At 39.7% G+C, this 56,116-nt stretch carries 72 protein-coding genes, 1 rRNA gene and 2 other annotated features (1 of these 75 cut by a window edge); of the genes, 3 read left to right on the forward strand and 70 right to left on the reverse strand.

The window, feature by feature from the left end:
* Positions 1-106: ribosomal RNA gene (locus MMB69_RS25455) — 16S ribosomal RNA — on the reverse strand; the annotation flags it as partial.
* Between the two features lie 250 nt (positions 107-356).
* Positions 357-560, reverse strand: coding sequence for a hypothetical protein (locus tag MMB69_RS25460; RefSeq protein ID WP_264408749.1), 204 nt, complete (start codon positions 558-560; stop codon positions 357-359).
* Between the two features lie 135 nt (positions 561-695).
* Here MMB69_RS25460 and pdaB point away from each other — a divergent pair, with 135 nt between their 5' ends.
* A complete protein-coding gene (gene pdaB, locus MMB69_RS25465) occupies positions 696-1,460 on the forward strand; it encodes a polysaccharide deacetylase family sporulation protein PdaB (protein WP_221785570.1) in 765 nt (254 codons plus the stop codon).
* Positions 1,461-1,504: 44 nt separating this feature from the next.
* Here the strand turns inward: pdaB and MMB69_RS25470 are convergent, their stop codons facing one another.
* Positions 1,505-2,125 carry a KinB-signaling pathway activation protein gene (locus tag MMB69_RS25470; protein WP_221785571.1) on the reverse strand — a complete coding sequence of 207 codons (621 nt, stop codon included), beginning with the start codon at positions 2,123-2,125 and terminating at the stop codon, positions 1,505-1,507.
* Positions 2,126-2,270: 145 nt separating this feature from the next.
* On the opposite strand from MMB69_RS25470, the gene gerD reads away from it, so the two are divergent.
* A complete protein-coding gene (gene gerD / locus MMB69_RS25475) occupies positions 2,271-2,900 on the forward strand; it encodes a spore germination lipoprotein GerD (protein WP_013054964.1) in 630 nt (209 codons plus the stop codon).
* A gap of 187 nt (positions 2,901-3,087) precedes the next feature.
* On the forward strand, positions 3,088-3,996 hold the full coding sequence (locus MMB69_RS25480) for a LysR family transcriptional regulator (RefSeq protein ID WP_071277644.1): 909 nt from the start codon (positions 3,088-3,090) through the stop codon (positions 3,994-3,996).
* 38 nt (positions 3,997-4,034) lie between these two features.
* Here MMB69_RS25480 and MMB69_RS25485 read toward each other — a convergent pair whose 3' ends face one another.
* The 67 genes from MMB69_RS25485 to clpC form a co-directional block, all read right to left on the reverse strand.
* Complete coding sequence (locus MMB69_RS25485) at positions 4,035-5,108, reverse strand: Mrp/NBP35 family ATP-binding protein (RefSeq protein WP_221785572.1); 1,074 nt, start codon at positions 5,106-5,108, stop codon at positions 4,035-4,037.
* A 90-nt stretch (positions 5,109-5,198) separates the two neighbouring features.
* Positions 5,199-5,906, reverse strand: a complete 708-nt coding sequence (gene cwlD / locus MMB69_RS25490; RefSeq protein WP_034654901.1) for an N-acetylmuramoyl-L-alanine amidase CwlD — start codon at positions 5,904-5,906, stop codon at positions 5,199-5,201.
* Between the two features lie 70 nt (positions 5,907-5,976).
* The gene (locus MMB69_RS25495; protein ID WP_013054960.1) at positions 5,977-6,399 is read right to left on the reverse strand and encodes a DUF2521 family protein; all 423 of its coding nucleotides are present in this window, start codon (positions 6,397-6,399) and stop codon (positions 5,977-5,979) included.
* A gap of 111 nt (positions 6,400-6,510) precedes the next feature.
* Entirely contained in the window at positions 6,511-6,903 is a 393-nt protein-coding gene (rpsI, locus tag MMB69_RS25500) for a 30S ribosomal protein S9 (RefSeq protein ID WP_013054959.1), read from the reverse strand.
* A 22-nt stretch (positions 6,904-6,925) separates the two neighbouring features.
* Positions 6,926-7,363, reverse strand: coding sequence for a 50S ribosomal protein L13 (gene rplM, locus MMB69_RS25505; protein WP_013054958.1), 438 nt, complete (start codon positions 7,361-7,363; stop codon positions 6,926-6,928).
* 156 nt (positions 7,364-7,519) lie between these two features.
* Positions 7,520-8,260, reverse strand: coding sequence for a tRNA pseudouridine(38-40) synthase TruA (gene truA / locus MMB69_RS25510; protein WP_277448661.1), 741 nt, complete (start codon positions 8,258-8,260; stop codon positions 7,520-7,522).
* A gap of 18 nt (positions 8,261-8,278) precedes the next feature.
* Positions 8,279-9,076, reverse strand: coding sequence for an energy-coupling factor transporter transmembrane component T family protein (locus MMB69_RS25515; protein WP_221785574.1), 798 nt, complete (start codon positions 9,074-9,076; stop codon positions 8,279-8,281).
* On the reverse strand, positions 9,073-9,942 hold the full coding sequence (locus tag MMB69_RS25520; protein ID WP_057240830.1) for an energy-coupling factor ABC transporter ATP-binding protein: 870 nt from the start codon (positions 9,940-9,942) through the stop codon (positions 9,073-9,075). The genes MMB69_RS25515 and MMB69_RS25520 overlap by 4 nt, the downstream gene beginning before the upstream one ends.
* Positions 9,918-10,757, reverse strand: coding sequence for an energy-coupling factor ABC transporter ATP-binding protein (locus tag MMB69_RS25525; protein ID WP_013054954.1), 840 nt, complete (start codon positions 10,755-10,757; stop codon positions 9,918-9,920). The genes MMB69_RS25520 and MMB69_RS25525 overlap by 25 nt, the downstream gene beginning before the upstream one ends.
* A 138-nt stretch (positions 10,758-10,895) precedes the next feature.
* On the reverse strand, positions 10,896-11,258 hold the full coding sequence (gene rplQ, locus MMB69_RS25530) for a 50S ribosomal protein L17 (protein WP_013054953.1): 363 nt from the start codon (positions 11,256-11,258) through the stop codon (positions 10,896-10,898).
* A 44-nt stretch (positions 11,259-11,302) separates the two neighbouring features.
* Positions 11,303-12,247, reverse strand: a complete 945-nt coding sequence (locus MMB69_RS25535) for a DNA-directed RNA polymerase subunit alpha (RefSeq protein WP_013054952.1) — start codon at positions 12,245-12,247, stop codon at positions 11,303-11,305.
* A gap of 180 nt (positions 12,248-12,427) precedes the next feature.
* Entirely contained in the window at positions 12,428-12,817 is a 390-nt protein-coding gene (gene rpsK / locus MMB69_RS25540) for a 30S ribosomal protein S11 (protein WP_013054951.1), read from the reverse strand.
* Positions 12,818-12,840: 23 nt separating this feature from the next.
* Positions 12,841-13,206: a 30S ribosomal protein S13 gene (gene rpsM, locus MMB69_RS25545; protein WP_013054950.1), complete on the reverse strand. Its 366-nt coding sequence runs from the start codon at positions 13,204-13,206 to the stop codon at positions 12,841-12,843.
* Between the two features lie 24 nt (positions 13,207-13,230).
* Positions 13,231-13,344 (reverse strand): 50S ribosomal protein L36, encoded by a 114-nt coding sequence (rpmJ, locus tag MMB69_RS25550; protein ID WP_003156543.1) that lies wholly within the window; start codon positions 13,342-13,344, stop codon positions 13,231-13,233.
* Positions 13,345-13,381: 37 nt separating this feature from the next.
* Positions 13,382-13,600 (reverse strand): translation initiation factor IF-1, encoded by a 219-nt coding sequence (infA, locus tag MMB69_RS25555; protein WP_010285101.1) that lies wholly within the window; start codon positions 13,598-13,600, stop codon positions 13,382-13,384.
* 235 nt (positions 13,601-13,835) lie between these two features.
* The gene (gene map, locus MMB69_RS25560) at positions 13,836-14,582 is read right to left on the reverse strand and encodes a type I methionyl aminopeptidase (protein ID WP_221785575.1); all 747 of its coding nucleotides are present in this window, start codon (positions 14,580-14,582) and stop codon (positions 13,836-13,838) included.
* On the reverse strand, positions 14,579-15,232 hold the full coding sequence (locus MMB69_RS25565; protein WP_013054948.1) for an adenylate kinase: 654 nt from the start codon (positions 15,230-15,232) through the stop codon (positions 14,579-14,581). The genes map and MMB69_RS25565 overlap by 4 nt, the downstream gene beginning before the upstream one ends.
* A 66-nt stretch (positions 15,233-15,298) precedes the next feature.
* The gene (gene secY / locus MMB69_RS25570; protein ID WP_013054947.1) at positions 15,299-16,591 is read right to left on the reverse strand and encodes a preprotein translocase subunit SecY; all 1,293 of its coding nucleotides are present in this window, start codon (positions 16,589-16,591) and stop codon (positions 15,299-15,301) included.
* A complete protein-coding gene (gene rplO / locus MMB69_RS25575) occupies positions 16,591-17,031 on the reverse strand; it encodes a 50S ribosomal protein L15 (protein WP_013054946.1) in 441 nt (146 codons plus the stop codon). Before rplO ends, secY begins: the two co-directional genes overlap by 1 nt.
* A 33-nt stretch (positions 17,032-17,064) precedes the next feature.
* A complete protein-coding gene (gene rpmD / locus MMB69_RS25580) occupies positions 17,065-17,247 on the reverse strand; it encodes a 50S ribosomal protein L30 (RefSeq protein ID WP_013054945.1) in 183 nt (60 codons plus the stop codon).
* A 14-nt stretch (positions 17,248-17,261) separates the two neighbouring features.
* On the reverse strand, positions 17,262-17,762 hold the full coding sequence (gene rpsE / locus MMB69_RS25585) for a 30S ribosomal protein S5 (RefSeq protein WP_013054944.1): 501 nt from the start codon (positions 17,760-17,762) through the stop codon (positions 17,262-17,264).
* 20 nt (positions 17,763-17,782) lie between these two features.
* Positions 17,783-18,145: a 50S ribosomal protein L18 gene (gene rplR, locus MMB69_RS25590; RefSeq protein ID WP_013054943.1), complete on the reverse strand. Its 363-nt coding sequence runs from the start codon at positions 18,143-18,145 to the stop codon at positions 17,783-17,785.
* A 32-nt stretch (positions 18,146-18,177) separates the two neighbouring features.
* Positions 18,178-18,717 carry a 50S ribosomal protein L6 gene (gene rplF / locus MMB69_RS25595; RefSeq protein ID WP_013054942.1) on the reverse strand — a complete coding sequence of 180 codons (540 nt, stop codon included), beginning with the start codon at positions 18,715-18,717 and terminating at the stop codon, positions 18,178-18,180.
* A 30-nt stretch (positions 18,718-18,747) separates the two neighbouring features.
* Entirely contained in the window at positions 18,748-19,146 is a 399-nt protein-coding gene (rpsH, locus tag MMB69_RS25600) for a 30S ribosomal protein S8 (RefSeq protein WP_013054941.1), read from the reverse strand.
* Between the two features lie 30 nt (positions 19,147-19,176).
* The gene (locus MMB69_RS25605) at positions 19,177-19,362 is read right to left on the reverse strand and encodes a type Z 30S ribosomal protein S14 (RefSeq protein WP_013054940.1); all 186 of its coding nucleotides are present in this window, start codon (positions 19,360-19,362) and stop codon (positions 19,177-19,179) included.
* A gap of 33 nt (positions 19,363-19,395) precedes the next feature.
* Entirely contained in the window at positions 19,396-19,935 is a 540-nt protein-coding gene (gene rplE / locus MMB69_RS25610) for a 50S ribosomal protein L5 (RefSeq protein ID WP_013054939.1), read from the reverse strand.
* 31 nt (positions 19,936-19,966) lie between these two features.
* Positions 19,967-20,278 carry a 50S ribosomal protein L24 gene (rplX, locus tag MMB69_RS25615; protein ID WP_013054938.1) on the reverse strand — a complete coding sequence of 104 codons (312 nt, stop codon included), beginning with the start codon at positions 20,276-20,278 and terminating at the stop codon, positions 19,967-19,969.
* A 49-nt stretch (positions 20,279-20,327) separates the two neighbouring features.
* On the reverse strand, positions 20,328-20,696 hold the full coding sequence (gene rplN / locus MMB69_RS25620; protein ID WP_013054937.1) for a 50S ribosomal protein L14: 369 nt from the start codon (positions 20,694-20,696) through the stop codon (positions 20,328-20,330).
* A gap of 51 nt (positions 20,697-20,747) precedes the next feature.
* Positions 20,748-21,011 (reverse strand): 30S ribosomal protein S17, encoded by a 264-nt coding sequence (rpsQ, locus tag MMB69_RS25625; protein ID WP_013054936.1) that lies wholly within the window; start codon positions 21,009-21,011, stop codon positions 20,748-20,750.
* Between the two features lie 25 nt (positions 21,012-21,036).
* On the reverse strand, positions 21,037-21,237 hold the full coding sequence (gene rpmC / locus MMB69_RS25630) for a 50S ribosomal protein L29 (RefSeq protein ID WP_013054935.1): 201 nt from the start codon (positions 21,235-21,237) through the stop codon (positions 21,037-21,039).
* Entirely contained in the window at positions 21,227-21,661 is a 435-nt protein-coding gene (rplP, locus tag MMB69_RS25635; RefSeq protein WP_013054934.1) for a 50S ribosomal protein L16, read from the reverse strand. The genes rpmC and rplP overlap by 11 nt, the downstream gene beginning before the upstream one ends.
* 2 nt (positions 21,662-21,663) lie before the next feature.
* Positions 21,664-22,320 (reverse strand): 30S ribosomal protein S3, encoded by a 657-nt coding sequence (gene rpsC / locus MMB69_RS25640; RefSeq protein ID WP_013054933.1) that lies wholly within the window; start codon positions 22,318-22,320, stop codon positions 21,664-21,666.
* A gap of 3 nt (positions 22,321-22,323) precedes the next feature.
* A complete protein-coding gene (gene rplV / locus MMB69_RS25645) occupies positions 22,324-22,665 on the reverse strand; it encodes a 50S ribosomal protein L22 (RefSeq protein WP_013054932.1) in 342 nt (113 codons plus the stop codon).
* A gap of 19 nt (positions 22,666-22,684) precedes the next feature.
* Complete coding sequence (gene rpsS / locus MMB69_RS25650; protein ID WP_013054931.1) at positions 22,685-22,963, reverse strand: 30S ribosomal protein S19; 279 nt, start codon at positions 22,961-22,963, stop codon at positions 22,685-22,687.
* Positions 22,964-23,020: 57 nt separating this feature from the next.
* A complete protein-coding gene (gene rplB, locus MMB69_RS25655) occupies positions 23,021-23,851 on the reverse strand; it encodes a 50S ribosomal protein L2 (protein WP_013081374.1) in 831 nt (276 codons plus the stop codon).
* Between the two features lie 27 nt (positions 23,852-23,878).
* Positions 23,879-24,166 (reverse strand): 50S ribosomal protein L23, encoded by a 288-nt coding sequence (gene rplW / locus MMB69_RS25660; RefSeq protein WP_013054929.1) that lies wholly within the window; start codon positions 24,164-24,166, stop codon positions 23,879-23,881.
* Positions 24,166-24,789 carry a 50S ribosomal protein L4 gene (gene rplD, locus MMB69_RS25665; protein WP_013081372.1) on the reverse strand — a complete coding sequence of 208 codons (624 nt, stop codon included), beginning with the start codon at positions 24,787-24,789 and terminating at the stop codon, positions 24,166-24,168. The genes rplW and rplD overlap by 1 nt, the downstream gene beginning before the upstream one ends.
* Positions 24,790-24,817: 28 nt before the next feature.
* Entirely contained in the window at positions 24,818-25,447 is a 630-nt protein-coding gene (gene rplC, locus MMB69_RS25670) for a 50S ribosomal protein L3 (protein WP_013054927.1), read from the reverse strand.
* Between the two features lie 41 nt (positions 25,448-25,488).
* Positions 25,489-25,797, reverse strand: a complete 309-nt coding sequence (gene rpsJ, locus MMB69_RS25675) for a 30S ribosomal protein S10 (RefSeq protein ID WP_013054926.1) — start codon at positions 25,795-25,797, stop codon at positions 25,489-25,491.
* A 315-nt stretch (positions 25,798-26,112) separates the two neighbouring features.
* A complete protein-coding gene (gene tuf, locus MMB69_RS25680; protein ID WP_013081371.1) occupies positions 26,113-27,303 on the reverse strand; it encodes an elongation factor Tu in 1,191 nt (396 codons plus the stop codon).
* A 116-nt stretch (positions 27,304-27,419) separates the two neighbouring features.
* The gene (gene fusA / locus MMB69_RS25685) at positions 27,420-29,498 is read right to left on the reverse strand and encodes an elongation factor G (RefSeq protein WP_028412663.1); all 2,079 of its coding nucleotides are present in this window, start codon (positions 29,496-29,498) and stop codon (positions 27,420-27,422) included.
* Positions 29,499-29,555: 57 nt separating this feature from the next.
* Entirely contained in the window at positions 29,556-30,026 is a 471-nt protein-coding gene (gene rpsG / locus MMB69_RS25690) for a 30S ribosomal protein S7 (RefSeq protein ID WP_013054923.1), read from the reverse strand.
* 50 nt (positions 30,027-30,076) lie between these two features.
* Entirely contained in the window at positions 30,077-30,499 is a 423-nt protein-coding gene (rpsL, locus tag MMB69_RS25695; RefSeq protein ID WP_013054922.1) for a 30S ribosomal protein S12, read from the reverse strand.
* A gap of 99 nt (positions 30,500-30,598) precedes the next feature.
* Positions 30,599-30,847, reverse strand: a complete 249-nt coding sequence (locus MMB69_RS25700; RefSeq protein WP_013054921.1) for a 50S ribosomal protein L7ae-like protein — start codon at positions 30,845-30,847, stop codon at positions 30,599-30,601.
* A gap of 131 nt (positions 30,848-30,978) precedes the next feature.
* Positions 30,979-34,572: a DNA-directed RNA polymerase subunit beta' gene (rpoC, locus tag MMB69_RS25705; protein ID WP_013081369.1), complete on the reverse strand. Its 3,594-nt coding sequence runs from the start codon at positions 34,570-34,572 to the stop codon at positions 30,979-30,981.
* 62 nt (positions 34,573-34,634) lie between these two features.
* Positions 34,635-38,198 carry a DNA-directed RNA polymerase subunit beta gene (gene rpoB / locus MMB69_RS25710; RefSeq protein ID WP_028412662.1) on the reverse strand — a complete coding sequence of 1,188 codons (3,564 nt, stop codon included), beginning with the start codon at positions 38,196-38,198 and terminating at the stop codon, positions 34,635-34,637.
* Positions 38,199-38,443: 245 nt separating this feature from the next.
* Complete coding sequence (locus MMB69_RS25715) at positions 38,444-39,046, reverse strand: class I SAM-dependent methyltransferase (RefSeq protein ID WP_264408741.1); 603 nt, start codon at positions 39,044-39,046, stop codon at positions 38,444-38,446.
* A 112-nt stretch (positions 39,047-39,158) separates the two neighbouring features.
* Positions 39,159-39,521 carry a 50S ribosomal protein L7/L12 gene (gene rplL, locus MMB69_RS25720; protein ID WP_013054917.1) on the reverse strand — a complete coding sequence of 121 codons (363 nt, stop codon included), beginning with the start codon at positions 39,519-39,521 and terminating at the stop codon, positions 39,159-39,161.
* Positions 39,522-39,565: 44 nt separating this feature from the next.
* Complete coding sequence (gene rplJ, locus MMB69_RS25725; protein ID WP_013054916.1) at positions 39,566-40,066, reverse strand: 50S ribosomal protein L10; 501 nt, start codon at positions 40,064-40,066, stop codon at positions 39,566-39,568.
* 40 nt (positions 40,067-40,106) lie between these two features.
* Positions 40,107-40,250, reverse strand: a sequence feature (ribosomal protein L10 leader region).
* Positions 40,251-40,315: 65 nt separating this feature from the next.
* Positions 40,316-41,011 (reverse strand): 50S ribosomal protein L1, encoded by a 696-nt coding sequence (gene rplA / locus MMB69_RS25730; protein WP_013054915.1) that lies wholly within the window; start codon positions 41,009-41,011, stop codon positions 40,316-40,318.
* A 110-nt stretch (positions 41,012-41,121) separates the two neighbouring features.
* On the reverse strand, positions 41,122-41,547 hold the full coding sequence (gene rplK / locus MMB69_RS25735; protein ID WP_013054914.1) for a 50S ribosomal protein L11: 426 nt from the start codon (positions 41,545-41,547) through the stop codon (positions 41,122-41,124).
* A 165-nt stretch (positions 41,548-41,712) separates the two neighbouring features.
* Positions 41,713-42,246, reverse strand: a complete 534-nt coding sequence (gene nusG, locus MMB69_RS25740) for a transcription termination/antitermination protein NusG (protein WP_013054913.1) — start codon at positions 42,244-42,246, stop codon at positions 41,713-41,715.
* 195 nt (positions 42,247-42,441) lie between these two features.
* Positions 42,442-42,621 (reverse strand): preprotein translocase subunit SecE, encoded by a 180-nt coding sequence (secE, locus tag MMB69_RS25745; RefSeq protein ID WP_013054912.1) that lies wholly within the window; start codon positions 42,619-42,621, stop codon positions 42,442-42,444.
* 53 nt (positions 42,622-42,674) lie between these two features.
* The gene (gene rpmG / locus MMB69_RS25750) at positions 42,675-42,824 is read right to left on the reverse strand and encodes a 50S ribosomal protein L33 (protein WP_013081365.1); all 150 of its coding nucleotides are present in this window, start codon (positions 42,822-42,824) and stop codon (positions 42,675-42,677) included.
* 81 nt (positions 42,825-42,905) lie between these two features.
* Positions 42,906-43,556, reverse strand: coding sequence for an RNA polymerase sporulation sigma factor SigH (gene sigH / locus MMB69_RS25755; RefSeq protein ID WP_013054910.1), 651 nt, complete (start codon positions 43,554-43,556; stop codon positions 42,906-42,908).
* Positions 43,557-43,624: 68 nt separating this feature from the next.
* Positions 43,625-44,134 (reverse strand): NYN domain-containing protein, encoded by a 510-nt coding sequence (locus MMB69_RS25760; protein WP_014462033.1) that lies wholly within the window; start codon positions 44,132-44,134, stop codon positions 43,625-43,627.
* A 2-nt stretch (positions 44,135-44,136) separates the two neighbouring features.
* Positions 44,137-44,880 (reverse strand): 23S rRNA (guanosine(2251)-2'-O)-methyltransferase RlmB, encoded by a 744-nt coding sequence (gene rlmB / locus MMB69_RS25765; RefSeq protein WP_013054908.1) that lies wholly within the window; start codon positions 44,878-44,880, stop codon positions 44,137-44,139.
* Positions 44,870-45,295, reverse strand: a complete 426-nt coding sequence (locus MMB69_RS25770) for a Mini-ribonuclease 3 (RefSeq protein ID WP_013054907.1) — start codon at positions 45,293-45,295, stop codon at positions 44,870-44,872. The genes rlmB and MMB69_RS25770 overlap by 11 nt, the downstream gene beginning before the upstream one ends.
* 7 nt (positions 45,296-45,302) lie before the next feature.
* The gene (gene cysS / locus MMB69_RS25775; RefSeq protein ID WP_153253075.1) at positions 45,303-46,700 is read right to left on the reverse strand and encodes a cysteine--tRNA ligase; all 1,398 of its coding nucleotides are present in this window, start codon (positions 46,698-46,700) and stop codon (positions 45,303-45,305) included.
* On the reverse strand, positions 46,690-47,346 hold the full coding sequence (gene cysE / locus MMB69_RS25780) for a serine O-acetyltransferase (RefSeq protein WP_025753192.1): 657 nt from the start codon (positions 47,344-47,346) through the stop codon (positions 46,690-46,692). Before cysE ends, cysS begins: the two co-directional genes overlap by 11 nt.
* 72 nt (positions 47,347-47,418) lie before the next feature.
* Positions 47,419-47,642, reverse strand: a binding site (T-box leader).
* Between the two features lie 39 nt (positions 47,643-47,681).
* Entirely contained in the window at positions 47,682-49,139 is a 1,458-nt protein-coding gene (gene gltX / locus MMB69_RS25785; protein WP_153253074.1) for a glutamate--tRNA ligase, read from the reverse strand.
* A 105-nt stretch (positions 49,140-49,244) separates the two neighbouring features.
* Positions 49,245-49,724 (reverse strand): 2-C-methyl-D-erythritol 2,4-cyclodiphosphate synthase, encoded by a 480-nt coding sequence (ispF, locus tag MMB69_RS25790; protein ID WP_013054903.1) that lies wholly within the window; start codon positions 49,722-49,724, stop codon positions 49,245-49,247.
* Positions 49,721-50,422, reverse strand: coding sequence for a 2-C-methyl-D-erythritol 4-phosphate cytidylyltransferase (gene ispD / locus MMB69_RS25795; protein ID WP_221785578.1), 702 nt, complete (start codon positions 50,420-50,422; stop codon positions 49,721-49,723). Before ispD ends, ispF begins: the two co-directional genes overlap by 4 nt.
* A 25-nt stretch (positions 50,423-50,447) precedes the next feature.
* Positions 50,448-51,545 (reverse strand): PIN/TRAM domain-containing protein, encoded by a 1,098-nt coding sequence (locus MMB69_RS25800; protein WP_013054901.1) that lies wholly within the window; start codon positions 51,543-51,545, stop codon positions 50,448-50,450.
* Positions 51,546-51,692: 147 nt separating this feature from the next.
* Positions 51,693-52,772 carry a DNA integrity scanning diadenylate cyclase DisA gene (disA, locus tag MMB69_RS25805; protein WP_013054900.1) on the reverse strand — a complete coding sequence of 360 codons (1,080 nt, stop codon included), beginning with the start codon at positions 52,770-52,772 and terminating at the stop codon, positions 51,693-51,695.
* Positions 52,773-52,775: 3 nt separating this feature from the next.
* Entirely contained in the window at positions 52,776-54,152 is a 1,377-nt protein-coding gene (gene radA / locus MMB69_RS25810; protein WP_013054899.1) for a DNA repair protein RadA, read from the reverse strand.
* A 123-nt stretch (positions 54,153-54,275) separates the two neighbouring features.
* Positions 54,276-56,116, reverse strand: the 3' portion of a protein-coding gene (clpC, locus tag MMB69_RS25815; RefSeq protein ID WP_014462041.1) for an ATP-dependent protease ATP-binding subunit ClpC. 601 nt of this gene lie beyond the right edge of the window; 1,841 of the gene's 2,442 nt are visible here — the last part of the coding sequence; the start codon falls outside the window, past its right edge; the stop codon is at positions 54,276-54,278.

A 56,116-nucleotide genomic window follows, 5' to 3' on the forward strand; every position in this document is an offset into this window, starting at 1 on the left:
CCGCCGCTAACGTCATAGAAGCAAGCTTCTAATCAGTTCGCTCGACTTGCATGTATTAGGCACGCCGCCAGCGTTCATCCTGAGCCAGGATCAAACTCTCCGAAGAAATGTTTGACTTGCTCAATTTTAAAATAAAAATTAACGTTGACGTTTGTCGCTTTGTTCAGTTTTCAAAGTTCAACCGTCGCTCTTGAGCGACTTTTTTATATTAACAAGTTGTCTTTCGTTTGTCAACAACTTTTTAATATTTTATTTCTGATGAATTGCGATTGTTTTCGAATCATTCATCAGCGACATTTAATAATTTAACATCTGTACTATATAAAGTCAACACTTTTTAAAAAGTTTTTTTCGTTTTACCAAAAAACCTTATTTACTTCCCTGTTTTCACTGAACCTTAGCAAGATCTTTGAAAGGATTTGATACTTCTCTTGAATGTTTCGTTCAAGAACTACATGATTCAAACTTTGTTGAAAAACAACGTTTGTTCTTTTCATTTCTTCTCTGAGTAGTGCTTCTAACTCTAAACACTCCACTTGATTAAATAAACAAATTTTCATTGATTCACCTGCTTTTTGCGACATTGATTCTCAAACATCAAAATAAAATCAGTCGTTCTTTTCCTTACATGTTATTAATTGTAGACAAAACGCATACAAATTAGACAAGTACTACTTATTAAATGAGGTGACAAAATGAATATGTTTTATACTATTCGAGCCAAAAGAATCAAACAAACAATGCTTATCGTAGTTGCTGCTTTTTTTACAAGCTTTTTTCTTTATGCTCAACAGACGTTTCACTTTCCTGTGTTTTCAACAGATAATGGTCCACGAGCTGTTTATAAGGCGGATAATAAAAATCCCGAAGTCGCTCTTACATTTAACATCAGCTGGGGAGACGAAAGAGCTATTCCTATTCTAAATGAACTGAAAAAACAGCATATTGAACATGCTACTTTCTTTTTATCTGCTTCATGGGCTGAACGTCATCCAGATGTTGTAGAGCGCATAAAAAAAGAAGGCCACGAAATTGGCACAATGGGCTATGACTATACTTCCTATACAAGCCTAAAACCTAATGAAATTAGACAAGATCTTGCAAAATCAAAGAAAGTCTTTGATTCCCTAGGACTTAAAGATGTTCACCTTCTTCGGCCTCCTAACGGGCAATTTAATAAAGACATCTTAAAATTAACAGCGGATATAGGATATACAACCGTGCACTGGAGCATCGACTCTAAAGACTGGACAAATCCAGGAGTTGAAAAGATTGTATCGAATGTCACAAAACCCTTAGATGGGGGAGATATTATCTTGCTGCACGCTTCTGACTCCGCTCAACAAACAGCAAAGGCTATTCCATATATCAAGAATTCATTACAAAATAAAAAAGTCTCAAACGTAAGTGTTTCAACATTAATTTCAAATTCAAAAACCCAAGTAAAAGATATCCGCTAAGATCTATTCCTAGTGTATATGGAAAGCAAAAGCAGACAAATATGCTATTTGTCTGCTTTTGCTATTCTTTCGTGCGTAAGAAGTTTGGGCAAAATAAGAAGTTGATACATATTACAAATTAGAAGTGGAAACAACATAAGGTAAAGCCAGCTTTCTTCGTTCGTTCGCAGCGCTGGGAACCATTCAATTGTCGTTACAACAATCATAAAAAAAAGCGCTGGTACAAAAGCCTCTTTATTCGTCTGCTTTTTCTTTGCATACGCCACTAATAACCCCACCGCTAACAAGAAAACGCTTAACAAAATATACTTGCCTATGCCTTCTCCCGGTTGTTGAAAGAACTTATATCGAAAATAAGCAACGTCAAATAATACAAATAAAACAAATACAATTTGAACCGATTTCCAAAGTGATGCAGATTTAAAAATCCCCAACCCAAATCGGTGAATAGTTAAATATGCAAAAAAACCCATTTGGCTAATTAAACTAAAAATAAACCCTACGCCTACGAGCCATGTTAAAACAGCAACAATTTCTCCTATCTTCCCTTGTTGAAATAAGTGACCGTATTCCCCCCAGCGCACCGCAAACCCAACAAAAGCTGTACTTATACCCCCGACAGCTAACGTGGTTAGAAATAGACGAACCCAATTTCGACTATTCACTTCCATCTCCCCCATAAGTTACAAAATTGTACCTTTTCATAAATTGTACCAATCACGTTTTGAAAAATCTAGAGCTCTTTTATGAATAAAAAACCTTGATTATCTCATATTAAGCGTAAGCATATTAGGAAAGGAGCTCATTACTATGAAAAAGCGACTCATGCTCCTCATTTATATAGGAATGTGTATGCTTTTAGCTACAGCCTGTGCACCGCAAGATGAAGAGAACAATGGTATGGATTATGATCAAACAAAGAAAATGGTTGTTGATATTTTAAAAACAGATGAAGGAAAAAAAGCAGTCGAGGCAATTATGAAAGACCCTTCTGTTAGACAAGATATTTTAATGGATCAAAACGCGATAAAAGATACAATTTCTCAAACCCTAGTCTCAGATAAAGGCGTGGAATTTTGGAAAAAAGCCATGGATGATCCGAAGTTTGCTGAAAGCTTTGCTAAAAGTTTGGAAAAAGAAAATAAGACGGTCATCAAACAACTGATGAAAGATCCTGAATATCAAGGAATGCTTCAAGATGTTTTAAAGGATCCGGCTATGGAAAAAGAAGTACTGACTGTGTTAAAGAGTAAAGAATATCGCACTTATTTACAAAAGATTATGACCGAAACGTTTGATAGCCCTCTTTATCAATCTAAAATTCAAGACATTCTTTTGAAAGCCGCTGAAGAAACACAAGGTGGACAAAAACAAAGCAGCGACGATGGTGGTTCTTCTTCCTCTGGATCTGATTCAGGCGGAGAACAGCAACAGCAGTGATTAAATACGCATCTCATATGAGGTGCGTATTTAATTATGTCATTTATTTTTATTAAAAAACCTAAATAACTTCTTTATATTTTTTAATACTTAGTATTTTTATTGGAATTGTAAACTTTAATTCTTAGCTTTATGGTAAAATATTAGAAATTGACACAATCGTTTTATAGCAAAAGGAGGGAATTCGATGGAATTTCGCGTTATTAAAACGTTTCAAACCATTGTTCGTTTAGGAAGCTTTCAATTAGCCGCTGAATATTTAAAGTACTCTCAGCCTACCATTACACTGCACATTCAAAAGTTAGAATCCGAACTAGGATTTAAGCTTTTAGAACGAGGAAAAAGCATAAAACTTACTGAAGCAGGTAAAATCTTTTACGAGCGGGCAAATATTTTACTAAAGGAATATGAATATCTAAATAACACCTTAAAGGATTATTCAACAGGCGAAGCTGGCACGATCCGTATAGGTGCTGCAGAGCCTACAGCAAGCAGTCGACTGCCTTCCATTCTCTCATTATTTAAAAAAAGATATCCCAACACAGAAATTAGCTTACTCGTTGCAGACGAAAAGCATCTTCATCAACATATACGCAATCAAGAAATTGATTTCGCGATTGGCACTGTCTCAGAATCGTTCAGAGATATAGAATTTGAGGCATTACTAACGGAAAAACTTGTGCTGCTACTACCATTCAATCATGCTCTAACAAAAAGAAAAACAATCTTTGCAAAAGATTTAATACACGAAACGCTGATTACAGCTGGGCAATCTTCCGTTCAAAAGAAAATTGAGCAGCTAATCTTTGAACGAACAGGCCAACTGCCTGCTAAAGTCCAGTTAGGCACTATTAGCACACTTCAGCATTTTGTAAAAGAAAACTTAGGAATAGCCGTTGTTCCACAAATAAGCGCAACTCTTCCGCCAGATCAAGTGGTGGTTAAAACGATTCATGACTTGCATGAGGGGCCTGCAATCGGCATTTTAAAGCACCAGTCTCACACCGTAAGTACAGCCGGAAAAACATTTTTAGCTCTCTTAAAACAAAACCTTGCATTTGATTTAAAAAAGGCGCAGATTGAACTCTCTGTATAACAGCAAAAAGCACGCGCTCGAACAGCGCGTGCTTTTTGTTATTTTCCTGTTGCTGCTTTTTTATTTTCGCAAATAAATGCAATCTTGCTTGCAATCTCTCCATATATTTTACCTAAACGATGCGATTCATCGTAAATGGAAGGTGCAAAATCTTCTTCATTCCAGTCAGGCTGACTTAACGGAAGCTGTCCTAACAGCTCTGTCTGAAGTTCCTCAGCAAGTTTTGGACCTCCGCCTTTACCAAATACATACTCTTTTTCCCCTGTTAGCTGGCTTTCAAAGTAGGCCATATTTTCTACAACTCCAATTACCTCATGATCGGTTTTCAAAGCCATAGCACCCGCTCTAGCTGCAACAAATGCCGCTGTAGGATGTGGTGTTGTAATAATCACTTCTTTACAAGCAGGAAGCATAGAGTGAACGTCTAATGCGACATCACCTGTTCCGGGAGGTAAGTCTAGTAAAAGATAATCTAATTCTCCCCATTCAACTTCTGTAAAAAAGCTTGTCAACATTTTTCCAAGCATAGGTCCTCGCCAGATAACAGGTGAATTATCTTCTACAAAGAAGCCCATGGAAATAACTTTTACTCCGAAACGGTCAACTGGAATAATCTTTTCACCTTCTACTACAGGACGCTGTGTGATTCCCATCATATCTGGAACGCTGAATCCATAAATGTCAGCATCAATTAAACCAACTTTCTTTCCTAAACGAGCTAGAGAAACGGCCAAGTTAACAGAGACTGTTGATTTACCAACGCCTCCTTTACCGCTGGCAATAGCAATAAATTCAGGTGCATTCGGACTAGTTAGTAAGTTGCCAGTATTCGGTTGCTCAGCGCGGTACTGCTGAAGTTCTTCAGGCGTAAACTCAACAAATCGCAATCCAACCGACTGTACACCTGCTTTTTTTAATTCTTCTACAATTGTGCCTTGAAGGCTCAGCTGTTCACTAGTACCTGTTTTTGCAACAGCAATCTTCAGGCTTATATGCTGTTTTTCAGATTTAATTGTTATTTCTTTAATCGCATCTGTTTCTGATAGTTTTTTATTTAAAAATGGATCTGTAATTTCCCCTACTACTTCTTTTACTTGCTTTTCCGTTAGCATACTCCCACCACCATGTTAAAATCTATTTATTTATACTATCAAGTATATCATACATATTAGACTTTTCTGAATAGAAGGATGCTATGCTTTTTATTTAGGCTTTTCTCCAGTAAAATACCGGCTGACTCCTTCATAAATGGATTCAGCTAACTTTTTTTGATAGCGTTTCGATTGAAGCATTTTACGTTCTGTAGGATTTGATAAGAATCCTACTTCAACCAAAGCACCTGGTGGCTTAGAATGCTTAAGAAGGTAAAGAGTTTGAATAGCTTTTGCTTCACGACTCGTATTATCCAGATTATTTCTTAGCTCTTGTTGAATGAGTTTAGCCACTTGCTCGTTTTCTTTTAGGGACCCGTAATAGAAAGTTTGAGCCCCTCTCCATGCAGAGGATGGAATAGCATTCAAGTGAATACTTAAGTACAAATCAGCATTGGATTTATTAATCATCGTTAAGCGATTTTTTAAGTCCTCTACTTTTCTGCGACTATATCCTCTTGTGTCTTTGGCCGCTAGGTCTTCGTCTTTTTCTCTCGTCATAATAACAAGTGCCCCTTGCTCTTGCAGATAGTCCCGAAGCATCAACGAAATTTTAAGAGTTATTTCTTTTTCAAGCACTTCATCCTCTCCTACGGCTCCTCCATCAACACCGCCATGTCCAGGATCTAGTACAATAACTTTCCCGCTAAGAGGGAGTGAAAGCGAACCGGATGATGTTCTATGATCTATCTGATATTGTACAATGACAAAAAGAACGAGAAGCGCTATAATTGTGCTCATTATTTTTACTTTAGACATTTTATCCCTTCCCTTCTTGCCTCACCTATTTATTTCTATATGGGACAAGAACGGGAATTATGAGTACTTTTTAATGCAAACGTAACCGACGTCTTTTTTCTGCGGTACGATAACCTTCTTTCCACCAGTCTTGCACATATCCTTGACACAAATAATACAGACCGTCTTGATAAAGATCTGTTACAGACATGCTGACGGCTCCGTACAATGTATCAATTAACAGAGACTCTTCTTGCTTACTGTGCTTCTGAAAGTCTTCGTAGCCTTTACCACGTTTACTCACCCGAGCACCTAATAAAAATGATTCGATGGCAATATCAAGACAGTACTCCTCCACATGTTCGTCTCCTAGCATGTTCCACTGAAACATGGGATGAAAATAACGGCGCAGCCTCTCTTGAAGCAAATCAAACGACAGTTCTCTTAGGACTTTGCGTTCATATTTCATTTCTTTTTCATAACGTTTTTCTTTTAAATATGTAACCTCGTTCACGATAACGCCTCCCTTTTTTACATATTGTCTGCACAAGCCTTCGTCTCATACGCAAACAACAAATAAAAAAAGCCTTGGTCCAAAGACCAAGGCTTGAAACGTAATATAAAATTAACGTTTTGAGAATTGTGGTGCACGACGAGCGCCTTTAAGACCGTATTTTTTACGTTCTTTCGCACGAGCGTCACGAGTTAATAGACCAGCACGTTTTAATGTTCCACGGTATTCAGGGTCTGCTTCTAATAAAGCACGAGAGATTCCGTGACGAATAGCGCCAGCTTGACCTGCATAACCTCCACCATTAACGTTTACAAATACGTCATAGTTACCTACAGTTTCAGTTAAAGCAAGTGGTTGTTTTACTACTTCACGTAGTGCAGCAAATGGAATGTATTCTTCGATTTCACGACCGTTGATTGTTACGCGACCGTTACCTGGTACTAAACGTACACGAGCAACAGAGCTTTTACGACGACCAGTTCCGTAATATTGTACCTGTGCCAAGATAATAACCTCCTCTTATTAATTATCCGCGAAGTTCGTAAACTTCTGGTTTTTGTGCTTCATGTGGATGTGTTTCACCAGCATACACATGTAATTTTTTGAACATTTGACGGCCTAGGCTACCTTTTGGAAGCATGCCTTTGATTCCTAATTCAAGCATTTTCTCAGAGTAGTTAGTACGCATTTCTAATGCTGTACGTTGTTTCAAACCACCTGGGTGCATGCTGTGACGGTAATAAATTTTATCAGTTAATTTTTTACCTGTTAGTTCGATTTTTGACGCATTGATAAGGATCACGTGATCACCAGTATCAACATGTGGTGTAAAAGTTGGTTTATGTTTACCGCGTAAGATTGATGCTACTTCACTTGCTAAACGACCTAAAGTTTTACCTTCAGCATCGACAACATACCATTTACGCTCTACTTCGTTTGCTTTCGCCATGAAAGTTGTACGCATGAGTTTCCCTCCTAATTTTCATCATCAATTATAAAATTATTTCAACCTTCTATTTCAACACGATTAATTTCCGGGGCTAACCGTGGGGTTAAAATACATACCATATGATATATTATATCTTTAAGCTACTAATGTCAAGAAAATGTTACACCAGGTTTAGTTGTCATAGAAAACGCGCCATAAATATAGCCCTTGCGAAGGCGCAGTTTTCCCTGCACGAGGACGTGATTTGCTTTCTAGAATATCTTTTATAGCATCTGGTTCAATACGACCTTGTCCTACTTCTAAAAGCGTTCCAACAAGAATACGAACCATATTATACAGAAAGCCACTTCCAACGAATCTAAACACGAGCTGACTATTCTCTTCATACATATCAATCTTGTAAATCGTACGAATCTTATCTTCCACTTCTGTCCTCGCTGAACAAAAGCTTGTAAAGTCGTGTGTACCGAGTAAATATGTGATGGCTTTTTTCATTTTTGAGTAGTCTAATGGATAAGGGTAATGGTATGCATAAGAACGAGTGAAAGGATTTCGATCTTCGCCGCGCAAAATATGATAGCGATACTCTTTTGAAGTAACGTCATACCGGGCGTGAAAATGTGCATCAACTTCACATACATTCTTCATTACAATATCATCTGGTAGCATTGAATTCAATGCTTTTTTCCACTTATCACATGGAATATTTAGGTTTGTATCAAAATGAATGACTTGCCCCTGTGCATGAACATTTGTGTCCGTTCGTCCAGAGGCGTAAACCGACACTTTTTTGTTATGCATTTTCTCTAAAACAGCTTCAATCTCCAGTTGAACAGTTCGCTTATTGGGCTGAACTTGATAACCTGAAAAGTGTGTGCCGTCGTATGCAACTATACATTTTAAACGTTTCATCTTTTCACCAAACAATCTTTACGTTCTAATCAGCACTAAAACAACTGCTACTACCAGCAGAAGTAAAAGCATAATTGTATCTATGCTTCCCCATTTCAATTGACGATACTTTGTACGCCCTTCTCCGCCTTTATAACCCCTTGCTTCCATGGCAATAGCCAGCTCTTCAGCACGCTTAAATGAACCTATAAATAGAGGAACAAGCAAAGGAACGACAGCTTTCAAACGATCCGTAACGGGGCCGCTGCTAAAGTCCACTCCTCGTGCTGTCTGCGCTTTAATAATTTTATCTGTCTCTTCCATCAATGTAGGAATAAAGCGAAGAGAAATGGACATCATTAAAGCTAATTCGTGTACGGGAAGCTTGAGCTTTTTAAATGGATTCAGCAAGCTTTCCATTCCATCTGTTACTTCAATAGGCGTAGTCGTTAAAGTTAGCATCGTCGTAATTAAAATTAAGAACAAGAAGCGCAAGGAAATTAAAACACCTTGAATAAGGCCGCCTTTATAGACAGAAAACCATCCCCATTCAAACAAAAGAGGACCTTCCTTTGTCATAAAAATGTGCAAAAGAAACGTGATGATAATAATAAATAGAACGGGCTTTAACCCTCTTAAAATAAACGAGACGGGCACTTTACTCATGGCCACTATCATAAGGGTATACACACCTAAAAAAGCATAGCCGATAGGGTTATTTGCTAAAAACACAATTAATACATACGCAAATACAAGAAGCAGCTTGGCCCGAGGATCCATTCGATGGACAACCGAATGACCCGGCACATACTTACCAATAATGATTGAGTTCATCATAATCGTTCACCTTGCTGCATAAGGTGCTGCACTTTCTCTACCACTTCAGAAAAGGTAATAACCGTATCCGATGCTTCGAGCTGAAATTTCTCTTGCAGCTTCAGCATAAAGCGAAGCGATTCTGGAACATCCAATCCATATTCTTTTAACTGCGTATGCTGACCAAATACTTCTCTAGGTGACCCTTTCATCGCAATCGTTCCCTTATTCATCACAATTAGCTCATCCGCGTACATAGCTGCATCTTCCATGCTGTGAGTCACGAGAATCGTCGTCAAGCCTTTTTCTTTATGAAGACGATAAATCATATTCATAATTTCTTGACGCCCTCTAGGGTCCAATCCAGCAGTTGGTTCATCTAAAATTAGCACATTAGGATTCATCGCTAGAATACCTGCTATCGCTACACGACGCATTTGTCCACCACTCAAATCAAAAGGAGATCTGGTGAGAATGTCTTCTGGCAACCCTACTAACTTGATAAGCTCTCTTGCTTTTTGCTTTGCTTCTTCTTCAGAAACGCCATAATTCATTGGGCCAAAAGCTATATCTTTTTCCACCGTTTCTTCAAAAAGCTGATGTTCTGGAAATTGAAACACCACGCCTACTTGCTGACGAATAGCTTTTAAATTCTTTTCTTTTCGATTGGCTTTAATGGTGCGCTCACCGATTTGAATTTCGCCAGCAGTTGGCTTCAATAAGGCATTCAGATGCTGTATGATTGTTGATTTCCCAGAACCAGTATGGCCAATAACAGCCAAAAATGTACCTGATTGAATGTTTAAATTTAAGTCATGTAGAGCAATTCGTTCAAATGGTGTATTAACTTGATAACGATGCTCTACTTCTTTGAATATAATGTCCATAGTTCGTCCACCAAGTCCTCATCTGTTAAATGAATTTTTGATAAAGGAATTCCTACGGAAGCAAAACGATGGCTTAGTTTAACGGAAAACGGCAAGTCTAGTCCAATATCCGTTAACTTGGAACCTAATGCAAATACTTCGCGTGGAGTACCTGTTGCATAGATCTTCCCTTTGTTCATCACAACGACTCTGTCAGCCATTGCTACTTCATCTAAATCGTGAGTAATTGAAATAACCGTCAGTTGTTTTTCTTCTTTTAATTTTCTAACAGTTTCAAGTACTTCAGTTCGCCCAATAGGATCTAACATAGATGTTGCTTCATCTAGAATGATGACAGATGGCTGTACGGCAATTATACCCGCAATGGCCACACGCTGTTTTTGTCCACCTGATAGCTGATGAGGCTCTTGATCCAGAAAAGCACTCATATTGACCATTTCGATTGCTTCAGGTATACGTTTTTCCATAATCTCAAATGGAATCCCGTTGTTTTCAAGCCCAAACGCAATATCGTCTTGAACGGTTGAGCCAACAAATTGATTATCTGGATTTTGAAACACCATTCCAATCTGCTTGCGCACATCCCATATTGTTTCTTCAGATAAAAGCGTATCGCCCACTCGAACCGTTCCTTTTTCAGGTAGCAAAAGGCCGTTTAGAATTCGTGCCAGCGTCGACTTACCAGATCCATTATGTCCAGCTATCGCTAACCATTCACCTTTATAAGCAGAGAGAGAAAGGTGATCTAATGTTAGGTCTGCTTCAGGATCGTATCGAAAGCATAAATCTTTTACCTCTAAAGACATTTCTTTCAACGCTATCTTCCTCTCAGCTTTTTCTATTGCAGCATTGCCTACATTGATTTTTTACGCTATTTACCCGGTTTTAGGTATAAAAAAAGGGCAACGACTAGTTACACACTGTCTCGCCCTTTTCTATCTGTATTAAAAATATTAAACTAATTCAATGATAACCATTGGAGCACCGTCACCACGGCGAGGTCCAACTTTTAAGATACGAGTGTAACCGCCTTGGCGATCTTCGTAGCGAGTAGCGATATCGCTGAATAGTTTTTGTAAAGCGCTTTGACCAGCTTCTTCGTTAGCTACTTCATTACGGATGTAAGATGCAGCTTGACGACGAGCGTGTAGATCTCCACGTTTACCTAAAGTAATCATTTTTTCAACAGTTGAACGTAATTCTTTTGCACGAGCTTCAGTTGTCTCAATGCGTTCACTGATGATTAAATCAGTTGTTAAATCACGAAGAAGCGCCTTGCGTTGTGCGCTTGTACGACCTAATTTACGGTAAGACATGTGAGGTCCCCTCCTTTGTTAAGTAGTTAAACAGGTAGATATAATCAGTCGTCCTTACGTAGACCCAAACCTAATTCTTCAAGTTTAGCTTTAACTTCTTCTAAAGATTTACGGCCTAAGTTACGAACTTTCATCATATCTTCTTCTGTTTTATTAGCAAGCTCTTGTACAGTATTGATGCCTGCTCGTTTTAAGCAGTTGTAAGAACGAACAGATAAATCCAGTTCCTCGATCGTCATCTCTAGAACTTTTTCTTTCTGATCTTCTTCTTTTTCTACCATGATCTCTGCTTTTTGAGCTTCATCTGTTAAGTTAACGAAGATATTTAAGTGTTCAGTTAGAATCTTTGCACCTAAAGCAACGGCTTTTTCTGGCTCGATGCTACCGTCAGTCCAAACATCCAACGTTAACTTATCGTAATTTGTCATTTGACCAACACGAGTATTCTCTACATAATACGATACGCGAGTAACAGGCGTATAGATTGAATCAATTGGAAGTACACCAATTGGTTGGTCTTCACGCTTGTTAGCATCGGCAGGATTATAACCTCGACCTGTGCGAGCAGTAAGTCTCATACGGAAATGAGCATCTGACTCAAGTGTTGCAATATGAAGATCCGGATTTAGAACTTCGATATCACTGTCTGCTTGAATGTCAGCAGCCGTTACTGTACCAGGACCTTTAACATCGATCTCAAGTGTTTTCTCTTCATCAGAGTAAATCTTTAACGCTAACTTTTTAACGTTTAAAATGATGTTTGTTACATCTTCAACAACTCCAGGAACTGTTGAAAATTCATGTAATACACCTTCAATTTGAATAGATGTTACAGCTGCACCAGGGAGTGAGGATAATAGGATACGACGTAAGGAGTTACCCAAAGTAGTACCATATCCACGCTCAAGTGGTTCGACGACGAATTTACCGTACTTTCTATCATCGCTGATTTCTACCGTTTCGATTTTTGGCTTTTCAATCTCTATCAATATAAACCCTCCTTCAAAACGTCGAAACCTCGGCTAGACGGCTGATTTCTCAAATGCCTAACCGAAATTCCCTATTAGACAGTTCCCGAATGTGCACAACAAATGGAAAACATTTCGTTGCATGAATAAATTCTACACCATCATCATTATAGACAACGAAATAGAATCTATACATATTAATTATACACGACGACGTTTTGGTGGGCGGCATCCGTTGTGAGGTACAGGAGTAACATCTTTAATAGCTGTTACTTCTAAACCTGCAGCTTGAAGAGCACGGATAGCTGCTTCACGACCAGCACCAGGGCCTTTAACTGTAACTTCAAGAGTTTTCATTCCGTTATCCATAGAAACTTTAGCAGCAGTTTCAGCAGCCATTTGCGCAGCAAATGGAGTAGATTTACGAGAACCTCTGAAGCCAAGTGCGCCTGCACTAGACCAAGCAATCGCATTACCGTGAACATCTGTAATTGTTACAATAGTGTTGTTAAACGTTGAGCGAATATGAGCTACACCAGCTTCAATATTCTTTTTCACGCGACGTTTACGTGTATTAGTTTTACGTGCCATCTGTTAATGACCTCCCTTACTAATTATTTCTTCTTGTTCGCTACAGTACGGCGTGGGCCTTTACGTGTACGAGCATTGTTTTTACTGTTTTGACCACGAACTGGTAAACTACGACGGTGGCGGATACCACGGTATGAACCAATCTCAATTAAACGTTTGATGTTTAAAGAAACTTCACGACGAAGATCGCCTTCTACTTTATAGCTATCTAAAATATCACGAATTTTACCTAATTCTTCTTCTGTTAAGTCACGAACGCGAGTATCTTCAGAAACTCCAGCTTCAGCTAGAACTTTTTCAGCAGTTGGACGACCAATACCGAAAATGTATGTTAATGAAATTACTACACGCTTGTCACGAGGAATATCAACACCAGCAATACGTGCCATATGAATAGTGCACCTCCTTATTGATTAACCTTGTTTTTGTTTATGCTTAGGGTTTTCACAAATTACCATTACTTTACCTTTTCTACGGATAACTTTACATTTTTCGCAGATTGGTTTAACTGATGGTCTGACTTTCATGTTTCATACCTCCTTGATAGTACGGAGTGCATAGGTTTTATTTGAAACGGTACGTAATTCTACCGCGAGTTAAATCGTATGGTGACAATTCTACAGTTACTTTATCACCAGGTAAGATTCGAATGAAATGCATGCGAATTTTTCCTGATACGTGAGCAAGTACTGTATGACCATTTTCTAATTCTACCTTGAACATAGCGTTAGGTAAAGTCTCAGCAACTGTACCTTCAACTTCAATTACATCGTCTTTTGCCATTAAAGTGCTCTCCTTTCTTTGAAACAGTAACAAGCTATCATTAAACGACTTAAAAAGAACCTGTTCTGAACATCCGGAGATCGTAATCATTAAATTCAAGATGATTGACGCTAATATACATCTTTACCATTTTAACAGCAATTCAGACGAAAAACGATCATCGTGAATTTAGATAATTACTGTTTACTGTCCAGTGCATCTAGCGAGGAATGGATAGAGATAACATCCTTTAACATTACAATGCTGTCAGAATTTCATATCCCGTCTCAGTAATTGCAATAGTATGTTCGAAGTGCGCACACATTTTACCATCTGCTGTGACAACTGTCCAGTTATCAGGTAATGTTTTTACATATCGCATACCAGCATTCACCATTGGCTCAACTGCCAATACCATGCCTGGACGTAGACGCGGTCCTTTATTCGGTGGACCATAATGAGGTACTTGCGGATCTTCATGTAAGTCTTTGCCGACACCATGGCCAACATATTCTCTTACAATCGAAAAGTTACGTGATTCTGCGTACTGTTGAATAGCATGTGAAATATTCGACAAACGCTCACCCGGCTTAGCTTCTGCTAATCCCTTGTAGAGAGATTGCTCAGTCACATCAAGCAGCTCTTGATTTTCTAATGAAATCTTTCCTACTCCATATGTCCAAGCTGAATCACCGTGATAGCCACCGAATTTAGCTCCGATGTCTAAACTGATGATATCTCCTTCATTAAGCTTGCGTTCACCCGGAATACCATGAACTAATTCTTCATTCACAGAAGCACATACACTGCCGCGAAAACCATTATACCCTTTAAAAGACGGAATTGCATCATGTTGACGAATAAAATTTTCAGCAATTGCATCCAATTCTATAGTCGTAATACCTGGAGCGATATGCTTTTTTAACTCTTGATGAGTTAAAGCCACGATTCGTCCAGCTTCACGCATGACCTCAATTTCCTCTGGTGTCTTGCAAATGATCATTGCTTAACCCCAGCAAGTAATTGACGAACATCCTCAAACACAATGTTAATATCTTGATTACCATTAATATTGCGTAGATAACCTTTTTCTTGATAGAAATCAAGTAGAGGTTGAGATTGTTTAACATTAACTGAAAGTCTAGTTGAAACCGTCTCAGCATTGTCATCTGCACGTTGGTAAAGCTCTCCGCCACATTTGTCACAAACTCCTTCTTTCGCAGGAGGATTGAATACTAAGTGGTAAGTAGCTCCGCAATCTTTACAAATGCGGCGTCCAGTAAGACGCTCCATTAAAATGCTTTGATCTACATCAATATTAATCACATAATCAATTTGCTTGTTTAGTTCTTTTGTAATTGTTTCAAGAGCTTCTGCTTGGGCTACTGTTCTTGGGAAGCCATCAAGTAAAAAGCCGTTTTCACAATCTTGTTTGTTTAAACGCTCGCGCACAATTCCAATTGTTACTTCATCAGGAACAAGGTTACCTTGGTCCATAAATGATTTAGCTTTTAAACCTAGTTGCGTTCCTTCTTTAATTGCAGCTCGGAACATATCTCCTGTTGAGATATGAGGGATATCGTAATGCTCAACGATTTTTTCTGCTTGAGTACCTTTCCCAGCACCAGGAAGGCCCATTAACACTAAATTCATTTCTTGCTTCCCCCTCAGTATCTTATCCGTTTAATGGGAAAGCGGCTTGCTTCCCACTAAACAGCTTTACTTAATAAATCCCTTATAATGACGTTTCACTAATTGACTCTCAAGCTGTTTCATTGTCTCAAGAGCTACACCGACAACAATTAACAAACTAGTACCGCCGATCTGAGCAGATGATGGTAAGTTTGCAATTTTGATGAACAGAACCGGCAACACAGCAATTAACGCAAGGAATATCGAACCGATTAATGTCAGACGATATAACACTTTCGTTAAATAAGCTTGTGTGCTTTTACCAGGACGGATGCCTGGGATGTAGCCACCTTGCTTTTTCAAGTTCTCTGCTACTTGTTCAGGGTTAACTTGAACAAAAGTATAGAAGTAACAAAAAGCAATGATTAACGCTACATACACTATCATACCAATTGGCTTAGTATAGTCAAATGTATTCTGAATCCACGTCGTTACATCATTTGGACCGAAAAATGATGCAATTGTTGGTGGTGTAATAATAAATGAAACTGCAAAGATAACAGGAATAACCCCAGCTGCATTTACTTTTAACGGCAAATGAGTGGATTGACCTCCAACAGGATTACGACCAGCTGAACCCTTTGCATATTGAATAGGAATTTTTCGTAGCGCTTGTTGGAAGTAAATAACCCCAACAATAATAGCTAAAACTGCAATCGCAATTAAAACTACCGTTACGATACGAATGAATAATTGATCCCCAACGTCTTCAAATTGCTGTGCATAAATTTGATTTAATGTTGTCGGAATACCAGCTGCAATCCCAGCAAAGATAATGATAGAAATACCGTTACCTACGCCTTTTGCAGTAATCTGCTCTCCTAACCACATTAAGAAGGCAGTACCTGCCGTTAACACTGTAGCAATTAGAAGATACGTAGAAATTCCTGGATTAGCGATCAATTGTCCGCCCGAAATATTGTTGAATCCTATAGACATACCTAAAGCCTGGATAAATCCAAGCACAATTGTTCCATAACGAGTTACTTGAGCTAATTTACGGCGCCCAACATCTCCCTGCTTTGACCATTCTGTAAACTTAGGTACAACATCCATCTGCAATAATTGGACGATGATGGATGCTGTAATATAAGGCATAATGCCCATAGCAAGAATGGAGAAGTTTTTTAACGCGCCGCCGCCAAATGTATTCAGAACCCCGAATACATTTAACCCATCTTGCAATTTTAGTACATCCGTATTAACACTTGGTACAGGAATAAATGTACCAATTCGGAAGACAATTAACATTAACAAAGTGAAAAAGATTTTTTGTCTTATTTCACGCACGCGCATTAAATTGGAGATTGTTTGAAACATTAGATCACCTCAACTGTACCGCCAGCAGCTTCGATAGCTTCTTTAGCAGTTGAAGAGAATTTAGCAGCTTTAACAGTTAGCTTAGAGTTTAATGTACCGTTTCCTAGTACTTTAACGCCAGCTTTTGCTTTGCTTACTAAACCAGTTTCGATTAATAATTCTGGTGTTACTTCAGTTCCATCTTCAAAACGGTTAAGAGCTTCTAAATTAACGATCGCGTATTCTTTGCGATTGATATTAGTGAACCCACGTTTTGGAAGACGACGGAATAAAGGAGTTTGACCACCTTCGAAGCCAGGTCTTACGCCACCGCCAGAGCGAGCGTTTTGCCCTTTGTGACCTTTACCTGAAGTCTTTCCGTTACCTGAACCAGTACCACGACCTACACGGTTACGTACTTTACGTGAACCTTCAGCTGGTTTCAATTCATGAAGTTTCATTCCGGAGCACCTCCTTAGAGTGACAATTTATACTTATTGCTCTTTTACTGTAACAAGGTGAGCTACTTTGTTAATCATTCCGCGAATTGCAGGATTATCGTCTTGAACGACAGTTTGATTTAACTTACGTAGGCCAAGTGTACGAACAGTTACACGTTGATCTTCTGGACGACCAATTACGCTACGAGTAAGGGTAATTGCTAGTTTGTTTGCCATTCCATATCCCTCCCTTATCCTAACAGTTCTTCTACAGTCTTGCCACGTAGTTTTGCAACATCTTCAGCACGTTTTAGGTTAGCTAAACCGTTAAGAGTTGCACGTACCATGTTGATTGGAGTGTTTGAACCTAAAGATTTAGATAGAATATCACTTACTCCACCCAATTCTAGTACCGCACGAACTGGGCCACCAGCGATAACTCCTGTACCTTCAGAAGCAGGTTTTAAGAAAATTTGACCTGCACCAAATTGTCCAAGGATTTCGTGTGGAATAGTTGTACCAACCATAGGTACAGTAATTAAGTTTTTCTTCGCATCTTCAATTGCTTTACGGATTGCATCTGGTACCTCTTGTGCTTTACCAGTACCGAATCCAACGTGACCGTTTTTGTCACCAACTACAACTAATGCAGCGAAGCGGAAACGACGTCCACCTTTCACAACTTTAGCTACGCGGTTAACGGTAACAACACGTTCTTCAAGCTCTAATTTATTTGGATCAATACGACGCATGATTTTCCCTCCTTTTACAATTAGAATTGTAATCCAGCTTCACGAGCAGCGTCAGCTAATGCTTTAACACGGCCATGATATAAATAACCGCCACGGTCGAATACTACTTCGTTTACACCTTTTTCTACTGCGCGTTTAGCGACTAATTCGCCAACTTTGATAGCAGCTTCAGTGTTACCAGTGCTTTCTAAAGTCAGGTCTTTATCTAACGTTGAAGCACTTGCGATTGTTACTGAATTTAAATCGTCGATAACTTGTGCGTAAATATGTTGATTAGAACGGAACACGTTTAAACGCGGACGAGTTGCAGTTCCAGATAACTTCGCACGAACACGAGCATGTCTTTTTTTACGAACTTTGTTTTTATCAAGCTTCGTGATCATTTCGGGCACTCCTTTCTTTTACCTAACCGGCATTACTTCTTAGCAGTTTTACCTTCTTTACGACGTACATATTCGCCTTCGTAACGAATACCTTTACCTTTGTAAGGCTCTGGTGGACGAACGTCACGAATATTTGCAGCTAATGCACCTACGCGTTCTTTATCAATACCTTTAATAACGATCTTAGTTTGAGAAGGAACTTCGATTTCGATTCCTGTTTCAGGAGTAATCTCAACTGGGTGAGAGTATCCAACGCTCAATACTAATTTGCTACCAGATTTTTGTGCACGGTAACCTACACCGACTAATTCTAAACCACGTTCGAATCCTTTAGTAACACCTTCAACCATGTTACCTAAAAGGCTACGAGTAGTTCCGTGAAGAGCGCGGTGCTCTTTATTGTCACTAGGACGATTAACAACTAATACGTTGTCTTCAACTTTAATTTCGATTTCAGGGTGGAATGTACGAGTTAATTCACCCTTTGGTCCTTTTACAGTTACAGTGTTGCTCTCGTTCGTAACTGTAACACCTGCTGGAAGTTCTAAAGGCTTTTTACCAACACGTGACATAGTTACACCTCCATTCACATTTAAAACTTATTACCAAACGTACGCTAATACTTCTCCACCAGTTTGCTTTTGACGAGCTTCTTTGTCAGTTAAAACACCTTGAGAAGTAGAAACGATTGCGATACCTAAACCGTTAAGTACACGTGGTACTTCGTTAGTTTTTGCATAAACACGTAGACCAGGTTTACTGATACGTTTTAAGCCTGTAATTACACGTTCGTTATTTGAACCGTATTTTAAGAAGATACGGATAATACCTTGTTTGTTGTCTTCGATGTATTCTACATCACGTACGAAACCCTCACGCTTAAGGATTTCTGCAATTTGCTTCTTAATGTTAGAAGCAGGAACTTCAATTTTCTCATGACGAACCATGTTCGCATTGCGGATACGAGTTAGTAAATCTGCAATAGGATCAGTCATTACCATATTAATTTACCTCCTTCCCAAACTTGGGTTTTACCAACTAGCTTTTTTAACACCAGGAATTTGACCTTTATAAGCAAGCTCACGGAAACAAATACGGCAAAGCTTGAATTTACGTAGTACTGAGTGTGGACGTCCACAACGTTCGCAACGTGTATACTCTTGTACTTGGAATTTTTGCTGGCGTTTTTGCTTCGCAATCATTGATTTTTTAGCCACATTTTCGCCTCCTCTGCTTAACGTTGGCAGTTATTACTTCTGGAATGGCATACCGAACTGAGTTAAAAGCTCACGAGCTTCTTCATCAGTGTTTGCTGTTGTAACAATAACGATATCCATACCACGAACTTTAGTTACTTTATCATAATCGATCTCTGGGAAGATCAATTGTTCTTTAACACCTAACGTGTAGTTTCCACGACCATCAAATGCTTTTTTAGATACACCACGGAAATCGCGCACACGTGGAAGTGATACTGATACTAATTTATCGAAGAATTCGTACATACGCTCGCCGCGTAAAGTAACTTTCGCACCGATTGGCATACCTTCACGAAGACGGAAACCAGCGATAGATTTTTTCGCACGAGTTACAACAGGTTTTTGACCAGTGATTTCAGCTAGTTCTTCAACAGCGTTATCTAAAGCTTTTGAGTTAGAAACAGCATCACCGATACCCATGTTGATTACGATCTTGTCGATTTTTGGCACTTGCATTACAGATTCATAATTAAACTTGCTAACTAGAGCAGGAGTAATCTCTTTTGTAAATTTCTCTTTAAGACGGTTCATGTGAACTAAACCTCCCTTCACATTTCATTAATTATTTATCTAAAGTTTCACCAGATTTTTTTGCTACACGTACCTTTTTGCCATCGATAACTTGGTACCCAACACGAGTTGGCTCACCAGATTTAGGATCCAACGGCATTACGTTTGATACGTGGATAGGTGCCTCTTGGCTAACGATTCCACCTTGTGGATTTACTTGAGAAGGTTTAGAGTGTTTTTTCACAACGTTCACACCTTCAACAAGTACACGGTCTTTCTTTGGGAAAGCTGCAAGTACTTCACCTTGCTTACCTTTGTCTTTACCAGAGATAACCACTACTTTGTCGCCCTTTTTAACATGCATCCTATTCGCACCTCCTTAAAAGGCATTTTGTATTTGTTCTATATATCAATTAGATAACTTCTGGAGCTAATGATACGATCTTCATGAAGTTGTTATCACGTAATTCACGAGCAACTGGTCCGAAGATACGAGTACCACGTGGTCCTTTGTCGTCACGGATGATTACGCAAGCATTTTCGTCGAAACGGATGTAAGAACCGTCAGTACGGCGAACACCACTTTTTGTACGTACAACAACAGCTTTAACAACGTCACCTTTTTTAACAACGCCTCCTGGTGTTGCTTGTTTCACCGTACAAACGATAACATCACCAATGTTTGCTGTCTTACGACCTGAACCACCAAGTACTTTAATAGTAAGTACCTCACGTGCACCAGAGTTGTCTGCAACTTTTAAACGAGATTCTTGTTGAATCATGTACGAAACCTCCCTTCGGATGAATCATTCTTATCCGATCTATCTTAACTATTAGATGATAACAGCTTTTTCTACAACTTCTACTAGACGGAAACGTTTAGTAGCTGATAACGGACGAGTTTCCATGATCTTCACGATATCGCCTAGTTGAGCTGTATTGTTTTCATCGTGAGCTTTGAATTTCTTTGAGTATTTTACACGCTTGCCATAAAGCGAATGCTTTTTGTAAGTTTCAACAAGAACAGTAACAGTCTTATCCATTTTGTCAGAAACTACGCGGCCAGTGTAAACTTTACGTTGGTTGCGTTCACTCATTCTGAAAGCCTCCTCTCAGACTTAATTATTTATTAGCAGCAATCTCTCTTTCACGAACTACAGTTTTCATACGAGCGATCGATTTGCGCACTTCGCGAATACGAGTAGTATTCTCTAATTGTCCAGTCGCTAATTGGAAACGAAGGTTAAACAACTCTTCTTTTAAAGCCTTAACTTTTTGTTCAATTTCAGCAGTGGTAAGGTCACGAATTTCATTAGCTTTCATTAGAATCACCACCAATTTCTTCACGTTTTACAAACTTACATTTTACAGGTAGCTTGTGTGCAGCTAAACGTAAAGCTTCACGTGCAACCTCTTCAGATACACCTGAAATTTCAAACATTACTTTTCCAGGTTTAACAACTGCTACCCAACCTTCAGGAGCACCTTTACCAGAACCCATTCGGACTTCTAGAGGCTTAGCAGTATAAGGTTTAGAAGGGAAAATTTTAATCCATACTTTACCGCCACGTTTCATGTAACGAGTCATTGCGATACGAGCAGCTTCGATTTGACGGTTTGTAATCCAAGAAGCTTCAGTAGCTTGTAAACCGAATTCACCGAAATGTACTTCCGTACCACCTTTAGCGCGTCCACGCATTTTTCCGCGATGTTCGCGACGATATTTAACGCGTTTTGGTAATAACATAATTATTTTCCTCCTTCCTCAGTTTTCTTTTTAGTAGGAAGAACCTCTCCACGATAGATCCATACTTTCACACCAAGTTTACCATAAGTAGTATCTGCTTCAGCGTGAGCATAGTCAATATCAGCGCGAAGTGTATGAAGTGGAACTGTACCTTCACTGTAATATTCAGAACGAGCAATATCAGCTCCGCCTAAACGACCAGATACCATTGTTTTGATACCTTGTGCGCCAGCACGCATACTACGTTGGATAGCTTGCTTTTGAGCACGACGGAATGATACACGGTTCTCAAGTTGGCGAGCGATGTTTTCAGCTACTAGTTTAGCATCTAAATCTGCTCGTTTAATTTCAAGGATGTTAATGTGTACACGCTTGCCTGTTAATTGGTTAAGAGCTTTACGAAGTGATTCTACTTCAGTACCACCTTTACCAATTACCATACCAGGTTTTGCAGTGTGGATCGTTACGTTTAAGCGGTTAGCAGCGCGTTCGATTTCAACTTTAGAAACAGCTGCATCGTTTAAACGTTTAGCGATATATTCACGTACTTTTAAGTCTTCATGTAATAAGTCAGCGTAGTCTTTGCCAGCGAACCATCTTGATTCCCAATCACGGATGACACCGACGCGAAGACCGACCGGATTTACCTTTTGACCCATGAATTATCCCTCCTTCTTTTCTGATACCACGATTGTGATGTGGCTTGTGCGCTTGTTAATTTGGCTTGCACGTCCCATAGCGCGTGGACGGAAACGTTTTAAAGTTGGACCTTCGTTAACAAAAGCGTCAGTAATAACTAAATTGTTAGCGTCCATTTCATAATTGTGTTCTGCATTGGCAATAGCAGATTTTAATACTTTCTCAACGACTGGAGAAGCAGCCTTTGGCGTGTGAAGTAGCACTGCTAGCGCTTCACCCACTTGCTTACCTCGAATTAAATCTACAACTAAACGAACTTTACGAGGAGCAATACGTACTGTTCTCGCGACAGCTTTAGCTTGCATTTAAAAGCCTCCTCTCATATTAGCGTCTTGTTTTCTTATCATCACTTGCGTGACCTTTGTAAGTACGAGATGGTGCGAATTCACCAAGTTTGTGACCTACCATGTCTTCAGTAACATAAACTGGTACATGTTTACGACCGTCATATACAGCAATTGTATGACCAATGAACTGAGGGAAGATAGTTGAACGACGAGACCAAGTTTTTACTACTTGCTTGCTGTCAGTTTCGTTTAACTTCTCAATTTTGTTGATTAAATGGTCATCTACAAAAGGTCCTTTCTTTAAGCTGCGACCCATAAATGAACCTCCCTTCGTGATTGTCCTACGGTTCGTTTGAACCGTAGCTCAATCCCGTTATTTTTTACGACGACGAACGATAAATTTATCGGATTTGTTTTTCTTCTTACGAGTTTTGTAACCAAGTGTTGGTTTACCCCATGGACTCATTGGAGACTTACGTCCGATTGGAGAACGTCCTTCACCACCACCGTGTGGGTGATCGTTAGGGTTCATTACAGAACCACGTACAGTTGGACGGATACCTAACCAACGAGAACGACCGGCTTTACCGATGTTGATTAACTCGTGTTGTTCGTTACCAACTTGACCTACAGTTGCACGACAAGTTGCAAGGATCATGCGTACTTCACCAGAAGTTAAACGTACTAATACGTATTTACCTTCTTTACCAAGTACTTGAGCAGATGTACCTGCAGAACGAACTAATTGTCCACCTTTACCAGGTTTCAATTCGATGTTGTGTACTACTGTACCAACAGGAATGTTAGCTAAAGGAAGCGCGTTACCTACTTTAATGTCAGCTTCAGGACCTGACATAACTTCTAAACCTACTTTTAGGTTTTTAGGAGCAAGGATGTAACGTTTTTCACCATCAGCATAATGAATTAATGCGATGTTAGCTGAACGGTTTGGATCATATTCGATTGTAGCAACGCGTCCAGGTATTCCATCTTTATCGCGTTTAAAATCGATGATACGGTATTGACGCTTGTGCCCACCACCTTGGTGACGAACAGTCAATTTACCTTGGTTGTTACGACCACCTTTTCTCTTGACAGGTGCAAGTAACGATTTTTCTGGTTTGTCAGTAGTAATTTCAGCGAAATCAGAAACTGACATACCACGACGACCATTTGAGGTTGGTTTATACTTTTTAATCGCCATCTCAATTTCCCTCCTTCTCTAGTAATCTTAAGCTTCGAAGAATTCGATTTCGTTGCTCTCTTGAGTTAGTGTTACTACCGCTTTACGACGACGGTTAGTAAGACCACTGTAGCGACCTACACGTTTGAATTTACCTTTGTAGTTCATGATGTTTACTTTTTCAACTTTTACGTCAAAGATTTTTTCGATAGCATCTTTAACCTCAGTTTTATTAGCTCTTACATCAACATCAAACGTATATTTTTTCTCAGCCATTAAGTCTGTTGAACGTTCTGTAATTACGGGGCGCTTAATAATATCACGAGGATCTTTCATTATGCAAGCACCTCCTCTACTTTTTCAACTGCGTCTTTAGTGATTACAAGCTTATCATGGTTCATAACGTCTAATACGCTTAAACCATTAGCTGCAACAACTGTTACACCAGGAATATTACGTGCTGAAAGTGCAACATTTTCGTTAAGATCCGCAGTTACTACTAATGCTTTGCGTTCTACTGTTAGGTTTTTAAGAACTGCTACCATTTCTTTTGTTTTTGGAGCGTCAAAAGAAAGAGCTTCAAGAACAACGATGCTGTTATCTTGAGCTTTAGTTGATAATGCAGACTTAATTGCTAAACGACGAACTTTTTTAGGTAATTTGTAGCTATAGCTTCTTGGAACTGGACCAAATACTACGCCACCACCACGCCATTGTGGAGAACGGATAGATCCTTGACGAGCACGACCAGTACCTTTTTGACGCCATGGCTTACGGCCACCGCCTCTTACTTCAGAACGATTTTTAACTTTAGAAGTACCTTGACGTTGAGATGCGCGTTGCATTACGATCGCGTCGAAAAGTACTTTGTTGTTTGGTTCGATACCGAAAACGGCATCTTGAAGTTCGATTTCTCCAACGTTTTCACCGTTTTGGTTAAACAATGCTACTTTTGGCATTGGTTATTCCTCCTTTCTCGAAGAATTATTATTTAGATTTAACTGCAGATTTAACAGTAACTAGAGATTTTCTAGCTCCTGGCACGTTACCTTTTACTAATAAAAGATTGCGTTCTGCGTCAACTTTAACGATTGATAAGTTTTGCACAGTGATGCGCTCTCCACCCATGCGTCCTGGTAATAATTTACCTTTGAATACGCGGTTTGGAGCTACAGGACCCATTGAACCTGGGCGACGGTGGTAGCGAGAACCATGAGACATAGGTCCGCGAGATTGTCCGTGGCGTTTAATAGCACCTTGGAAACCTTTACCTTTTGAGATTCCTGTTACATCAATTACATCGCCTTCTGCGAAAATATCAACCTTGACTTCTTGACCAACTTCATATGCTGAAGCGTCCACACCGCGTAACTCACGGATGAAGCGCTTAGGAGCAGTATTAGCTTTAGTAGCATGTCCTTTTGCAGGTTTGTTAGATAGTTTTTCACGGATATCTTCGAAACCTAATTGGATTGCTTCGTAACCGTCTGTCTCAGCGTTTTTAACTTGAAGAACTACGTTAGCAGAAGCTTCAATTACTGTTACTGGGATCAAGTCACCATTTTCAGCAAATACTTGAGTCATACCGATCTTTCTTCCTAAGATTCCTTTGGCCATTAGTCACACCTCCTAAGTATCTTTTCATTCTTTATTTTAAATTAAAGTTTAATTTCGATATCTACACCAGATGGTAAGTCTAAACGCATTAATGAATCAACAGTTTGTGGTGTTGGATTCACGATATCAATTAAGCGTTTATGCGTGCGCATTTCGAACTGCTCACGAGAATCTTTATATTTGTGTACTGCACGTAGAATTGTATAAATTGATTTTTCAGTCGGTAATGGAATCGGACCAGATACAGCCGCACCAGAACGTTTTGCAGTTTCTACGATTTTCTCAGCAGATTGATCAAGAATTCTGTGATCATATGCTTTTAAACGAATGCGAATTTTTTCTTTTGCCATTATTTTCCCTCCTTTTTCGCCTATTTTACAATAGACATTCTCCGCGGAAATTTCCCCACACTCGCCATGGCAAAGCGGCCGGGTGTGTCGGCAACCTTCCGCATCATCGCAGTCAAAGACCAACATTTTTATTATACTAAAAATGGGTTCATATTGCAACAATAAAGTTAAAAAACTTTTTTATGTGTCGCACACTTTTTTCATTATATATAAAAGGAGATCATTTTGCAAGTGTAATAGTAAAAACTATCTTTACCTTTTATCACCAAATAAAAAAGGAGTAGGTTACCCTACTCCCTTTACTGAAACGAGAAATTACTCGCTGATTTTAGCTACAACGCCAGCGCCTACTGTACGTCCACCTTCACGGATTGAGAATTTAGTACCTTCTTCAATCGCGATTGGAGCGATAAGTTCAACAGTCATTTCGATGTTGTCGCCAGGCATTACCATTTCTACGCCTTCAGGTAAGTTACAAATACCAGTTACATCAGTTGTACGGAAGTAGAACTGTGGACGGTAGTTTGTGAAGAATGGAGTGTGACGTCCACCTTCGTCTTTAGAAAGAACGTATACTTCAGCAGTAAATTTAGTGTGTGGAGTGATTGAGCCTGGTTTAGCTAATACTTGTCCACGTTGGATTTCTTCACGTGCTACACCACGAAGTAAAGCACCGATGTTGTCGCCAGCTTCAGCATAGTCAAGAAGCTTACGGAACATTTCTACACCTGTTACAGTAGTAGATTTTGGCTCTTCAGTTAAACCGATGATGTCGATAACGTCACCAACTTTAACTTGTCCACGCTCTACACGACCTGTAGCAACTGTACCACGACCAGTGATTGAGAATACGTCCTCAACTGGCATCATGAATGGTTTTTCAGTGTCACGTTCTGGAGTTGGGATGTACTCATCAACAGCGTCCATAAGCTCGATGATTTTAGCTTCCCAATCAGCTTCGCCTTCAAGAGCTTTAAGAGCAGAACCTTTGATTACTGGTACATCGTCACCAGGGAAGTCGTATTCAGAAAGAAGGTCACGTACTTCCATTTCTACTAATTCAAGTAGCTCTTCGTCGTCTACCATGTCACATTTGTTTAAGAATACAACTAGGTAAGGTACACCTACTTGACGAGAAAGAAGGATGTGCTCACGAGTTTGTGGCATTGGACCATCAGCAGCAGATACTACTAAGATACCGCCATCCATTTGAGCAGCACCAGTGATCATGTTTTTAACATAGTCAGCATGTCCTGGGCAGTCAACGTGTGCATAGTGACGAGTGTCAGTTTCGTACTCAACGTGTGCAGTTGAGATTGTGATTCCACGCTCGCGCTCTTCTGGAGCAGCGTCGATCATGTCGTAAGCCATTGCTGCACCTTTACCACTTTTCTTAGCAAGAACAGTAGTGATAGCAGCTGTTAAAGTTGTTTTACCATGGTCAACGTGACCAATTGTACCGATATTGGCATGTGTTTTTGAACGGTCGAATTTTTCCTTAGCCATTCGAAAATCCTCCTTAAAATTCATGTAGTTTATGTTTTATGAGGCCGTGAAAGGGAATGAGCTCCACTTTCACAGCGTACATAAGTAGTTATACTTCAATAAAGAGTGAAAATCAATTATTCACCTTTATTTTTTTTAATAATTTCTTCTGAAATTGATTTAGGAACTTCTTCGTAGTGATCGAAGTGCATAGAATATGTTCCGCGACCTTGAGTGTTTGAACGTAATGCAGTTGCATAACCAAACATTTCAGAAAGTGGAACGAATGCACGTACAACTTGAGCGTTACCGCGTGCTTCCATACCTTCTACACGTCCACGACGAGACGTAACGTCACCCATGATATCTCCTAAGTATTCGTCAGGGATAACAACTTCTACCTTCATCATTGGTTCAAGGATAGCTGGGTTACATTTTGATACTGCGTTTTTAAGAGCCATAGAAGCGGCAATTTTAAACGCCATCTCACTTGAGTCAACGTCATGGTAAGATCCATCAACTAAAGCAGCTTTGATATCGATTAATGGATAACCAGCAAGAACACCGTTTTGTAATGCATCTTCAAGACCAGCTTGAACTGCAGGGATGTATTCACGTGGAACTACACCACCAACGATTTTGTTCTCAAATTCAAAGCCTTTTCCTTCTTCGTTAGGTTCGAACTCAATCCAAACGTGACCGAATTGTCCACGACCACCAGATTGACGAGCGAATTTACCTTCAACTTTCGCACCAGCGCGGAAAGTTTCACGGTAAGCTACTTGAGGAGCACCAACGTTTGCTTCTACTTTGAATTCGCGACGCATACGGTCAACGATGATATCAAGGTGAAGCTCACCCATACCAGAGATGATGATTTGACCAGTCTCTGTATTAGTTTCCGCACGGAAAGTTGGATCTTCTTCTTGTAACTTTTGAAGAGCTGTAGTCATTTTATCTTGGTCAGCTTTTGATTTTGGCTCAACAGATAAAGAGATAACTGGCTCTGGGAATTCCATAGACTCAAGAATTACAAGACTCTTTTCGTCACATAGAGTATCACCAGTAGAAGTATCTTTTAATCCTACAGCTGCCGCGATATCTCCAGCGTATACTTCAGAAATCTCTTCACGAGAGTTAGCATGCATTTGTAGGATACGACCTACACGCTCACGCTTACCTTTTGTAGAGTTTTTGATGTATGAACCAGAGCTTAGTACACCAGAGTACACACGGAAGAATGTTAATTTACCAACATAAGGGTCCGTCATAACTTTGAACGCTAATGCTGAGAAAGGAGCGTTGTCGCTAGACTCACGCGTAACTTCTTCTTCTGTGTCAGGTACGATACCTTGGATTGCTGGTACATCAACTGGAGATGGTAGGTAATCAATTACCGCATCTAGCATTAATTGTACACCTTTGTTTTTGAATGCTGAACCACAGATAACTGGGTAGAATTCAACGTCACAAGTACCTTTACGGATACCAGCTTTTAGTTCTTCAACTGTAAGCTCGCCTTCGTCTAAGTACTTCATCATTAATTCTTCGTCAAGTTCTGCAACAGCTTCTACTAGGCTTGCACGGTATTCTTCAGCTTGCTCTTTGTATTCCTCAGGAATTTCACGAGATTCTGAACGAGTACCTAAGTCATCTTCGTAGAAGTATGCTTTCATTTCCACAAGGTCAATGATTGCTTCGAAGTCATCTTCAGCACCGATTGGCAACTGAATTGGGTGAGCATTTGCACCTAAACGATCGTGGATCGTTTTTACAGAGTACAAGAAGTCAGCACCAATTTTGTCCATTTTGTTAACGAATACGACACGGGGAACACCGTACGTAGTCGCTTGACGCCATACTGTTTCTGTTTGAGGCTCAACACCAGATTGAGCATCAAGAACTGCCACAGCGCCATCAAGTACACGTAATGAACGCTCAACTTCAACAGTGAAGTCTACGTGTCCAGGAGTATCGATGATGTTAACGCGGTGACCTTTCCAAGAAGCAGTTGTCGCAGCAGACGTGATAGTGATACCACGTTCTTGCTCTTGCTCCATCCAGTCCATTTGTGAAGCTCCTTCATGAGTTTCACCAATTTTATGGATACGGCCAGTATAATAAAGAACACGCTCAGTTGTTGTTGTTTTACCAGCATCAATGTGAGCCATGATCCCAATATTACGAGTGTTTTCTAAGGAGAACTCTCTTGCCATCTTAGGTATTTCTCCTTCCATATTATAATTTGTTTTTTAAAAAGTTTCGTTAAAAGATTACCAACGGTAATGAGCAAATGCTTTATTAGCTTCTGCCATTTTGTGAGTATCTTCACGTTTCTTAACTGCAGCACCAGTGTTGTTAGCTGCATCAAGGATTTCGTTAGCTAAACGCTCTTCCATCGTTTTTTCTCCACGAAGACGAGCATAGTTTACTAACCAACGAAGACCTAAAGTAGTACGACGCTCTGGACGTACTTCTACAGGAACTTGGTAGTTAGAACCCCCTACACGGCGTGCTCTAACTTCTAGTACAGGCATGATGTTTTTAAGAGCTTGGTCGAATACTTCCATAGCTTCTTTACCACTGCGCTCTTGTACTAAATCGAATGCTCTATAAAGAATAGCTTGTGACTTACCGCGCTTTCCATCAAGCATCATTTTGTTGATTAAGCGAGATACAAGCTTAGAATTGTAAATCGGATCTGGTAATACGTCTCTTTTTGCAACAGGTCCCTTACGTGGCATTCTACTTCCTCCTTTCACTTTTAAAAGTTTATCTATTAATTGTTAAGCTATTATTTTTTAGCTGCTTTTGGTCGCTTAGTACCATATTTAGAACGACCTTGCATACGGCCATCCACACCAGCAGTATCAAGTGCACCACGTACGATATGGTAACGTACCCCTGGTAAATCTTTTACACGTCCACCGCGGATAAGTACCACGCTGTGTTCTTGTAAGTTGTGACCAATACCTGGGATATAAGCTGTTACCTCGATACCGTTTGTTAAACGTACACGAGCATATTTACGAAGAGCCGAGTTCGGTTTCTTCGGTGTCATAGTACCCACACGTGTACATACACCACGTTTTTGTGGAGAAGATTGGTTAGTTTGAGCTTTTTTGAAGCTGTTGTAACCTCTGTTTAAAGCAGGTGAGTCAGATTTTTTACCTTTACTCACACGACCATTACGAATTAATTGGTTAATAGTAGGCATTTAAATTTTCCTCCTTTCGCCTTTTGTAAGACCACACATCCAGGTGGTTCATTTTTTAGCAAAAAACAAAGTCTTTGAAACTAAAAGTTCAAAAACGTGTTAACTAATAATTGCAACAGTTGCAGCGTTAACTTCTATCCTACAAGCTTGACCAAGCTTTCGCATAGAAGGGACATACGTATACGGAACGTTTTCTTGCTGTGCTGTTTTTGCCACAATGGATGTGACATAAAAATCAGCGTCTTCAGCAATGATGACTTCCTTTACTGTACCTTTTTTTAATGCTTTCACCGTCTGCTTTGTTCCTACAATAATATGATCAGCCTGTAATACTTTTTCATAAGACATTATCATATCCTCCAAAGTAACAGGTAGTTTATAGGAGCACCTTTGATATAGTATCATTCCCTAGAATGGATGTCAACTAACGTTTTGTAGTTTTTTAAAAAAACATCCATTCTAGAGTAATGATTTTATAATTAATCGATTGTTACCGTTTCTTCAGCTTGGTTTTTGATCGGTTCAGCATTACGATATCTCGTCATACCTGTACCAGCCGGAACTAGCTTACCAATGATAACATTCTCTTTAAGTCCAAGCAACTCATCACGTTTTCCTTTGATTGCAGCATCCGTAAGAACACGCGTTGTTTCTTGGAATGATGCAGCAGATAAGAAGGAATCAGTTTCAAGAGATGCTTTTGTAATACCAAGTAATACAGGACGGCCTGTCGCTGGACGATTGCCTTCAAGTAATACTTTTTCATTTGCATCAGTGAATTGGTGAATATCAAGTAATGAACCTGGTAATACATCTGTATCTCCTGAATCCATTACGCGCACTTTACGAAGCATTTGGCGAACCATTACCTCTACGTGTTTATCTCCAATTTCTACCCCTTGCATACGGTATACTTTTTGCACCTCACGAAGCAAGTACTCTTGTACCGCCGTGATGTCTTTTACTTTTAGTAATTCTTTAGGATCAATTGAACCTTCTGTTAATTCTTGACCACGTGCAATGCGCTGTCCTTCAATAACTTTCAGACGTGCACTGTACGGAGCTGTGTAAGAACGAGTTTCAATCTCTCCTTGAACAGTAATTTCATGTTGACGATCGCGTCCTTCAGAAATGCCGGCAATTGTACCTTCAATTTCAGAAATAACGGCTTGACCTTTAGGGTTACGCGCTTCGAAGATCTCTTGGATACGCGGTAAACCTTGAGTGATATCGTCTCCAGCAACCCCACCTGTATGGAATGTACGCATCGTTAACTGTGTACCTGGCTCACCGATAGATTGAGCAGCGATGATACCAACTGCTTCACCCACTTCAACTTCTGAACCAGTTGCAAGGTTACGACCGTAACATTTTTTACATACACCGTGGCGAGTGTTACAAGTGAATGCAGAACGAATCCATACTTCTTCAACACCAGCATCCACAATTGTTTCAGCTAAGTCTTCTGTAATTAGTTCGTTTTCTTTCACTAACACTTCGTTTGTTCCTGGGTGAAGTAGTGTTTTTCTTGCATAACGTCCAATTAGACGCTCATCAAGTTTCTCAATTTCTTCTGTTCCTTCTTTGATTGCAACAGCCAGAATACCGCGGTCTGTACCACAGTCGTCATCACGTACGATAACGTCTTGTGCCACGTCAACCAGACGACGAGTAAGGTAACCAGAGTCAGCTGTTTTAAGAGCCGTATCGGCAAGACCTTTACGTGCACCATGGGTAGAGATAAAGTACTCTAATACTGTTAAACCTTCACGGAAACTAGATTTGATTGGTAACTCAATGATACGACCAGACGGGTTGGCCATTAGTCCACGCATACCTGCAAGCTGAGTGAAGTTAGATGCGTTACCACGGGCACCAGAGTCACTCATCATGAAGATTGGGTTGCGTTTGTCTAATGACGCCATTAATTTACCTTGGATAACGTCTTTCGCGCTACTCCATACAGAGATAACACGCTCATAACGCTCATCTTCAGTAATTAAACCACGACGGAATTGTTTTAGTACGTTATCTACTTTAGCTTGCGCTTCTGTTAAGATAACTTCTTTTTCTCCTAAAACCACGATATCAGCTACACCAACTGTAATACCAGCTTTAGTAGAATATTTGAAACCTAGGTCTTTCATACGGTCAAGCATTTTAGAAGTCTCAGTAATTTTGAAACGTTTAAATACTTCAGCGATAATATTACCTAAGATTTTTTTCTTAAACGGTGCGATAGCCGGTTGATTCTTGATGAATTCCTTCACATCTGCACCTTTTTCAACAAAGTACTTCTCAGGAGTTTTCACTTCTAAGTTTTCTCTTGTTGGTTCGTTAATGTATGGGAACGATTTTGGTAAAATTTCGTTGAAGACTAATTTACCAACCGTTGTAACAAGCAACTGTTGATTTTGTGCTTCTGTAAACGTTTCGTTGTTTAAAGAACCTGCATACACACCTACACGTGTATGAAGATGCACATAACCGTTTTGGTACGCTAATAGTGCTTCGTTCGTATCCTTGAACACCATACCTTCTCCAACTGCCTCTTCACGCTCAAGCGTTAAGTAGTAGTTACCTAATACCATATCCTGTGAAGGTGTAACAACTGGTTTACCATCTTTAGGGTTCAAGATATTTTGAGCAGCAAGCATTAAGATACGTGCTTCTGCTTGTGCTTCTGCAGATAATGGAACGTGAACCGCCATTTGGTCACCGTCAAAGTCAGCGTTATATGCTGTACATACAAGCGGGTGAAGACGGATAGCGCGACCTTCTACAAGCGTAGGTTCAAATGCTTGAATACCTAGTCTGTGTAGCGTTGGTGCACGGTTTAAAAGAACTGGATGCTCTTTAATAACCGATTCTAATACGTCCCATACTTCAGGTTGCACACGTTCAATTTTACGTTTTGCACTCTTGATGTTATGAGCTAAACCGCGTTCAACAAGCTCTTTCATTACGAAAGGTTTGAAAAGCTCTAACGCCATTTCTTTTGGAAGACCACATTGATACATCTTTAAGTTCGGACCTACAACGATTACCGAACGGCCAGAGTAGTCAACACGTTTACCTAATAAGTTTTGACGGAAGCGACCTTGCTTACCTTTTAACATGTGAGAAAGAGATTTTAATGGACGGTTACCTGGTCCTGTTACCGGACGTCCGCGACGACCATTATCGATTAATGCATCCACAGCTTCTTGAAGCATACGCTTTTCGTTTTGAACGATAATGCTAGGAGCTCCAAGGTCTAATAGACGCTTTAAGCGGTTGTTACGGTTAATTACACGGCGATATAAATCATTTAGATCAGACGTAGCAAAGCGTCCACCATCTAATTGAACCATTGGACGAAGTTCTGGCGGAATAACCGGTAGAACGTCTAAAATCATCCAAGAAGGTTCGTTACCAGAATGACGGAAAGCCTCTAGTACTTCTAAACGTTTAATAGCACGTGTACGACGTTGACCTTGAGCAGTTTTCAATTCTTCTTTCAAAGCATCTACTTCTTTATCAAGATCGATGTCATGCAATAATTTTTTAACAGCTTCAGCACCCATTGCTGCATGGAAAGTTTGTCCGTACTTCTCACGATACGCACGGTATTCTTTCTCTGATAAAAGCTGTTTCTTTTCAAGTGGTGTATCACCAGCATCTGTTACTACATAAGAAGCAAAATAAATGATTTCCTCTAGCGCACGAGGGGACATGTCTAAGACAAGTCCCATGCGGCTAGGAATACCTTTAAAGTACCAAATATGAGAAACAGGTGCAGCTAGTTCGATGTGACCCATGCGTTCACGACGAACTTTTGCGCGCGTAACTTCTACGCCACAACGATCACATACAACACCTTTATAACGAACGCGCTTATATTTTCCGCAGTGACATTCCCAGTCCTTTTGTGGACCAAAAATACGCTCACAGAATAAGCCGTCTTTTTCAGGTTTTAGCGTACGATAGTTGATCGTTTCAGGTTTTTTTACCTCACCGTACGACCAAGAACGAATTTTATCTGGCGAAGCTAGACCGATTTTCATATACTCAAAGTTATTTACATCTAGCAAGGAGCCTACCTCCCTTTTAATCTACAGGTTTTTTCCCTTAACGTTTATATGAAAGTAATTCCTTACTCTTTTGTGACAGGATCTTTTTGTCCTTCAGAAAGGCTTTCTTCGTTATCTGCAATAATTGATTCTGTTGGTTGCTCATGGTCCTCTTCTGAGTCCATGATATCAATTTCTTGCTCGTCAGCAGAAAGCATCTTCACATCCATACCTAAACTTTGTAGTTCTTTAATTAATACTTTGAACGATTCAGGTATGCCAGGTTCTGGAATGTTTTCACCTTTAACAATTGCTTCGTATGTTTTCACACGACCTACTACATCATCTGATTTCACTGTTAAGATCTCTTGTAATGTGTAAGCAGCACCGTATGCTTCAAGTGCCCATACCTCCATCTCACCAAAACGCTGTCCACCGAACTGCGCTTTACCACCAAGTGGTTGTTGTGTAACAAGTGAGTATGGTCCAGTAGAACGAGCGTGAAGTTTATCGTCTACCATGTGAGCAAGTTTGATCATGTACATGATTCCTACTGATACACGGTTATCGAATGGTTCACCTGTTCGACCATCATATAGAACTGTTTTAGCATCGCGAGACATGCCAGCTTCTTCGATTGTTGCCCAAACATCTTCCTCACGCGCACCATCAAATACTGGAGACGCAACGTGAATGCCAAGCTTACGAGCAGCCATACCTAAATGAAGCTCTAGCACCTGACCGATGTTCATACGAGATGGTACCCCTAATGGGTTTAACATGATGTCAATTGGCGTACCGTCTGGTAGATAAGGCATATCTTCTTCAGGTAAAATACGTGAAATTACACCTTTGTTACCGTGACGACCGGCCATTTTGTCACCTTCAGAAATTTTACGCTTCTGAACAATATATACACGGACTAATTGGTTTACACCTGGTGGTAATTCGTCGCCATCTTCACGGTTGAAGACTTTAACATCAAGAATGATTCCACCGCCGCCGTGTGGTACACGAAGAGAAGTATCACGAACTTCACGCGCTTTTTCACCGAAAATAGCGTGTAGAAGACGTTCTTCAGCTGTTAGTTCTGTCACACCTTTTGGCGTTACTTTACCAACTAAAAGATCTCCGTCTTTTACTTCTGCACCAATGCGGATGATTCCACGCTCATCTAAGTTGCGAAGCGCATCTTCACCTACGTTTGGAATGTCACGCGTAATTTCTTCAGGTCCAAGTTTCGTATCACGAGACTCAGATTCATATTCTTCAATATGAACAGACGTATATACATCGTCTTTCACAAGGCGTTCACTCATGATGATGGCATCCTCATAGTTGTAACCATCCCATGTCATGAAACCAACCATTACGTTTCGTCCTAAAGCAAGCTCACCTTTTTCCATTGAAGGACCGTCGGCTAAGATCTCGCCTTTTACTACTTCGTCGCCAACTGAAACAATTGGACGCTGGTTGTAACAAGTACCTTGGTTAGAACGAACAAATTTTAATAGTTTGTATTGATCTAAGTTACCTTTAACTTTTTGTCCGTCTACTTCTTCATAGCGGCGAACAAAAATTTGTTTTGCTTCTACGCGCTCTACAACGCCAGGATATTTACAAATCACGGCTGCACCAGAGTCTTTACCAGATACGTATTCCATACCTGTACCTACGATTGGTGCTTCAGGATTTAATAAAGGTACTGCTTGACGTTGCATGTTCGCACCCATTAATGCACGGTTAGAGTCATCGTTCTCTAAGAATGGGATACATGCTGTAGCGGCAGATACAACTTGTTTTGGTGATACATCCATATAGTCTAAACGATCGCGACGGATAACCGTGTTTTCTCCACGGAAACGTGCGACGACATTTTCATCTAAGAATGAACCATCATCGCCTAGACGAGCGTTCGCTTGGGCTACAACATAGTTATCTTCTTCATCAGCTGTTAAGTAGTCAATTCGCTCTGTCACTTTACCTGTTTCAGGATCGATACGACGGTAAGGTGTTTCGATGAAACCGAATTTGTTTACTTTTGCATAAGAAGATAGTGAGTTGATTAACCCGATATTCGGACCCTCTGGCGTTTCAATCGGACACATACGGCCATAGTGAGAATAGTGAACGTCACGCACTTCGAAACCAGCGCGCTCACGCGTTAAACCACCAGGTCCTAGAGCTGAAAGACGACGTTTGTGCGTCAATTCGCCTAATGGATTCGTTTGATCCATGAACTGTGATAACTGAGAACTTCCAAAGAACTCTTTAATCGCCGCAATAACTGGGCGAATATTAATTAATTGTTGAGGTGTGATTGTATTCGTGTCTTGAATTGACATTCTTTCACGAACAACACGTTCCATACGAGATAAACCGATACGGAATTGGTTTTGTAACAATTCACCTACAGAACGCAGACGACGGTTACCCAAGTGGTCGATATCATCTGTGTCTCCTACTTGATGAAGCAAGTTAAAGAAATAACTGATTGATGCTAAAATATCAGCAGGTGTGATATTTTTAACTTCTTCTGTTACATACGCGTTACCTGATACAGTGATGACTTTTTCACCTTCTGGATCATTTGGCGCATAAATCTTAATAGATTGTAATGTAACATCGTCTTCTACTACTCCACCAACCGGGCTGTAAGTTTTGAAGTTTACTCCACCTTCAAGCATCGGAATCAAGCGATCTAGCAGACGACGGTCAATCATTGCGCCTTTTTCTGCAATAATTTCACCTGTTTCAGGATCAACTAATGTTTCAGCTAGCTTTTGATTAAATAAGCGATGTTTGATATGAAGCTTTTTATTAATTTTATAGCGACCTACGTTCGCTAAGTCATATCGTTTTGGATCAAAGAAGCGAGATACTAATAGAGACTTCGCATTCTCAACTGTCGGTGGTTCACCCGGACGTAAACGCTCATAGATTTCTAATAGCGCTTTTTCCGTTGTTTCCGTATTATCTTTTTCAAGCGTATTACGGATGTATTCATTATCACCGATTAAATCGATAATCTCTTGGTCAGAACCGAAACCTAGCGCGCGTAACAGCACTGTTACTGGCAGTTTACGAGTACGATCAATACGCACGTATACTACATCTTTTGCATCAGTTTCATATTCTAGCCATGCACCACGGTTAGGGATAACAGTTGCTGTATATCCTTTTTTACCGTTTTTATCAAGCTTTCCACTATAGTAAACACTTGGTGAACGAACCAACTGTGATACGATAACACGCTCAGCACCATTAATTACAAAGGTACCTGTTTCGGTCATCAATGGGAAATCTCCCATGAACACATCTTGGTCTTTTACTTCACCTGTTTCTTTATTAATTAACCGCACCTTAACACGAAGAGGTGCTGCATAAGTTACATCACGTTCTTTAGACTCTCCTACTGAATACTTTGGCTCACCTAAGCTGTAATCAATAAATTCTAGTGATAAGTTACCTGTAAAATCATCAATTGGAGAAATATCTTGGAACATTTCTCGTAAACCTTCATCTAAAAACCATTGGTATGAAGCCGTTTGAATCTCGATTAAGTTCGGTAACTCTAAAACTTCACTAATACGAGCATAACTTCTGCGTTGGCGGTGGCGTCCATACTGAACTAGTTGACCTGTCAACTGATTCACCCCTCAAATCAAGCGTTATTATTCAAAATATATAATAAACCATATGTTTATTATTGAACAAAAGAAAAATGGTCTCTTTAAATAGAAAACCACAATTTCATAAAAACGTACTATTGATTTTATTAGTTTTTCCCATATAATTCAAAATTATACCTTTTATTTTATGTATAACCCGAGCTTATATGGAATATTTATATATTGGCATTTTATAATGCTAACATACTAAAAAATATTAGTCAACATTTTTTAGCACATATGATATAATACCCTTTTTTCTTGTCTACTACTTCTACTTCATTAAATAGAGATTCTAATTTCGCAAGAGCAGATGGCGCTCCTTGCTTTTTCTGAATCACAATCCAAAGTTCTCCTTGATCAGCAAGGTGATCTAATGATTTTTCTAGAATTTCATGAACAACTTTTTTACCCGCACGGATCGGCGGATTACTAAGAATAGCTGCAAAATTCGTTTCCTTCACATTTTCATAGCAAGAGCTTTGATAGATCGAAACATTTGATACTGAATTAACTTCAGCATTTTTTTGAGCTAGTGCTAATGCACGTTCATTAACATCGACCATATGAACGTTTCTTTGGCTGTCCTCTTTTGCAAGCGCCAACCCAATTGGGCCATATCCGCATCCAACATCCAGAAGCGGGCCGGGACTCTCGGGCATTTGAAACGTTTCAATTAACAGGCGCGAGCCAAAATCGATCTCTTTTTTTGAAAAAACACCGCGGTCACTCGTAAATGAAAAAGAGGTTCCTCTCAATTCAAATGAAAAGCGCTCTTCATTACTTGCAGACGATGGTGTATTAGAAAAATAATGTTCTGTCAAAATAGAACCTCCTAATCAATATGTTCTTCTTTACTATAAATGAAAAGGATGACAGAAGCAAAAAAGCTCGCTTGTACAAGCGAGCTTTTTTATATCAGTTGTTAAGCAATAATTACTTAACTTCTACAGAAGCGCCAACTTCTTCAAGTTTAGCTTTTGCTTCTTCAGCTTCTTCTTTAGAAATACCTTCTTTAAGAGCTTTTGGAGCGTTATCAACGATTTCTTTAGCTTCTTTTAAGCCAAGACCAGTGATTTCACGTACTACTTTGATAACTTTGATTTTTTGTCCGCCAGCACTTTCAAGTACTAGGTCAAATTCAGTTTTCTCAGCAGCAGCTTCACCAGCAGCACCGCCAGCTACAGCTACAGGAGCAGCAGCAGTTACGCCAAATTCTTCTTCGATTGCTTTTACTAAATCGTTAAGTTCTAAAACAGTCATATTTTTAACTGCTTCAATGATTTGTTCTTGAGTCATTGTTAATTTCCTCCTTGTGATTGTGTTATATATAACAGACTAGATTATGCACCTTGTTCTTCTTTTTGATCTGCCACAGCTTTTGTAGCAAGAGCAAGGTTGCGAATTGGAGCTTGAAGCACGCTAAGCAACATAGAAAGTAAGCCTTCGCGAGATGGTAGTTCTGCAAGTGCTTTAATTTCTTCAACAGATGCAACATTACCTTCAATTACACCAGCTTTGATTTCTAACGCTTCGTGTTCTTTAGCGAAGTTGTTTAGAATTTTAGCTGGAGCAACAACATCTTCTCCACCAAATGCGATTGCATTTGGACCTACTAACGCATCATTAAGATCTGTTAGTTCAAGTTTTTCTACAGCACGGCGAGTTAAAGTGTTTTTGTAAACTTTGAACTCAATGCCTGCTTCACGTAATTGCTTACGAAGTTCAGTAACTTCAGCAACATTCAAACCACGGTAGTCAACGACAACTATTGAGTTACTCGCTTGAAGTTTTTCAGCAATTTCGTCTACGACTTGTTTCTTTTGTTCAATTACGTTGCTCATCTTTACACCTCCTGTAGATTTCCTTCCGTACACTCAGACAAGGTGCAATAAAAAACCTCCATGACAATAAAGACATGGAGGTGTAGTAAGCGAACCATAACGTTTCACTAATTTATCTCACACACCTCGGTAGGAAATTAAGCTTTGCAGCACCTACTGTCTACGGTACAAATGTTATTCTTTTTAACAACATTATCTATTATAATCAGGGACTTTCAAAAAGTCAACACCGATTTATTTCCAAATTTATTAAGCAGAGAATGAAGCAGTATCAACTTTGATACCAGGGCCCATTGTTGAAGTAACAGCTACGTTCTTCATGTATGTGCCTTTTGCTGCTGCCGGCTTAGCTTTTACCATAGTTTCGAAGATTGTAGTGAAGTTTTCAACTAACTTGCTCTCTTCGAAAGATACTTTACCGATTGGTACGTGGATGTTACCAGCTTTATCAACGCGGTATTCTACTTTACCAGCTTTGATTTCGTTAACTGCTTTTTGAACATCAAATGTTACTGTACCAGTTTTAGGGTTTGGCATTAAACCTTTAGGTCCTAATACACGACCAAGTTTACCAACTTCACCCATCATGTCTGGAGTAGCTACGATTACATCGAACTCGAACCAACCTTGTTGGATTTTGTTGATGTAGTCAGCATCGCCAACGTAGTCAGCGCCTGCAGCTTCAGCTTCTTTAGCTTTTTCGCCTTTAGCGAATACTAATACACGTTGAGTTTTACCTGTACCGTTTGGTAGTACTACTGCACCACGAATTTGTTGGTCAGCTTTCTTAGGGTCAACTCCTAAACGGAATGCTACTTCTACAGTTGCATCAAATTTAGTTGTGTTTGTTTTCTTTACTAATTCAATCGCTTCTTGTACTGAATAAGTTTGTGTACGATCTACAAGCTTAGCAGCTTCAACGTACTTTTTACCTTTTTTAGCCATTTTTGTTTCCTCCTTATGTGGTTTTAACGGAATAACCTCCCACTAATAAAGGTTGCGAGCATAGGAAAACTTCCATTTCTCGCAACCTTCTAACACCCAATCAAATGGAATTAGTCTTCAACTACGATTCCCATACTGCGCGCTGTACCTTCTACCATGCGCATTGCAGATTCAACGCTAGCAGCGTTTAAGTCAGGCATTTTAGTTTCAGCAATCTCACGCACTTTGTCACGCTTGACTGTTGCAACTTTATTACGGTTTGGTTCACCAGAACCAGACTCAATACCAGCCGCTTTCTTAAGTAGTACAGCAGCAGGTGGAGTTTTCGTAATAAATGTAAATGAACGGTCTTCAAATACCGTGATTTCAACAGGAATGATAAGACCAGCTTGATCAGCTGTGCGAGCGTTAAACTCCTTACAGAAACCCATGATGTTAACACCGGCTTGACCTAATGCAGGACCAACTGGTGGCGCTGGATTTGCTTTACCTGCAGGAATTTGTAACTTAACAAGTTTAATTACTTTTTTAGCCACGAGACACACCTCCTTAAGTCCGTGATGTGGTAATAGGGCGATGCCCTCCCACTCAATGTTCTTTATATATAAAATAAAGAAATAGTTGTTTTAGTCTCTAGTTTTGAGACATACTGACTTATGAAATATTAACATTAAACTTCATGAATTGCAAGGTCTTACAGATTATATTTTTTCAATTTGTGTAAAGTCTAGCTCTACTGGCGTTTGTCTTCCGAACATATCCACATGAACCTTAACTTTGCGTTTATCTGTATCGATTTCTTCAATGGTACCTTCGAAGTTTGCAAACGGACCTTCTTGAACCAATACTGTTTCTTTTAGTTCAAAGTCAAAGTCAGCATGCTTCTCGTCCATGCCCATTTGTTTTAAGATCATTTCTACTTCTTCTGGTAGAAGAGCAGTTGGCTTTGATCCAGAACCTGCTGAACCTACAAAGCCCGTAACGCCAGGTGTATTACGAACTACATACCATGAATCATCCGTCATGATGATTTCAACTAACACGTACCCTGGAAATACTTTTTTCTTTGTAATCTTTTCTTTGTTGTTCTTAATTTCTCTTTCTTCTTCTTCAGGAACAACAACGCGGAAAATTTTATCTTGCATACCCATTGTTTCTACGCGCTTTTCTAAATTTGTTTTTACTTTATTTTCATATCCAGAATAAGTATGGACTACATACCAATTTTTCTCCATTTCTGAGGACTATACGTCCTTCCCTCCCAGCTCACTATAAAATAAGATGTCCTAATCTATTGCACAGACAACGCACTAGGAAAATAGTTGAATCCTAGCACAATCATTCTTAAAGCAAATTAAAAAACCCGTCTCCGGGCTTTTCTGAAAAAAACATAATTTAGCTTTATTATACCATGATTTAAGTCAATTTATTCAAGGGATTAAACGAATAAGTGACGAAATTCCGTAATCAACTACTACAAAAAAGAGTGTCATAAATACAACTGTAGAAATAACAGTAATTGTATAACGAGTTAGCTCATTTTTTTTAGGCCAACTTACCTTCTTCATCTCACGCCCAACATCACGCAAGAAATTTCCTACACGGTTCATGTTTGTAACCTCCAATAAATTAAAAGGGGTATTAGTCTGTGCAGATTATTGATCTACTTTGTTTCACGATGAATCGTATGTGCGTTACACGTTTTGCAAAACTTCTTCATTTCTAAACGCTCTTCGTTTTGCTGTGTGTTTTTCATAGTCGTATAGTTACGACTAGCGCATTGCACACACGCAAGTACAACTTTTTTACGCATAATGTCAACCACCTATAGAGTGATAATGTCTATAAAAAAGTATCACAGACTTTCTTAGCATGTCAATATGAGGATAGAAGGCTACATTGTGATTTCACGAATCTCGAGGTAGCGCTCTAATTTCCTCTTCACACGCTGAAGTGCATTATCGATGGATTTGACGTGGCGGTTTAACTCTTCTGAAATCTCTTGATAAGATTGACCATCTAAATAAAGAACGAGAACTTTTCGCTCAAGATCACTTAACAGTTCAGCCATCTTTAATTCAATATCATCAAACTTCTCTCGATTAATGAGCAACTCTTCTGGATTTGCTACTTTTGTCCCCGAAATAACATCCATTAAGGTTCGGTCGGACTCTTCATCATATATTGGCTTGTCCAATGATACATAAGAGTTTAATGGAATATGTTTTTGCCTTGTTGCGGTTTTAATAGCGGTAATAATTTGCCTGGTAATGCAAAGTTCAGCAAAAGCTTTAAACGAAGTTAGCTTATCTTCTCTAAAATCTCTAATTGCCTTATATAACCCTATCATACCTTCTTGTACAATATCTTCACGGTCTGCCCCAATTAAAAAATATGACCGCGCCTTTGCTCGCACAAAGTTTTTGTATTTATGAATCAAATACTCTAATGCGTCAATATCGCCTTTATGCACAAGATCGACAACTGTTTCATCCTCTTGTTGTTCGAAATGAGCATGCAGTTTTCTCCCATAATTATCGCCCATATCGATCCCCCCGACCGCACAGTAGATAGAAATATTATACAGTAGCTAATTCCGTACCGTCAATAACCTCACCGCTGTCCCCGACGCCATTTTTCGAAAATTTCGGCTACTTGATTGGAAAGTTGAATGCGTGCCGCTGGCTTTTGATTTTGAATAGACTTCACATCAAGATTAATATGTTTCTCAATTTGCTCAATTTCGTTGTACAATTCTCGAGCAGAAATTCTAAGCGCACCTTGTCCAAAGATTGCCCACTGCTCCGTAAAATCAGATGTAGCAACATGGATCTGTGTCTTTACATTGTTTAGCTCTTGAGCCAGCTTTTCAATGTACTCATCCGCTGTTTCATTTTCTCTTGTAAATACAACGTCAACCTTATGATTTTTTGCCTTCTTTTCAATTCCTTCGACCATATGAGCATCGAAGACAATAATGACACGATAGCCCATATATGCTTGATACTCTGCCATCTTTTCGATTAACAGGTCTCGAGCACTGGCTAAATCATTATCTCTAAGCTTTCTTAGGTCGGGCCACGCACCTATCATGTTATAACCATCCACCAGTAGAATATCCATTCTTATTCACCTAGAGGATGGCGTTTTCGGTAAACCTCATACATGAGAAGACTAGCTGCTACAGATGCATTTAACGATGTAACATGCCCAACCATTGGAAGCTGTACAAGGAAGTCGCATTTTTCACGAATCAAACGACTCATGCCTTTTCCTTCGCTTCCAATCACTAACGTAAGCGGCATACCTCCATCTAAGTTGCGGTAATCATCGCTTTCTTTCGCATCTGTTCCAACAATCCATACGCCTCGATCTTTTAATTCGTCAATCGTCCTTGATAGGTTTGTTACCCTTGCTACGGGAACATGTTCAATAGCTCCTGTAGAGGCCTTAGCTACAGTGGCCGTTAATCCAACTGAACGGCGCTTTGGAATAATAATACCGTGTGCGCCAACGGCATCGGCTGTTCGCATAATAGAACCTAAATTATGGGGATCTTCAAGCTCATCTAACAGAAGAAAAAACGGACTTTCATTACGTTTTTCCGCTAAGTTAAATAAATCATCTAGCTCTGCATACTGATAAGCAGCAACTTGTGCAGCTACTCCTTGATGAATACCGTCTACCATTTGCTCAATTTTCTTTTTCGGTACAAACTGCACCAATACACCATTACGTTTTGCTAACTGCGTGATTTGCCCCATAGAACCGCCTTGCGATCCTTCGGCAATCCATAGTTTGTTAATGTCGCGCCCAGACTTTAGGGCTTCTAGGACCGGATTACGTCCAATGATAAATTCATGTTCCATGATTCATTCCTCCCTCTCCTTCATCGACGAAAGAGATAGCTTTAGTAATAAGTTCCATCATTCTTTCTTCTTCACCTAAAAGATACAAATAGCCTACGACCGCTTCAAATGCCGTACTGTAGCGATACGTTTGCACATCTGTGTTTTTAGGGACTGTACCGGACTTTGCATTGCGTCCTCGGCGCAGTACACCTTCTTCTTCTTCAGTAAAAAAGTTTTCATTTTTAAAATAATATACGATTTGTGCTTGTGCTTTTGCTGATACATATTTTTTAGCTTTATTATGAAGCTGGTTAGGGCGCACTGTCCCTAACACCAGCAGGTGGCGGCGAACATGTAAATCAAACACCGCATCACCCATATAAGCAAGAGCTAAGCTATTTAGCTGTTTTACATCTAATTTACTGCTGCTCATAACACTATTATCCTCTTTTCCATCTTGTTCCTTGCGCCGTATCTTCTAAAATAATATTTTTAGCCTTTAATTCATCTCGAATTTGATCTGCTAATTGGAAATTACGATCTTTACGAGCCTGAATACGATCTTGGATCAATTGATCAATTTCTTCGTCTAGAAGTTCAGCTTCTCCAAACGTAATGCCTATTGCAGCACCTAATTCTTTAAACTCTTTAATAAAGGCTTCAATTACATCTGTAGACGTTGTTTGTTCTAATAAATACAAGTTAGCTTGCTTTGCTAGCTCGAACAGAACAGAAATGGCATTTGCTGTATTAAAATCATCATCCATCTCTTCAACAAACGTTTCGCGAAGCTCTTTTAGCTTTTCGAACCATTCCGAATCATCTTCTTGAAGATTTGTTGCTGCCTCTAGACGGTGAGTTAAGTTGCCGTAAGCTGTTTGCAGACGCTCAAGCGCTTTGCGCGTATTCTCTAAAATTTCTTCGTTATAGTTAATTGGGTGACGATAGTGAACAGATAAAATAAAGAATCGAAGTAGGGAAGGGTCATGCTTTTTAATAATGTCATGAACTAACACGAAGTTCCCTAGTGATTTAGACATCTTTTCATTATCAATATTGATATATCCGTTATGAAGCCAGTATTTCGCAAACGATTTCCCAGTGAGCGCTTCTGATTGGGCAATTTCATTTTCGTGATGAGGGAAAGCTAAATCCTGACCGCCTGCGTGTATATCAATTGTGTCACCTAAATATTTGCGTGCCATTGCCGAGCACTCGATATGCCAGCCTGGTCTGCCTTGACCCCAAGGGCTATCCCATGCGATCTCTCCATCTTTGGTTGCTTTCCAAAGAGTAAAGTCTAATGGATCTTCTTTCTTTTCGCCAACTTCGATACGAGCACCGGATTGCAATTCATCAATAGACTGATGTGATAATTTTCCGTATCCTTCAAACTTACGTGTACGATAGTATACATCACCCTCTGACTCATACGCATAACCTTTTTTCACAAGTTCATCAATGAACTCAATAATGATATCCATATTTTCAGTTACGCGCGGATGCACATCGGCATGCTTGCATCCAAGAGCTGACGTATCTTCAAAGTAAGCATCGATAAAGCGGTTTGCGATCGTTGGAACATCTTCTCCTAACTCTTTTGCTGCCTTAATTAATTTATCATCTACATCTGTGAAGTTTGAGACATACTCTACATCGTAGCCTCTAAATTCTAAATAGCGGCGCACCGTATCAAATACAATCGCAGGACGCGCATTTCCAATATGAATATAGTTATATACAGTCGGTCCGCACACGTACATTTTGACTTTGTTTTCTTCCAGCGGTACAAATGTCTCTTTTTGACGTGTTAACGTGTTATATAGCTTAATTGCCATGGTGAATCTTCCCTTCTTTTAATTCCTTTAATTGATTTTGCAGGTGTAAAATTTCTTTCTCTAGCTGTTTGAAACGCTCTGCATCTGGATCTGGCAAATCTTGATGATTCAAATCTTTTGGAATCCGGACGCCATTTTGAATGACGACTCGGCCAGGGATACCAACAACCGTTGAGTTTTCTGGGACGTCATTTAACACAACTGAACCTGCTCCAATTTTGGAGTGTGCATGAATCGTAATTGACCCTAGCACTTTAGCACCTGTTGCAATTAAGACATTGTCTTCAATCGTCGGGTGACGCTTTCCTTTTTCTTTCCCTGTTCCTCCGAGTGTTACTCCTTGATATACTGTTACATTATCTCCAATTTCGCACGTTTCTCCAATAACAATTCCCATTCCGTGGTCAATAAAAAAGCGGCGGCCAATTTTCGCACCCGGATGGATTTCAATCCCTGTGAAGAATCGGCTAATTTGTGAGATTACACGTGCCAGAAAAAACCACTTTCTTTTAAAAAGCCCGTGAGCGAATCTATGTGCCCAAATAGCATGCAACCCCGAATAGGTTAATATCACTTCAATGTAACTTCTTGCTGCAGGATCTTGTTCAAATATGGCTTCAATGTCTTCCTTTAACAACTTTAGCATCATCTCACCCCAATTCCGCTATTGCTCTATCTACTCATTGATTGTATAAAAAAACGCCCCTATGTCAAATGACACAGAGACGTATATACGCGGTTCCACTCTGTTTGGATCAACAAACAATCCCAACTCTTCTCTCATAACGTGAAAGTACCCGCTTTTGCCTACTTACTTAGTAGCATTCAACAAAAGACTCAAAGGCGCACTTCAACAAGTTTTGTCATAGGTTACTTTCAGCCGGTGATAACCCTCTCTGATATGCAATGAACTTGCCTACTCTTCCTTCTCAACGATATCCATATTTGATTATTTTATCATATGGGCAAAATAGAAATTTGTTAACTATAAATGCTTTCTAGACGAGCTAAAACTGTTTCTTTCCCTAAAAGAGAAATAGCTTTTGGAAGCTCAGGACCGTGTGTTTCGCCTGTTGTTGCTACACGAATTGGCATAAATAGTTTTTTACCTTTTTGACCTGTTGCTTTTTGTACAGCTTTTGTTGCTGCCTTAATTTCATCAGCGCTGAATTCTTCTAAGGAAGAAATCTCTGCAGCAAATGCTTTTAATACTTCCGGTACTTGCTCTTCAGCAAGCACTGCTTTCGCTTCTTCACTGTAATCAATCTCTTTCTTAAAGAACATTTCAGTAAGTTCAACAATCTCAGCGCCAAAGCTCATTTGTTCTTGGTATAGAGCGACTAAGTCACGTACCCATTGTTCGGTTTCTGCATCGCGCGTTTCTTCAACTTTTCCGGCTTTCACTAAGTGAGGAACTGATAAAGCTACCACCTCGTCTAAATCCAATTGTTTCATGTATTGGTTGTTCATCCAACGTAATTTGCTTGTATCAAATAGTGCTGGAGATTTTGATAAACGAGCTGGGTCAAAGATTTCAATAAACTGTTCTTTAGAGAAGATTTCTTCTTCTCCCACAGGTGACCAGCCAAGCATTGTAATGAAATTAAACAGTGCTTCTGGCAAGTAGCCTAATTCTTTATATTGCTCAATAAACTGAATGATTGACTCATCACGTTTACTTAGCTTACGGCGATTTTCGTTTACGATTAATGTCATATGACCAAATACAGGAGGCGTCCAGCCCAAAGCTTCATACACAAGAATTTGCTTCGGTGTATTAGAAATATGGTCATCTCCGCGTAGAACATGCGTCATCTTCATTAGATAATCATCAATGGCTACAGCGTAGTTATATGTTGGTGTACCGTCTTTTTTCACAATAACGAAGTCACCAATGCCTTCAGACTCAAATGATACTTCATCTTTGACAATATCATTCCACTTAATTTCTGTGTTGCTAGGAACACGGAAGCGAATGCTTGGCTCACGGCCTTCTGCTTCTAGTTCAGCACGCTGTTCAGCTGTTAAGTTACGGCACTTACCTGAATAGCGCGGCATTTGACTGTTCGCCTGTTGTTCTTCACGCTCTTTCTCAAGCTCTTCTGACGTACAGTAACAGTGATAAGCTAATCCTTTTTCAAGAAGTTCTTCCGTATATTTTTGATAGATTTCCGTACGTTCAGACTGGCGGTAAGGACCGTACTCGCCGCCTACGTCGATACTCTCATCCCATTCAATACCTAACCATTTTAAATAGCGCAGCTGACTTTCTTCTCCGCCTTCGATATTACGCTTTTGATCTGTATCTTCAATACGGATAATAAATTTACCGTTTTGATTTCGTGCAAATAAATAATTAAATAGTGCTGTTCTTGCATTCCCTATATGAAGATGTCCAGTTGGACTCGGGGCATAACGAACTCTTACTTCGCTTGACATAACTAAGATGACCTCCAATTTAATATTACTTATAGTATGTATTTATATGTTTTAGACATGTTCTAATTTTATCACCAAATAGGTATCTGTCAAAGTCAACTGTTTTTATTTTTGATAAACTAAAACGGCTGCTTGGGCGGCAATTCCTTCCTCACGTCCCGTAAAGCCTAACTTTTCTGTTGTTGTTGCCTTGACGTTAATTTGAGAAATGCTTGCTTCTAACAGCTGCGCAATACGCTCTCTCATTGGTTCAATGTAAGGAGCCATTTTAGGTTTTTGCGCGATAATGGTGCAATCTACATTGCTTAATTCATAACCTTCATCTTTTAGCAATTTCCATACGTGTTGAAGAAGCTTTGCTGAATCAGCATCTTTAAATTCAGGGTCTGTATCCGGAAAATGCTTTCCGATATCTCCTTTAGCCGCCGCTCCTAATAAGGCATCTGCGATTGTATGTAACAGCACATCTGCATCTGAATGGCCTAATAACCCTTTTTCATACGGAATTTCTAAACCGCCGATGATTAAAGGTCTTCCTTCTGCAAATTCATGTACGTCGAAACCTTGTCCTACTCGAATGTTCATTTTTCCACTCCTTCAGTCCTGTTTAGCTTTGTTAATATAGCTTCTGCATATAACAAATCTTCTGGTGTTGTTAGTTTTATATTATCGTAATTTCCCTCTACAATCGATACTTTTTGCCCCGCTTTTTCTACTAAGCTTGCATCATCGGTGCCTAAGTATTCATTTGTTTTTGCTTTTTCGTGTGCATCCATTACTACATCAAAAAGAAAAGCCTGCGGCGTTTGAATAGCCCACAAGCTAGAGCGCTCAACTGTTTCAATGACAGTACCCTGTTCCACACGCTTAATTGTGTCTTTTACTGGAACAGCCAGCACAGCAGCCTTATCACTAGCAGCTTTTTCTACTAACTCATGGATTGTGTTTTGTTGAACAAATGGACGAGCGCCATCATGAATTAATACCATCTGAGCATGCTTTAAACTTTTAAGACCGTTATAAACGCTATGTTGACGTTCATCGCCTCCAACTGTCAAAGATTGAACCTTTTGAATTGGATATTCGATTAATAACTCTTCAAAAATCTGCACTTCTTTTTCGTTTACGACTAGTACAATTCCACTGCACCAAGGATCTTGTTCGAATTTTTGCAGCGTATGAATGATAAGCGGAACGTTTTGAATAGTTAAAAATTGTTTGTTCCGCCCCGCTTTCATTCGCTTCCCCTGACCTGCAGCTAACACGATAATTTCATACTTCATAGGTATACTCCCTTTACCTGTTACGTCACAGTGCTTTTTCTAATAACTTGGGTTTCGCAAAAATCATACGGCCTGCTGAGGTTTGGAGTACGCTCGTCACCAGTACATCAATTTGCTTTCCAATATAATTTCTTCCTTCTTCTACCACAATCATTGTACCGTCATCAAGATAGGCAATACCTTGATTATGCTCTTTACCGTCTTTTATAACCAATACGTTCATTTCTTCTCCTGGAAGTACAATTGGCTTGACGGCATTTGCTAAGTCATTGATATTTAAAACGCCAACATTTTGAAGTTCACATACTTTATTTAAATTAAAATCGTTTGTCACGACCAAACCGGAAGTCAGCTTTGCCAATTTAACCAGCTTGCTGTCTACTTCTTGAATGTCTTCGAAATCGCCTTCATAAATTTCTACCTTCATTGCCAGTTCTTTTTGAATACGGTTTAGAATATCTAGACCTCGTCTACCTCTGTTTCGTTTTAGAACATCCGACGAATCAGCAATATGCTGAAGTTCCTCAAGCACAAAGCGCGGAATAACAATCGTTCCGTCTAAAAATCCTGTTTGACAAATATCTGCGATACGGCCGTCAATAATAACGCTTGTATCTAAAATCTTAAGAGACTTTAATGATTCTTCGTTATCTGTTTCTTCTTCTTGGCCTTTTTTCTTCCCAATTCGAGCCGGCATCGAAAACACGCTTACAAGCTCATCACGTTTTTTAAACCCGACTTGAAACCCTAAGTAACCTAAAAGAATACTTAGAAAGATTGGTAAAATGGTACTTACTACTTGAAGTTGAATTCTGCCTAAAAAAGCTCCGACCAAGTAGGCCACAATAAGCCCTAAAATCAATCCTAAGCTCCCAAAAAGCACATCCGTTACAGGCGCCTTCAGTAACGCCTCTTCCACTCGGCGAATTAATTCAACTATATAATCAACAATCCAAAACGTGACAAGGAAAAACAAAATGGCTCCCAGTATTGCATCGACGTAAGGCTTTTCTAGAAATGCTACATCTTGCAGATTTAATAATTGAATAAGTTCAGGTATAAAAAAGACGCCCAATGTACCACCTGTAATAATAAAAAATAACTGTACAAAACGTTTTAACACGCCTTCACCTCCCTTTATCATTATAAACAGTTTACAATGATTGAAACCTGTTATTTAACCAAAAAACAGAATTTGTAAACAAACTGTCACTTTTTTTGTATTTTCACAATATCTTAATGAATCAAACATTTAATGTCAATTAATATCCTATAGCTGACGGTTTGTAAGATGCTGCTCTTTTAGTCTTTTTAGTCCTTCTCTGATTTTCCTTGCTCGAATTTCACCGATGCCTTCCACCTCATCCAATTCTTCTACCGACGCATCTGCTATCGTTTTTAAATCCCCTAATTCATCAATGAGATTTTCAATAATAATCGATGGAAGTCTTGGAATTTTATGAAGCATTCGATACCCTCTAGGAATAACGCTGTCTTCAAAGCTTGTATACATGGGATATCCCATTAAGCGAAGGAGCGTTTGGTCATCGAGAAGAACATTATTTGACGGCTGCTGCATGCGTTCAATTACTCGGTAAGGGTCAAAGCTGAGGTCATACATATAATCTTTGATTAATAAAGTTGCTTCTTCCTCTAAGTGGGAAAGTAATTCATTCATTTGGAGACGGATTAGTCTTCCTTCTGTTCCTAACTCGCTAATATAGCTCAAAATTTCATTTTTAATACGCAGAACCATTTCTGTACGATGAAGCGACTGCAGCACATCCGTATGAGTTACTTGCTCTTCAAACTCTAATGCACTGAGACTTGTAATCGATTCGTCTAATACCGCCTTATACTTTTCAAGTGTCCCAAGCGCTTGATTCGCTTTTGCTAAAATAACACTAATGTCTTTCAATACATACTGCAGAGACCCTTTGTAAAGCGTAATCACATTTCGTCTTTGTGAAATAGCTATCACCAATACACCTGACTGCTTAGCTACGCGCTCTGCTGTACGGTGACGCATTCCTGTCTGTGAAGAAGGAGTAGAGGGATCTGGCATGAGCTGAGCATTAGCAAATAATATCTTGCTTCCGCTGTCGTTTAAAATAAGCGCTCCATCCATTTTGGCTAACTCGTATAAGTGCGCAGGTGTAAATGCACAATTAATCGAAAATCCTCCATCTACCATCTTTTTGACTTGTTCATTGTAGCCCATAACAATTAAGCCGCCCGTCTTTGCCCGCAAGACGTTATCGATACCGTCACGAATAGGGGTTCCTGGTGCTACAAACTGCAGAATTTCTGATATTTGTTTTTGACTAACTGTTGTTTTTTCTCCTTCCACTGCTTATCCTCCTAATGTATATTGCAGAGCCTCCGCTACTGTTGATACCCCAATCACATCAATACCATCTGGGACTTTCCATCCTCCTAAATTCTTCTCCGGGATAATAATTCGTTGGAACCCTAATTTTACCGCTTCTTGAACGCGCTGTTCAATTCTAGACACTCGGCGTACTTCACCTGTTAATCCTACCTCTCCTACAATAACATCTGTAGCGCTAGAAGCAGCATCTCTGAAGCTTGAAGCAATGCTAACGGCTACAGCTAAATCGATTGCTGGTTCATCTAATTTCACTCCACCTGCTACTTTTAAATAGGCATCTTGATTCTGCAGCAGCATTCCTACACGCTTTTCTAAGACAGCCATGATAAGCGAAACACGATTATGATCTACTCCCGTAGCCATTCTTCTAGGATTTCCAAAGCTCGTTGGACTGATTAGCGCCTGCAGCTCTACTAATACGGGTCTTGTCCCTTCCATTGAAGCGACAACAACCGATCCTGCTGCTCCCTGAGACCGTTCTTCTAGAAAAATTTCAGATGGATTTAATACTTCTTCTAGCCCACTTTCTTTCATTTCAAAAATGCCCATTTCATTTGTAGATCCAAATCGGTTCTTAACTGCTCTTAATATACGATACGTATGATGGCGCTCTCCTTCAAAATAAAGAACCGTATCCACCATATGTTCAAGAAGTCTTGGTCCTGCAATGGCCCCTTCTTTCGTTACATGACCCACAATAAAGATGGCAATTCCATTCGTTTTAGCAACACGCATTAGTTCAGCCGTACACTCTCGCACCTGTGAGACGCTTCCTGGCGCTGATGTCACATCAGCATGGTAAATGGTTTGAATTGAATCAATCACCACAAAATCAGGCTGCATGCTTGAGATGGCCTCTAGTATTAATTCTAAGTTTGTTTCTGCATGAACATAAAGCTCTTCAGCTTTTACACCTAGCCTGTCCGCTCTTAACTTCGTTTGTTTGGTTGATTCCTCTCCCGAAATATATAGTACTTTATTTTGTTTCATTGCTAATTGCGCGGAGGTTTGCAAAAGTAAAGTAGACTTTCCGATACCCGGATCTCCCCCTATTAAAACGAGTGAGCCTCTGACAATACCTCCACCTAATACACGATTTAACTCTGCAGAAGGTGTAAAAATTCGTGGTTCTGTTGTAGATTCAATCGCTGTAATTGACTGAGGTTTTTGGACTTTAGAAGCAGTAGCTCCGGAAAAAGCTCCTCGGCGTGATGATTTCGTTTCTTCCATTTCTTCTACCATAGAATTCCAGCTTCCGCATCCGGGACATTTCCCCATCCATTTTGCTGATTCATATCCGCAGTGCTGACATGCAAATTTTGTTTTTCGTTTCGCCATTATGTTATCAATCTCTCCGTTCATTCAATCGATTTCTATCTCTATTGTACACTATTTCCTAAGCTAAAATAAAAAGGGAGGCATACGTGTTTTTTCGTATGCCTCGTCTTGGTTTGAGTAAATTTAGCTGATGCTGCTTGGAGCGGAGGATTTAACAACAAATTCTCCTTTGTCTACATCTAGCGTCACTTTCTGACCTTTTTGAACAACCCCTTTTAGCAGCTCTTCAGATAAACGGTCTTCAATATGTTTTTGAATTGCTCTACGAAGTGGACGAGCACCGTATTCTGGATCAAAACCTTCCTCTGCAATCTTATCAATTGCCTCTTTTGTTAATTCAAGATCAATTTCTTGCTCTTTTAAGCGTTTTGTTAACTGATCTGCCATTAATTTAACGATTTCAGCTAAGTGAGGTTTCTCTAATGAATGGAAGACGATAATTTCATCGATACGGTTTAGGAACTCTGGACGGAACGCGCGCTTCATTTCCGCCATTACTTTTCCTTTCATATCTTTGTAGTCTTGCCCTTCTGCTTCAACTGTGAACCCTAAGTGCTTGCTTCGTTTTAATGTATCAGCACCTACGTTTGATGTCATAATTAAAATCGTATTACGGAAATCAACTGTACGGCCTTTTGAATCTGTTAAGCGTCCATCTTCTAACACTTGTAATAAAATGTTAAATACATCCGGATGCGCTTTTTCAATTTCGTCTAAAAGAACAACTGAGTAAGGTTTTCTTCTTACTTTTTCCGTTAACTGGCCGCCTTCTTCGTATCCAACATATCCTGGAGGTGAACCTACTAATCGGGAAGTAGAATGTTTCTCCATGTACTCAGACATATCGATACGAATCATTGCATCTTCATCGCCAAAGATTGACTCCGCTAATGCACGTGCAAGCTCTGTTTTACCAACCCCTGTTGGTCCTAAGAAAATGAATGAACCAATTGGACGTTTTGGATCTTTCAAGCCTGCTCTAGCACGGCGCACAGCTTTTGCAACTGCTTTTACCGCTTCTTCTTGCCCAATTACACGAGAGTGAAGAATCTCTTCCATGTTCAGCAGTCTTTCTGTCTCTTCCTGTGCCAGTTTAGAGACCGGTACACCCGTCCAGCTAGATACCACCATCGCAATATCTTCTACGGTTACAGCTGAGTTTTCTTTACCTTGCTGCTCTTTCCAAATTTTCTTTGTGTCTTCTAATTCTTCGCGTAGGCGTTGCTCTGTATCGCGTAAAGATGCTGCTTTTTCAAATTCTTGACTTTGAACAGACGCATCTTTTTCATTGCGTACTGATTCTAATTTTTGCTCTAATTCCTTTAAATTTGGCGGCGTTGTAAATGAACGTAAACGCACTTTTGAACCAGCTTCATCAATTAAATCGATTGCTTTATCCGGTAAGAAACGATCTGAAATGTAGCGATCTGATAGTTTCACCGCTTGCTCGATTGCCTCATCAGAAATAGATACTCGGTGATGCGCTTCATAACGGTCACGAAGCCCTTTTAAGATTTGAATAGACTCTTCCAACGTTGGTTCATCCACTTGAATTGGCTGGAAGCGACGCTCTAGCGCTGCATCTTTTTCAATGTATTTTCTGTATTCATCTAAAGTCGTAGCACCGATACACTGAAGTTCTCCACGAGCAAGAGACGGTTTTAAAATATTAGAAGCATCGATAGCACCTTCTGCGCCACCAGCGCCAATTAATGTGTGTAACTCATCGATAAAGAGAATGATATTACCCGCTTGACGAATTTCATCCATTACTTTCTTCAGGCGATCTTCAAATTCTCCACGGTATTTTGTACCAGCAACGACCGTTCCCATATCCAAAGTCATAACGCGTTTATCGCGTAAAATTTCTGGAACTTCATTGTTGACGATTTGCTGAGCCAAACCTTCAGCGATTGCCGTTTTACCGACACCTGGCTCCCCAATTAATACAGGATTGTTTTTTG

It is taken from the genome of Priestia sp. P5 (assembly GCF_029522155.1).
Taxonomy (GTDB): Bacteria; Bacillota; Bacilli; order Bacillales; family Bacillaceae_H; genus Priestia; species Priestia megaterium_E.

Coding starts and splice junctions, on each gene's coding strand:
- secY (WP_013054947.1), bottom strand. CDS start 16,591: ATGTTTCAAACAATCTCCAATTTAATGCGCGTGCGTGAAATAAGACAA.
- MMB69_RS25520 (WP_057240830.1), bottom strand. CDS start 9,942: ATGGACATTATATTCAAAGAAGTAGAGCATCGTTATCAAGTTAATACA.
- nusG (WP_013054913.1), bottom strand. CDS start 42,246: ATGGAGAAAAATTGGTATGTAGTCCATACTTATTCTGGATATGAAAAT.
- rpsC (WP_013054933.1), bottom strand. CDS start 22,320: ATGGGTCAAAAGGTAAATCCGGTCGGTCTTCGCGTCGGTGTCATCCGT.
- MMB69_RS25485 (WP_221785572.1), bottom strand. CDS start 5,108: ATGCTAACGGAAAAGCAAGTAAAAGAAGTAGTAGGGGAAATTACAGAT.
- tuf (WP_013081371.1), bottom strand. CDS start 27,303: ATGGCTAAGGAAAAATTCGACCGTTCAAAAACACATGCCAATATCGGT.
- MMB69_RS25565 (WP_013054948.1), bottom strand. CDS start 15,232: ATGAATTTAGTGTTAATGGGCCTTCCTGGTGCTGGGAAAGGTACTCAA.
- ispF (WP_013054903.1), bottom strand. CDS start 49,724: ATGAACATTCGAGTAGGACAAGGTTTCGACGTACATGAATTTGCAGAA.
- MMB69_RS25760 (WP_014462033.1), bottom strand. CDS start 44,134: ATGGATATTCTACTGGTGGATGGTTATAACATGATAGGTGCGTGGCCC.
- rpsQ (WP_013054936.1), bottom strand. CDS start 21,011: ATGAGTGAACGCAACCAACGTAAAGTTTACACTGGCCGCGTAGTTTCT.
- rplE (WP_013054939.1), bottom strand. CDS start 19,935: ATGAACCGTCTTAAAGAGAAATTTACAAAAGAGATTACTCCTGCTCTA.
- rpmD (WP_013054945.1), bottom strand. CDS start 17,247: ATGGCAAACAAACTAGCAATTACCCTTACTCGTAGCGTAATTGGTCGT.
- rpmJ (WP_003156543.1), bottom strand. CDS start 13,344: ATGAAAGTCAGACCATCAGTTAAACCAATCTGCGAAAAATGTAAAGTT.
- MMB69_RS25480 (WP_071277644.1), top strand. CDS start 3,088: ATGGAATTTCGCGTTATTAAAACGTTTCAAACCATTGTTCGTTTAGGA.
- rplL (WP_013054917.1), bottom strand. CDS start 39,521: ATGACTCAAGAACAAATCATTGAAGCAGTTAAAAATATGACTGTTTTA.
- rpsS (WP_013054931.1), bottom strand. CDS start 22,963: ATGGGTCGCAGCTTAAAGAAAGGACCTTTTGTAGATGACCATTTAATC.
- truA (WP_277448661.1), bottom strand. CDS start 8,260: ATGAAACGTTTAAAATGTATAGTTGCATACGACGGCACACACTTTTCA.
- rplF (WP_013054942.1), bottom strand. CDS start 18,717: ATGTCACGTGTTGGTAAAAAGCCTTTAGAACTTCCAGCAGGTGTTACA.
- rplA (WP_013054915.1), bottom strand. CDS start 41,011: ATGGCTAAAAAAGGTAAAAAGTACGTTGAAGCTGCTAAGCTTGTAGAT.
- cysS (WP_153253075.1), bottom strand. CDS start 46,700: ATGGCAATTAAGCTATATAACACGTTAACACGTCAAAAAGAGACATTT.
- rplN (WP_013054937.1), bottom strand. CDS start 20,696: ATGATTCAACAAGAATCTCGTTTAAAAGTTGCAGACAACTCTGGTGCA.
- rlmB (WP_013054908.1), bottom strand. CDS start 44,880: ATGGAACATGAATTTATCATTGGACGTAATCCGGTCCTAGAAGCCCTA.
- rpsM (WP_013054950.1), bottom strand. CDS start 13,206: ATGGCACGTATTGCTGGTGTTGATATTCCTCGTGACAAGCGTGTAGTA.
- ispD (WP_221785578.1), bottom strand. CDS start 50,422: ATGAAGTATGAAATTATCGTGTTAGCTGCAGGTCAGGGGAAGCGAATG.
- rplR (WP_013054943.1), bottom strand. CDS start 18,145: ATGATCACGAAGCTTGATAAAAACAAAGTTCGTAAAAAAAGACATGCT.
- radA (WP_013054899.1), bottom strand. CDS start 54,152: ATGGCGAAACGAAAAACAAAATTTGCATGTCAGCACTGCGGATATGAA.
- rpsJ (WP_013054926.1), bottom strand. CDS start 25,797: ATGGCAAAAGAAAAAATTCGCATTCGTTTAAAAGCATATGATCACAGA.
- secE (WP_013054912.1), bottom strand. CDS start 42,621: ATGAACCGTGTAGGAAATTTCTTGCGTGATGTTGGGCGTGAGATGAAG.
- cysE (WP_025753192.1), bottom strand. CDS start 47,346: ATGCTAAAGTTGTTAAAGGAAGACATTGAAGCCATATTTGAACAAGAT.
- rpsL (WP_013054922.1), bottom strand. CDS start 30,499: ATGCCTACTATTAACCAATTAATTCGTAATGGTCGTGTGAGTAAAGGT.
- rpsH (WP_013054941.1), bottom strand. CDS start 19,146: ATGGTAATGACTGATCCTATTGCAGATTTACTAACTCGTATCCGCAAT.
- rpmC (WP_013054935.1), bottom strand. CDS start 21,237: ATGAAAGCTAATGAAATTCGTGACCTTACCACTGCTGAAATTGAACAA.
- rplJ (WP_013054916.1), bottom strand. CDS start 40,066: ATGAGCAACGTAATTGAACAAAAGAAACAAGTCGTAGACGAAATTGCT.
- cwlD (WP_034654901.1), bottom strand. CDS start 5,906: ATGTCTAAAGTAAAAATAATGAGCACAATTATAGCGCTTCTCGTTCTT.
- sigH (WP_013054910.1), bottom strand. CDS start 43,556: ATGGGCGATAATTATGGGAGAAAACTGCATGCTCATTTCGAACAACAA.
- MMB69_RS25770 (WP_013054907.1), bottom strand. CDS start 45,295: ATGAGCAGCAGTAAATTAGATGTAAAACAGCTAAATAGCTTAGCTCTT.
- infA (WP_010285101.1), bottom strand. CDS start 13,600: ATGGCAAAAGACGATGTAATTGAAGTTGAAGGTACAGTTGCTGAGACT.
- rpmG (WP_013081365.1), bottom strand. CDS start 42,824: ATGCGTAAAAAAGTTGTACTTGCGTGTGTGCAATGCGCTAGTCGTAAC.
- rpsG (WP_013054923.1), bottom strand. CDS start 30,026: ATGCCACGTAAGGGACCTGTTGCAAAAAGAGACGTATTACCAGATCCG.
- rplB (WP_013081374.1), bottom strand. CDS start 23,851: ATGGCGATTAAAAAGTATAAACCAACCTCAAATGGTCGTCGTGGTATG.
- rplV (WP_013054932.1), bottom strand. CDS start 22,665: ATGCAAGCTAAAGCTGTCGCGAGAACAGTACGTATTGCTCCTCGTAAA.
- rplW (WP_013054929.1), bottom strand. CDS start 24,166: ATGAAAGATCCTCGTGATATTATTAAGCGCCCCGTAATTACAGAACGT.
- gerD (WP_013054964.1), top strand. CDS start 2,271: ATGAAAAAGCGACTCATGCTCCTCATTTATATAGGAATGTGTATGCTT.
- rplM (WP_013054958.1), bottom strand. CDS start 7,363: ATGCGTACAACTTTCATGGCGAAAGCAAACGAAGTAGAGCGTAAATGG.
- MMB69_RS25700 (WP_013054921.1), bottom strand. CDS start 30,847: ATGTCTTATGAAAAAGTATTACAGGCTGATCATATTATTGTAGGAACA.
- MMB69_RS25515 (WP_221785574.1), bottom strand. CDS start 9,076: ATGATGAACTCAATCATTATTGGTAAGTATGTGCCGGGTCATTCGGTT.
- rplD (WP_013081372.1), bottom strand. CDS start 24,789: ATGCCAAAAGTAGCATTGTTTAACCAAAACGGTGAAAACGTTGGAGAA.
- rplX (WP_013054938.1), bottom strand. CDS start 20,278: ATGCATGTTAAAAAGGGCGACAAAGTAGTGGTTATCTCTGGTAAAGAC.
- rplC (WP_013054927.1), bottom strand. CDS start 25,447: ATGGCCAAAGGAATCTTAGGAAGAAAGATCGGTATGACTCAAGTATTT.
- rpsK (WP_013054951.1), bottom strand. CDS start 12,817: ATGGCACGTAAAACTAATACACGTAAACGTCGCGTGAAAAAGAATATT.
- pdaB (WP_221785570.1), top strand. CDS start 696: ATGAATATGTTTTATACTATTCGAGCCAAAAGAATCAAACAAACAATG.
- rpsE (WP_013054944.1), bottom strand. CDS start 17,762: ATGCGTCGTATTGATCCAAATAAATTAGAGCTTGAAGAACGTGTTGTT.
- rplO (WP_013054946.1), bottom strand. CDS start 17,031: ATGAAACTTCATGAATTGAAACCAGCTGAAGGTTCACGTAAAGTACGT.
- MMB69_RS25460 (WP_264408749.1), bottom strand. CDS start 560: ATGAAAATTTGTTTATTTAATCAAGTGGAGTGTTTAGAGTTAGAAGCA.
- fusA (WP_028412663.1), bottom strand. CDS start 29,498: ATGGCAAGAGAGTTCTCCTTAGAAAACACTCGTAATATTGGGATCATG.
- rplQ (WP_013054953.1), bottom strand. CDS start 11,258: ATGTCTTACCGTAAATTAGGTCGTACAAGCGCACAACGCAAGGCGCTT.
- map (WP_221785575.1), bottom strand. CDS start 14,582: ATGATCATTTGCAAGACACCAGAGGAAATTGAGGTCATGCGTGAAGCT.
- gltX (WP_153253074.1), bottom strand. CDS start 49,139: ATGTCAAGCGAAGTAAGAGTTCGTTATGCCCCGAGTCCAACTGGACAT.
- rplP (WP_013054934.1), bottom strand. CDS start 21,661: ATGTTATTACCAAAACGCGTTAAATATCGTCGCGAACATCGCGGAAAA.